General features: G+C 63.7%; 46 protein-coding genes and 1 pseudogene (1 of these 47 running past the window's edge). 21 read left to right on the top strand and 26 right to left on the bottom strand.

The features are described from left to right. From M2361_RS26185 to M2361_RS26130, 12 genes are all read left to right on the top strand, one after another. On the top strand, positions 1–410 hold the final stretch of the coding sequence (locus tag M2361_RS26185) for a cytochrome P450 (protein WP_259252717.1). It extends 1,138 nt beyond the left edge of the window; the window shows 410 of its 1,548 coding nt (coding positions 1,139–1,548); its start codon lies beyond the left edge, outside the window; it ends in the stop codon at positions 408–410. A gap of 171 nt (positions 411–581) precedes the next feature. Beyond that, complete coding sequence (locus M2361_RS26180; protein WP_259252716.1) at positions 582–1,739, top strand: efflux RND transporter periplasmic adaptor subunit; 1,158 nt, start codon at positions 582–584, stop codon at positions 1,737–1,739. A 38-nt stretch (positions 1,740–1,777) separates the two neighbouring features. Further along, positions 1,778–4,870 carry a multidrug efflux RND transporter permease subunit gene (locus tag M2361_RS26175; protein WP_404976454.1) on the top strand — a complete coding sequence of 1,031 codons (3,093 nt, stop codon included), beginning with the start codon at positions 1,778–1,780 and terminating at the stop codon, positions 4,868–4,870. After that, positions 4,867–6,306 (top strand): efflux transporter outer membrane subunit, encoded by a 1,440-nt coding sequence (locus M2361_RS26170; protein ID WP_259252714.1) that lies wholly within the window; start codon positions 4,867–4,869, stop codon positions 6,304–6,306. The genes M2361_RS26175 and M2361_RS26170 overlap by 4 nt, the downstream gene beginning before the upstream one ends. Next, complete coding sequence (locus tag M2361_RS26165; protein WP_259252713.1) at positions 6,303–7,766, top strand: carboxylesterase; 1,464 nt, start codon at positions 6,303–6,305, stop codon at positions 7,764–7,766. The genes M2361_RS26170 and M2361_RS26165 overlap by 4 nt, the downstream gene beginning before the upstream one ends. Beyond that, a complete protein-coding gene (locus M2361_RS26160) occupies positions 7,763–8,854 on the top strand; it encodes an AI-2E family transporter (protein ID WP_259252712.1) in 1,092 nt (363 codons plus the stop codon). Before M2361_RS26165 ends, M2361_RS26160 begins: the two co-directional genes overlap by 4 nt. Further along, entirely contained in the window at positions 8,851–10,272 is a 1,422-nt protein-coding gene (locus M2361_RS26155; RefSeq protein ID WP_259252711.1) for a basic amino acid/polyamine antiporter, read from the top strand. Before M2361_RS26160 ends, M2361_RS26155 begins: the two co-directional genes overlap by 4 nt. An 18-nt stretch (positions 10,273–10,290) precedes the next feature. After that, positions 10,291–11,532, top strand: coding sequence for an arginine deiminase (arcA, locus tag M2361_RS26150; RefSeq protein ID WP_259252710.1), 1,242 nt, complete (start codon positions 10,291–10,293; stop codon positions 11,530–11,532). A gap of 36 nt (positions 11,533–11,568) precedes the next feature. Next, the gene (locus M2361_RS26145; protein WP_259252709.1) at positions 11,569–12,996 is read left to right on the top strand and encodes a basic amino acid/polyamine antiporter; all 1,428 of its coding nucleotides are present in this window, start codon (positions 11,569–11,571) and stop codon (positions 12,994–12,996) included. Between the two features lie 17 nt (positions 12,997–13,013). Next, positions 13,014–14,837 (top strand): SLC13 family permease, encoded by a 1,824-nt coding sequence (locus tag M2361_RS26140; protein ID WP_259252708.1) that lies wholly within the window; start codon positions 13,014–13,016, stop codon positions 14,835–14,837. 124 nt (positions 14,838–14,961) lie between these two features. After that, on the top strand, positions 14,962–15,411 hold the full coding sequence (locus M2361_RS26135) for a hypothetical protein (RefSeq protein WP_259252707.1): 450 nt from the start codon (positions 14,962–14,964) through the stop codon (positions 15,409–15,411). Between the two features lie 48 nt (positions 15,412–15,459). Next, positions 15,460–15,951, top strand: a complete 492-nt coding sequence (locus tag M2361_RS26130) for a hypothetical protein (RefSeq protein WP_259252706.1) — start codon at positions 15,460–15,462, stop codon at positions 15,949–15,951. Positions 15,952–15,981: 30 nt separating this feature from the next. Here M2361_RS26130 and M2361_RS26125 read toward each other — a convergent pair whose 3' ends face one another. The 5 genes and pseudogenes from M2361_RS26125 to M2361_RS26105 all read right to left on the bottom strand — a co-directional run bounded on the left by M2361_RS26125 (position 15,982) and on the right by M2361_RS26105 (position 20,999). Further along, positions 15,982–17,334 (bottom strand): type II toxin-antitoxin system HipA family toxin, encoded by a 1,353-nt coding sequence (locus M2361_RS26125; protein ID WP_404976453.1) that lies wholly within the window; start codon positions 17,332–17,334, stop codon positions 15,982–15,984. A gap of 4 nt (positions 17,335–17,338) precedes the next feature. After that, positions 17,339–17,599: a helix-turn-helix domain-containing protein gene (locus M2361_RS26120; RefSeq protein WP_259252704.1), complete on the bottom strand. Its 261-nt coding sequence runs from the start codon at positions 17,597–17,599 to the stop codon at positions 17,339–17,341. Positions 17,600–17,881: 282 nt separating this feature from the next. Then, positions 17,882–18,979, bottom strand: coding sequence for a DUF3396 domain-containing protein (locus M2361_RS26115; protein ID WP_259252703.1), 1,098 nt, complete (start codon positions 18,977–18,979; stop codon positions 17,882–17,884). Between the two features lie 81 nt (positions 18,980–19,060). Further along, a pseudogene (locus M2361_RS26110) lies at positions 19,061–19,171 on the bottom strand (transposase); the annotation flags it as partial. 607 nt (positions 19,172–19,778) lie between these two features. After that, a complete protein-coding gene (locus M2361_RS26105; RefSeq protein ID WP_259252702.1) occupies positions 19,779–20,999 on the bottom strand; it encodes an MFS transporter in 1,221 nt (406 codons plus the stop codon). Positions 21,000–21,062: 63 nt separating this feature from the next. Between M2361_RS26105 and M2361_RS26100 the strand changes: the two genes are divergently transcribed. Beyond that, on the top strand, positions 21,063–22,061 hold the full coding sequence (locus tag M2361_RS26100) for an AraC family transcriptional regulator (protein WP_259252701.1): 999 nt from the start codon (positions 21,063–21,065) through the stop codon (positions 22,059–22,061). 190 nt (positions 22,062–22,251) lie between these two features. Here M2361_RS26100 and glmS read toward each other — a convergent pair whose 3' ends face one another. Next, the gene (glmS, locus tag M2361_RS26095; RefSeq protein WP_259252700.1) at positions 22,252–24,084 is read right to left on the bottom strand and encodes a glutamine--fructose-6-phosphate transaminase (isomerizing); all 1,833 of its coding nucleotides are present in this window, start codon (positions 24,082–24,084) and stop codon (positions 22,252–22,254) included. A gap of 150 nt (positions 24,085–24,234) precedes the next feature. Here glmS and M2361_RS26090 point away from each other — a divergent pair, with 150 nt between their 5' ends. Beyond that, entirely contained in the window at positions 24,235–24,723 is a 489-nt protein-coding gene (locus tag M2361_RS26090) for an Lrp/AsnC family transcriptional regulator (RefSeq protein WP_259252699.1), read from the top strand. Positions 24,724–24,847: 124 nt separating this feature from the next. On the opposite strand, the gene M2361_RS26085 is transcribed toward M2361_RS26090, so the two are convergent. From M2361_RS26085 to M2361_RS26060, 6 genes are all read right to left on the bottom strand, one after another. Beyond that, positions 24,848–25,906 (bottom strand): glycosyltransferase family 4 protein, encoded by a 1,059-nt coding sequence (locus M2361_RS26085; RefSeq protein WP_259252698.1) that lies wholly within the window; start codon positions 25,904–25,906, stop codon positions 24,848–24,850. Then, positions 25,903–27,225, bottom strand: a complete 1,323-nt coding sequence (locus tag M2361_RS26080) for a UDP-glucose/GDP-mannose dehydrogenase family protein (protein WP_259252697.1) — start codon at positions 27,223–27,225, stop codon at positions 25,903–25,905. The genes M2361_RS26085 and M2361_RS26080 overlap by 4 nt, the downstream gene beginning before the upstream one ends. Before the next feature lie 102 nt (positions 27,226–27,327). Continuing rightward, on the bottom strand, positions 27,328–28,698 hold the full coding sequence (locus tag M2361_RS26075; protein ID WP_259252696.1) for an MFS transporter: 1,371 nt from the start codon (positions 28,696–28,698) through the stop codon (positions 27,328–27,330). Beyond that, positions 28,698–30,071 carry a bifunctional UDP-N-acetylglucosamine diphosphorylase/glucosamine-1-phosphate N-acetyltransferase GlmU gene (gene glmU / locus M2361_RS26070; protein ID WP_259252695.1) on the bottom strand — a complete coding sequence of 458 codons (1,374 nt, stop codon included), beginning with the start codon at positions 30,069–30,071 and terminating at the stop codon, positions 28,698–28,700. Before glmU ends, M2361_RS26075 begins: the two co-directional genes overlap by 1 nt. Before the next feature lie 66 nt (positions 30,072–30,137). After that, positions 30,138–30,947, bottom strand: a complete 810-nt coding sequence (locus M2361_RS26065; RefSeq protein ID WP_259252694.1) for a PhaM family polyhydroxyalkanoate granule multifunctional regulatory protein — start codon at positions 30,945–30,947, stop codon at positions 30,138–30,140. Between the two features lie 39 nt (positions 30,948–30,986). Then, positions 30,987–31,661 (bottom strand): glycine zipper 2TM domain-containing protein, encoded by a 675-nt coding sequence (locus tag M2361_RS26060; protein WP_259252693.1) that lies wholly within the window; start codon positions 31,659–31,661, stop codon positions 30,987–30,989. Positions 31,662–31,804: 143 nt separating this feature from the next. Here M2361_RS26060 and M2361_RS26055 point away from each other — a divergent pair, with 143 nt between their 5' ends. Beyond that, positions 31,805–32,032: a DUF3717 domain-containing protein gene (locus tag M2361_RS26055; protein ID WP_100853499.1), complete on the top strand. Its 228-nt coding sequence runs from the start codon at positions 31,805–31,807 to the stop codon at positions 32,030–32,032. A 21-nt stretch (positions 32,033–32,053) separates the two neighbouring features. Here the strand turns inward: M2361_RS26055 and M2361_RS26050 are convergent, their stop codons facing one another. The 5 genes from M2361_RS26050 to M2361_RS26030 form a co-directional block, all read right to left on the bottom strand. Continuing rightward, a complete protein-coding gene (locus M2361_RS26050; protein ID WP_259252692.1) occupies positions 32,054–32,668 on the bottom strand; it encodes an SCO family protein in 615 nt (204 codons plus the stop codon). Between the two features lie 17 nt (positions 32,669–32,685). Beyond that, positions 32,686–33,579, bottom strand: coding sequence for a heme o synthase (gene cyoE / locus M2361_RS26045; protein ID WP_259252691.1), 894 nt, complete (start codon positions 33,577–33,579; stop codon positions 32,686–32,688). Between the two features lie 13 nt (positions 33,580–33,592). Further along, positions 33,593–34,627 (bottom strand): heme A synthase, encoded by a 1,035-nt coding sequence (locus M2361_RS26040; RefSeq protein ID WP_259252690.1) that lies wholly within the window; start codon positions 34,625–34,627, stop codon positions 33,593–33,595. 144 nt (positions 34,628–34,771) lie between these two features. Continuing rightward, positions 34,772–35,353: a hypothetical protein gene (locus tag M2361_RS26035; RefSeq protein ID WP_050448194.1), complete on the bottom strand. Its 582-nt coding sequence runs from the start codon at positions 35,351–35,353 to the stop codon at positions 34,772–34,774. 83 nt (positions 35,354–35,436) lie between these two features. Next, positions 35,437–36,342 (bottom strand): SURF1 family protein, encoded by a 906-nt coding sequence (locus M2361_RS26030; RefSeq protein WP_259252689.1) that lies wholly within the window; start codon positions 36,340–36,342, stop codon positions 35,437–35,439. 36 nt (positions 36,343–36,378) lie between these two features. Between M2361_RS26030 and M2361_RS26025 the strand changes: the two genes are divergently transcribed. Further along, the gene (locus tag M2361_RS26025; protein WP_006392373.1) at positions 36,379–36,579 is read left to right on the top strand and encodes a twin transmembrane helix small protein; all 201 of its coding nucleotides are present in this window, start codon (positions 36,379–36,381) and stop codon (positions 36,577–36,579) included. Between the two features lie 346 nt (positions 36,580–36,925). Here the strand turns inward: M2361_RS26025 and M2361_RS26020 are convergent, their stop codons facing one another. The 5 genes from M2361_RS26020 to coxB form a co-directional block, all read right to left on the bottom strand. Further along, positions 36,926–37,801 carry a cytochrome c oxidase subunit 3 gene (locus M2361_RS26020; RefSeq protein ID WP_259252688.1) on the bottom strand — a complete coding sequence of 292 codons (876 nt, stop codon included), beginning with the start codon at positions 37,799–37,801 and terminating at the stop codon, positions 36,926–36,928. A gap of 38 nt (positions 37,802–37,839) precedes the next feature. Continuing rightward, entirely contained in the window at positions 37,840–38,064 is a 225-nt protein-coding gene (locus M2361_RS26015) for a DUF2970 domain-containing protein (RefSeq protein WP_100853506.1), read from the bottom strand. Between the two features lie 9 nt (positions 38,065–38,073). Then, entirely contained in the window at positions 38,074–38,199 is a 126-nt protein-coding gene (locus M2361_RS26010; RefSeq protein WP_230694699.1) for a cytochrome oxidase small assembly protein, read from the bottom strand. A gap of 30 nt (positions 38,200–38,229) precedes the next feature. Further along, entirely contained in the window at positions 38,230–39,837 is a 1,608-nt protein-coding gene (gene ctaD / locus M2361_RS26005) for a cytochrome c oxidase subunit I (RefSeq protein ID WP_259252687.1), read from the bottom strand. Positions 39,838–39,939: 102 nt separating this feature from the next. Continuing rightward, entirely contained in the window at positions 39,940–41,097 is a 1,158-nt protein-coding gene (gene coxB / locus M2361_RS26000; protein ID WP_100853508.1) for a cytochrome c oxidase subunit II, read from the bottom strand. 301 nt (positions 41,098–41,398) lie between these two features. Here coxB and M2361_RS25995 point away from each other — a divergent pair, with 301 nt between their 5' ends. Then, positions 41,399–42,205, top strand: coding sequence for an NUDIX hydrolase family protein (locus M2361_RS25995; RefSeq protein WP_259252686.1), 807 nt, complete (start codon positions 41,399–41,401; stop codon positions 42,203–42,205). A 1-nt stretch (position 42,206) separates the two neighbouring features. Here the strand turns inward: M2361_RS25995 and M2361_RS25990 are convergent, their stop codons facing one another. Continuing rightward, on the bottom strand, positions 42,207–44,975 hold the full coding sequence (locus M2361_RS25990; protein ID WP_259252684.1) for a cation:proton antiporter: 2,769 nt from the start codon (positions 44,973–44,975) through the stop codon (positions 42,207–42,209). Between the two features lie 188 nt (positions 44,976–45,163). On the opposite strand from M2361_RS25990, the gene M2361_RS25985 reads away from it, so the two are divergent. Beyond that, positions 45,164–46,000, top strand: a complete 837-nt coding sequence (locus M2361_RS25985) for a phosphodiesterase (protein ID WP_259252683.1) — start codon at positions 45,164–45,166, stop codon at positions 45,998–46,000. A gap of 302 nt (positions 46,001–46,302) precedes the next feature. Here the strand turns inward: M2361_RS25985 and rpoH are convergent, their stop codons facing one another. The 3 genes from rpoH to fghA form a co-directional block, all read right to left on the bottom strand. After that, a complete protein-coding gene (gene rpoH / locus M2361_RS25980; RefSeq protein ID WP_259252682.1) occupies positions 46,303–47,187 on the bottom strand; it encodes an RNA polymerase sigma factor RpoH in 885 nt (294 codons plus the stop codon). Between the two features lie 152 nt (positions 47,188–47,339). Further along, complete coding sequence (locus M2361_RS25975) at positions 47,340–48,029, bottom strand: hypothetical protein (protein WP_259252681.1); 690 nt, start codon at positions 48,027–48,029, stop codon at positions 47,340–47,342. A 98-nt stretch (positions 48,030–48,127) separates the two neighbouring features. Next, positions 48,128–48,994, bottom strand: a complete 867-nt coding sequence (gene fghA / locus M2361_RS25970) for an S-formylglutathione hydrolase (protein WP_259252680.1) — start codon at positions 48,992–48,994, stop codon at positions 48,128–48,130. A 230-nt stretch (positions 48,995–49,224) separates the two neighbouring features. Here fghA and M2361_RS25965 point away from each other — a divergent pair, with 230 nt between their 5' ends. From M2361_RS25965 to M2361_RS25955, 3 genes are all read left to right on the top strand, one after another. Then, positions 49,225–49,983 carry a hypothetical protein gene (locus tag M2361_RS25965; protein ID WP_259252679.1) on the top strand — a complete coding sequence of 253 codons (759 nt, stop codon included), beginning with the start codon at positions 49,225–49,227 and terminating at the stop codon, positions 49,981–49,983. Between the two features lie 355 nt (positions 49,984–50,338). After that, positions 50,339–55,078: a glutamate synthase-related protein gene (locus M2361_RS25960; RefSeq protein WP_100853515.1), complete on the top strand. Its 4,740-nt coding sequence runs from the start codon at positions 50,339–50,341 to the stop codon at positions 55,076–55,078. 8 nt (positions 55,079–55,086) lie between these two features. Continuing rightward, the gene (locus M2361_RS25955; RefSeq protein ID WP_259252678.1) at positions 55,087–56,553 is read left to right on the top strand and encodes a glutamate synthase subunit beta; all 1,467 of its coding nucleotides are present in this window, start codon (positions 55,087–55,089) and stop codon (positions 56,551–56,553) included. Positions 56,554–57,671 lie beyond the last annotated feature (1,118 nt).

The following is a 57,671-nucleotide window of genomic DNA, read 5'->3' as shown; positions in this document are numbered from 1 at the left end:
CCAACGAGTTTGATCCATCACGATACGCAGCGGTACCGACAAGCGCCGATATCGATGAGGCCAAGGCGAAACAGATAGGCTTTGCCAAGTGTCCGTTCGAATTGACTTCGTTTGAGGTAAAGGACGGTCGCAAGGCATCGCTGCGCAACAGTGGCTTCGGTACCGTCTTTGGCGAGGCCGACGGCAAGCTGCTTCCCGTCTGCGATTACGCGGGCTTTGCCCCATTTGGCTTCGGCTATCGTCGCTGTCCCGGCGAACAGTTGACGATCATGGCGTTCGAGGACTTTCTGCGCAAAGTCTGGAAGGACAAGATCGGTTTCAAGAAACTCAACATTGCCAACCCGGAACCCCTGCCGATCGGCCCCACGACGGTTATTGGCGACGATATCGGTTTTGTAAGGGCAACATAAAAGCGCCCCGCAATGCTTGCGGAATGCACCTGCATACCGGGCACGGACGGCACCAGCAACGTGCTGTTCGTGTTCGGCAAGAGGTGGTTCTGACGTAAGACCCAGGCCAGCGCCTCGACGGGCCGGCTATTCAGCACTGTCGATCAACCTGCCCAGTGGGAGTAGGAACTGATGCGTCTGAAGGGCAAGCTTAGGTCCGTGCGCCGTGTCGCGCCGCTGCTGCTAGTCGTGCTGATGGGGTGTGGCGACCGCGAAACGAACGTGGGTGGTGGACCGCCACCCGCATTCGTTTCGCTTGTCACCGTGCAGGCCGAGTCGGCAAGCGTAGACATCGAGTTACCCGGCCGTATCGTGCCGATCCGAAACGCCGAGGTGCGTGCCCGCGTGGATGGCATCGTGCAGAAGCTGCTGTTTACCGAAGGCAGCGACGTGGAGGAAGGCGCGCCGCTATTCCAGATTGATGACAGCGACTATCGCGCGCAATTGGCGCAGGCGCGGGCCATGCTGCAGCGTGCCGAAGCCGTGCAGCAGAATGCGCAATCGGTGGTGACCCGCTTCCGGCCATTGGTGAAGCGCCAGGCCGTGAGTGCACAGGAATTCGAGGCCGCCGTGGCTGCGCTCGGCCAGGCCCAGGCGGGCGTGACCGATGCCCAGGCGGCCGTCACGCTTGCTACGCTGCGGCTAGAGCGTTGTGTTGTGCGCGCGCCAATCGCGGGTCGGGTCGGACGCGGGCTCGTCAGCGAGGGGGCCCTGGTGAGCGCTGCATCGGCCACGCTGCTGGCGCAGGTGAATCAGCTTTCGCCGATCAGCGCTACCTTTCCCAAGTCCAACACAGCGATCCTCGACCTGGTTGACGAGTTGCAGCAAGGGGCGCTGCAACTTGATGACGGCGACCGCTTCCCGGTGCACCTGACACTCGCCAACGGCAGGCCCTATGACGAAGTGGGTCGGGTCGACTTCACCGATCTGACGGTGGATGCCAGCACGGGCGCGCAAACCGTCCGCGCGCGTTTCGAGAACGCCGGACGCGTGCTGCTGCCCGGCCAGTTCGTAACGGGGCGGGTGCGCGTAGGCGCGCGCGGCAACACCATCTGGGTACCGCTCGGCGCGGTGCAGCTCAATGCCGAGAGCGCTTCGTTGTTCGTGGTGGGGCCCGACGACGTTGCCCAGCTGCGCCGCGTCGCGGTGGGCGCGCAGCTAGACGGCCGTTGGGAGGTGCGCGAAGGGCTGCATGCCGGGGATCGCATCATCGTGGAAGGCTGGCACAAGGTTGCGCCGGGGCAACGTGTTCAACAGGCGGCCCCGGCCGGGTCCGGAGGCGCCCAATGAATGCGTTTTTCGTCGATCGGCCAGTTTTCGCATGGGTGGTGGCGCTGTTCATCCTGCTGTTCGGCGGAATTGCGCTTTGGCTGCTACCGGTGGAGCAATATCCCAACATCGCGCCGCCGTCGATCACCGTCAATGCGAACTATCACGGCGCGGATACGACGACCATCGATCGCACCGTCACGTCGGTGATCGAGTCGGAGATGAATGGGGTCGACGACTTGCTGTACCTGTCGTCGGTCAGTCGGGCCAACGGCACGGCGCAGATCACCGTGACCCTGCTTCCAGGCACGGATCTCGATAATGCGCGCGGCCAGGTGCAGGACCGCCTGAGCCGGGTCGAGCCGCGACTGCCGGCCGAGGTAAGGCAACTGGGCGTTACGGTGACCAAGGCGTCCAGCGGCTTCCTGATGCTGATCGCGCTTCAATCCGATAGCGACGAGGTCAGCGCCGTCGCGATGGGCAACTTCGTCTCCAATAATGTTCTTGATGAACTGCGCCGCATCCCGGGTGTGGGCGACGTGCAGTTGTTCGGGTCGTCGTACGCCATGCGCATCTGGGTCGATCAGCGCAAGCTCGATAGTTTCCGCCTGAGTAGCGGCGACGTGATGCGCGCGGTGCAGGAACAGAATGCCCAGACCGCTAGCGGCGCGCTGGGCGATCAGCCGCTGGCCGATGGCGTGGAGTTCAACGCGCCCATCATTACCCAGAGCCAGCTCTCCACGCCCGCCGAATTCCGTCGCATCATCCTGCGCGTGAACCCGGACGGCTCCACCGTCACGGTAGGCGATGTGGCGCATGTGGAGCTTGGAAACGAAAACTATGGGTTCCGGCTCAGCGTCAATGGCAAGCCAGCCGCCGGGATCGCGATCCAGCTCGCCAACGATGCGAATGCCCTGGCCGTGGCGCAGCAAGTGCGCGAACGCATGGCAGAGCTCGAATCGGTGTTTCCGCAGGGAGTGAGCTGGAGCGTACCCTTCGACACGACGCCCTTCATCGTGACCTCGGTGCGCTCGGTGGTGGGCACGATGGTCGAGGCCTTGCTGCTCGTGACCGTCATGGTGTTCCTCTTTTTACAGAGCTGGCGTGCGACATTGGTGCCGACGGTCATTGTGCCGGTGGCGTTGATTGGCACCTGCGCCGGGCTCTACCTGTTTGGGGCATCCATCAACCTGCTCTCGCTATTTGGGATGGTGGTGGCGATCGGCATCCTCAATGATGACGCGATCGTGGTGTCGGAGAACGTGTCGCGCATCATGAACGAAGAGCAGCTCGACGCGCGCGCCGCGACGCGCAAGGCGGTCGGACAGGTCTGGGGACCCGTGGTGGCCAGTACGCTGGTGCTGGTCGCGGTGTTCGTGCCGATGGCGATGTTTCCCGGTTCAAGCGGCGCCATCTACCGCCAGTTCTCGATCACGCTGGCCGTATCCATCGTGGTATCGACCTTGCTGGCGTTGTCGCTCGGCGGGGCGCTGTGCGCGACGTTGTTCCGGCCCGCACCGGCTCGCACGCAAGGCAGGCTGGCGCGCGCTAAATATTGGGTGTTCGACCGGTTCAACCAGGGTTTCGACAGCTTGACGGCCAGCTATGCGCGGGCGTTGGCGCGCATGCTCAAGTATCCCGTGCGATGGCTGCTGGCGTTCCTTGCGGTCTGCGGGCTGACCATCCTGCTGTTTTCGCGCATTCCCGGTGGCTATCTGCCGGTTGAAGACCAAGGCTACTTCTTCGTGTCGTACACGGGCGCGCCAGGGGCGACCGCGGAGCGCACCGAGGCGGCGGTGACGCAAGCCGAGGCGTACCTGAGGCGTCAGCCGGAAGTGCGTAATGTGGCGTCAGTCGTCGGGTTCAGCTTCTTCGGCCAGGGCCAGACGGCGGCGCTGTCATTCGTCGACCTATACCCATGGGCGGAACGCGAACGGTCGGTCGATGCGTTGGTGTCGCGCAGCAATGCCGCCTTTTTTACGATCCCGCAGGCGATGATCTTCGCGCTTAACCCGCCGCCGATTCCCTCGATGGGGAACGCCGCCGGGTTTTCGCTCAAGGTGCAGGACCGCACGGGCCAGGGCGGCGCGGGCCTGAGCGCGGCGGCCAGCGCCATGATGGCGGCGGCCGCGAAGAGTCCGGTGCTGGCCGGCGTCCGGCTGGATGGCATGCCGCCCGCGCCGCAACTTTATATTGAGATCGATCGTATCCATGCCCGCGCGCTCGGCGTGCAACTGGGCCAGGTCAACCAGGCGCTTGCATTGGCCTTCGGCGCGAACTATGTGAACGATTTTTTGCATGACGGCAACGTGCTGCGCGTGTTCATGCAGGCCGACGCGGCGCAGCGCATGAGTCCGCAGGACGTGATGGACATGCAGTTGCTCAACGATCGCGGCGAGCTGGTGCCGATGTCCGCCTTTGCTCGCAGCCGCTGGATCAGCGGGCCGCAGCAGCTTGAACGCTACAACGGATTTCCCGCCATCACCCTATCCGGCCAAGGCGCGCCCGGGCAGTCCAGCGGCAATGCGCTACAAGCAATGGAGACCATCGCCGACGCGGTGTTGCCACCCGGCATGACCTATGAATGGACCGGCACGGCGTTCGAGGAACGGCAAGCCGGCAACCAGGTGGCGCTGCTGCTCGCGCTCTCGCTGGTTGTCGTCTTCCTCTTGCTTTCCGCCTTGTATGAGAGCTGGTCGGTGCCGATCTCGGTGCTGCTGGTGCTGCCTTTCGGTGTGCTGGGCGCGGCCGCGTTCACGCTGGCACGCGGCATGTCGGCTGATATCTACTTCAACATCGGTCTGGTCACCATCATCGGCCTGGCGGCGAAAAACGGCATCCTGATCGTCGAGTTCGCGCTCAAGGAGGAGCAGGCCGGGCGGCCACGCGACGAGGCCGTGCTGGATGCGGCGCGCCAGCGCCTGCGTCCCATCGTCATGACCAGCGTCACCTTCGTGCTGGGCATGCTGCCGCTGGTGTTCGCCACCGGCGCCGGCGCCGCCAGCCGTCAAGCGGTGGGCACCAGCGTGATGGGCAGCATGCTCACCGCCACGATCTTCGGTGTCTTCTTTACGCCGTTGTTCTACGTTGCAACGCGCAAATGGCTCGGCCGCCGCAGCCCGGCCGGCGCGGCGCCCAAGGAGGCGCCATGACGCGCCCGACACTGCTGCTGGCGATTGCCCTGTTGTTGAGCGCTTGCAACTTCGCGCCGCGTGAGCCGGCCCCAGTCGTTGCGCTGCCAGACCGGTTCTCGGACGAGGACAACGCGGCCGGCACGAGCGCACAGGACGTGGCCTGGCAGCAATTCTTCGGCGATATGCAGTTGCGCATGCTGATCGGCGAGGCCCTGATCCACAACCGTGATCTGGCGGCTGCGGCGGCGCGCATCGAACAGGCGCGCGCCTTTTATCGGATCGAGCGCGCCAACCAGGTACCGCACATTGATGCCGGGCTCAGTGCCAGCCGCAACCAGGCGCCACTTTCGAGCCTGGATCCTGCGTTGGCAGGCAGTACGCGCACCATCGAATTCAGCCAGTTCGGCGCGCAGATCGGCGTGAGCGCGTTCGAGCTCGACCTCTGGGGCAGAATGCGCAACCTTAGCGCGGCCGCATTGCAGCACTACTTCGCCACGGTGGAAGGCCAGCGGGCCTTCCGCCTGAGCTTGATCGCGAACGTGGCGGCAAGCTATTACGACGCGCGCGCCGGCGAAGAAGGGATTGCGCTGGCGCTGCGCACAGTGCTGGTAAGACGCTATGCCCTGTCGGTGGCGCGCGACCGGCTCGACGCGGGGGTGACGTCTTCCGTCGATTTCGATCAGGCGGCCATTCTGCTGACCCAAGCCGAGGGGCAGTTGGCCGAGTTGCGCCGCACCACGGCCGAAAGCTGGAATCGGCTCTGGGTGCTGGTGGGCTCGCGGCCCGACCTGACCGCAACGCCGGCCAATCCCATTGCCAACGCCGGTCAGTTCGACGCGCTAAGCCCGGGCCTGCCATCCGATGTGCTCTTGCTGCGGCCTGATGTGCGCCAGGCAGAAGCCGCGCTGGCCGCCGCCGACGCCAATATCGGCGTCGCGCGGGCAGCGCTGTTTCCCCGCATCGCGCTGACCGCCTCGTTCGGCTATGCCTCGGGTGAGCTGTCGGGGCTTTTCGAGGGGCCCAACAAGGTGTGGACCTTCGGTGCCGGCGCGGCCTTGCCGCTGTTCGACTTCGGCCAGCGCCGCGCGGCGGTCGATCTATCGCTGGCGCAGCGCGAGGAGCGCGTCGCACTGTACGAGAAGACGGTACAGACTGCCTTCAGCGAGGTCGCCACCGGCCTGGTCCGACGCCAGCAGTTACGTGAGCAACTGGCCGTGCAGGAGGCAGCGATCCAGGCCCAGACCCGGCTGGCTGAGACCGCGGAATTGCGCTACGAAAACGGCATCTCGATTTATCTGGAAGTGATGGATGCGCTGCGCAATCTGTTCAGCGCCGAACTGCAATTGCTGATGTTGCGCGCGGCCGCCCTGCAGAACGGGGTGTCGTTGTACGTGGCGCTGGGCGGGGGGCTCGACGACCCCGTCGTAACGCAAGCCGCGCGGAGCGGACAATGAGCGGGCGCCGTTGGCCACGCCTGAGCCGCGCGCTGCGCATTCTGGCGCTGGTCCTGCTTGTGTGCCTCGTGACCGTGATCGGCCTGCGGCTGTACGACATCCAGCAAAGCCCGCCCCTGGCCGTGTGGCACACCTACGTGCCCGACGAGCTCGACCGCGAGACGCTTGCGCACAGCACCTGGCAAGATTATCTGGCTCGCGAGCAGAAGATATTCGAGCAGGTCCGCGAACATGTGAGCGAGCAGCTAGAGCGGCAGGATCGCGTCGAGAGCAACCGTTACTTCAGCGGCGCCGCCGTGCATCCCGCGAATTTCGGCCATGACTGGAACCGCTCGTATGTGCTGATGCCCGAGGGCACGCCCGCCGGCGTGGCGGTGCTGCTGCACGGGCTGACCGACTCGCCGTACAGCCTGCGCCATCTGGCGGTGCACTATCGCCAGGCAGGTTATGCGGTGGTGGCAATCCGGTTGCCGGGTCACGGAACCGTGCCTGCCGCGTTGACCGACGCGGGTTGGGAAGACTGGCTGGCCGCCACGCGCCTGGCCGTGCGCGAAGGGCGGCGGCTGGTGCCGGCGCCGCTGCCCCTGCATATCGTCGGCTTTTCCAACGGCGGGGCGCTTGCGCTGATGAGCGCCATGGAAGCGATCGACGACCCGTCGCTGGCGCGTCCCGACCGGCTGATCCTGATCTCGCCGATGATCGGCATCACGCAGTTCGCCCGCTTCGCCGGTCTTGCGGGGCTGCCGGCGATCCTGCCTGCTTTTGCCAAGGCGGCGTGGCTGAACATCGTGCCCGAATTCAACCCGTTCAAGTACAACTCTTTCCCGGTGAACGCGGCGCGGCAGTCCTATGAACTAACGAACGTCTTGCAGGAAAACATCGCCCTGCGCCAGCGGCAGGGCACGCTGACAGCCTTGCCGCCGATACTGACCTTCCATTCGGTCCTGGATTTCACGGTCAGCACGCGCGCGCTCGTCAATGCGCTGTATGCCCGTCTGCCGCCCAATGGCAGCGACCTGGTGCTGTTCGACCTGAACCGCGCCACCAAGCTTGGACCCTTGTTCCGCCGCGGGGTGGACTGGTCACTGGCACGGAGCCTGCCCGGCGAACCTTGCAACTATCGCCTCACCATCGTGACCAACGCCTCTACCGAATCCAGCGAGATGGTCGAGCGCATCAGCGAACGTTGCGAGACCCGCGTGACCGAGCTCCCGATCGGCATGCGCTATCCGCGAGACATCTATTCCCTGTCGCACGTGGCGTTGCCGTTTCCCTCCAACGACTCCCTCTACGGGCAGCACCCCGACAACATCGAGGAGTATGGAATCAGCCTCGGCGCACTGTCGATCCGGGGCGAGGTAGGTGCCCTGATCGGAGGCATGGACTCCCTGGCGCGGCTGACGTCGAACCCGTTTTACGAGTATCTGATCCACCGTGTGGACGAGGTGATTCCAAGATGACGAGACCACCAGCCCGTGCGCGTTTCACTGCCCCGCCGCTTTCCAGCGCGGCGGCGCGCTGGAGCGCCCTGCTCCTCACGCTAGGCCTTTTGTACCTGGCCAGCCCGGTGTTCGTGCCGCTGGCGTTCGCCATCTTCATCCTGGCGCTGGTGGCGCCTTTGCAGGCGGTGCTGCGGCCTCGGATGGGCGCGGTGCTTGCCGCGACCCTGACGCTTGTGTTGACGCTGGCCGCGGCCCTGCTGTTTCTGTCGCTGGCGGCGTGGGGATTCACCTTGGTGGCGCAGTGGATCATCTCCAACGCGGCGCGGCTTCAACGGCTGTTCAGCATGGAAACGGCCGACATGCATCCACGGCTGGCAATCATGGTGACGCTGTTCCTGGACAACTTCAACGCCTCGTTGCTGCTTCGCGCAATCCAGGAAGTGCTGTCGCGGCTCAACAGCATGGCGGGGCTGGTTTTTCTGTCGTTCCTGTTCATCACCCTTGGCGTGTACGAACTGCACGACGCGCCGGCACGCCTGCGTCAGTTCCTGCCGCGTGCCGACCACTGGATCGCCGTGGCGGGCAGCATCGCGCGCAAGCTGCGCCGCTACATGCTGATCCGAACGATCGCCAGCGTGCTCACCGGCGTGACGGTCTGGCTGTTCGCGATCTACGCGGGGCTGGAGCTGGCCACGGCATGGGGCGGGCTGGCGTTCCTGTTGAACTACATCCCTTTCCTCGGCCCCCTGCTGGCGACGCTCTTTCCGTCGTTCTTCGCATTTGTGCAGTTTGAATCGCTGCAAGGCGCGCTGGCGGTATTCCTGATTCTGAATGTGATCCAGATCGGCTACGGCTGCTATCTAGAGCCCCGCCTGGCCGGCAACGCTTTCTCGCTTTCACCGCTGTTGGTGATGCTGGCGGTGTTCTTCTGGGGGCTGGTCTGGGGCATCCCGGGCACATTCATCGGCGTGCCCATGCTCATTGCCGCCACCACATGCTGGAGCGCAAGCCGGTCACCGGGCTCGCCCGTCAGCGACCGACATGGGATCCGGCCGCATGCATCCCACCCACGAACGGCCTTGCGGCCTACCGGAGATGAACCATGAACAGCAGTGCTGAAAAGAAGCTTGGTTTGCTTGCCCTGACCGGCATGGTCGTGGGGTCAATGATCGGCGCGGGCATTTTTTCCCTGCCGCGCACCTTTGGCGGCGCCACGGGCATCATCGGCGCGGTCATCGCGTGGTTGATCGCGGGGGCCGGCATGTTTACGCTTGCCCGCGTGTTCCAGACCCTGGCAGAGCGCAAGCCAGATCTGGACGCCGGCGTGTTTGCCTATGCCAAGGCGGGGTTCGGCGACTACCTCGGGTTCCTCTCCGCCTTCGGTTACTGGATCGGCAGTTGCATAGGCAACGTCTCGTACTGGGTGCTGATCAAATCCACGCTCGGTGCTTTTTTCCCGGTGTTTGGTGACGGCAACACGGTGATCGCGATCCTGGCGGCATCAGCAGGAATCTGGACGTTCCATTTCGTGATCCTGCGCGGCGTGCAGCAGGCCGCCATCATCAACGCGGTCGTCACGGTAGCCAAGATCATTCCCATCCTGGTCTTCATCGTGATGCTCGCCATCGCTTTCAAGCTGGACCTGTTTCGCGCCAACCTCTGGGGTGACGGCAGCGGCCCCAGCCTGTTTGACCAAGTGCGGCGCACCATGCTGGTGACCGTGTTCGTGTTTCTCGGCATTGAGGGCGCCAGCGTGTATTCGCGCTTCGCGACAAAACGTTCGCACGTAGGCGTGGCAACGCTGATCGGCTTCGTCACCGCCCTGAGCCTGATGGTGCTGGTGACCTTGTTGCCATACGCCGCGCTGCCACAGGGCGAAATCGCCGGCCTGCGTCAGCCGTCGATGGCCGGCGTGCTTGCCTCCGTGGTTGGCCCATGGGGCGCTGTGTTCGTGAGTGTGGGTCTGCTGATTTCGGTGCTGGGCGCGTACCTGGCGTGGTCACTGATCTGCGCCGAGGTGTTGTTCGCCGCGTCGAAGAACAAAGACATGCCGCGGATCTTCGCTCGCGAAAACAAGAACGGCGTTCCGGCAACCGCGCTGTGGTTGACCAACATCATCATCCAGCTGTTCGTGATCAGCACGTATTGGTCCACCGACGCCTTCTCGCTGATGCTCAACCTTACCAGCGCGATGTCGCTGATTCCCTATCTGCTGGTGGCGGCGTTCGGCTTCATGCTCGCGCATCGAGGCGAGACATACGAGGGCGACAGTGCCCGCACGCGCGACCTGGTGCTGGCAGGCATCGCTGCGTTCTACAGCGCTTTCATGATTTACGCGGGCGGCCTGAAGTACGTGCTGCTGGCCGCCTTGCTGTATGCGCCCGGCACCATCCTCTATTACTGGGCCCGCCGGGAGCAGGGCCAACGACTCTTCACGCAGGTGGAACTGGTGGTCTTCGTGATCGCTGCGGTCGGTTGTGGAGCGGCCATCGATGGCCTGGTCCGCGGCTGGATCGTTATTTAACCTTTAAGGGAGAAGGTCATGTCGGAAACTCAACAATTTGGCGTGCATTCTGAAGTCGGCGTGCTGCGTAAAGTCATGGTTTGCGCACCAGGCCGCGCGCATGAGCGGCTGACGCCGTCGAACTGCGACGCGCTGCTGTTTGACGACGTGCTGTGGGTCGATAACGCCAAGCGCGATCACTTTGATTTCATGAACAAGATGCGCGACCGTGGCGTCGACGTCGTGGAGATGCACAATCTGCTTGCCGAGACGGTGGCGTTGCCCGAAGCGCGCACATGGATTCTCGACAACCAGATTGTGGCCAATCAGCTTGGCTTGGGCCTGCTGGATGAAATACGCGGCTATCTGGAATCCCTGCCGCCGCGCAAGCTGGCCGAGACGCTTATCGGGGGGCTTTCCACAGAAGAGTTTCCCGAAGACATTGGCGGTGAACAACTGGCGCTCATCAAAGAGGCGGCCGGCGTCACTGAATACCTGCTGCCGCCATTGCCCAACACGCTTTACACGCGTGACACCACATGCTGGATCTATGGCGGCGTCACGCTCAACCCGCTGTATTGGCCTGCGCGCCATGAGGAAACCATCCTCACGACCGCGATCTATCGCTTCCATCCCGACTTTGCCGGCCGTGTCCACGTGTGGTGGGGAGACCCGCTGCACGACCATGGACTGTCCACGCTGGAGGGCGGCGACGTGATGCCGATCGGCAACCGCACCGTGCTGATCGGCATGAGCGAACGAACCTCGCGCCAGGCGATCAGCCAGCTCGCCGCGGCGCTGTTCGAACAGAACGCCGCCGACCGGGTCATCGTCGCCGCCATGCCCAAGCTGCGAGCCGCGATGCACCTGGACACGGTACTGACCTTCGCCGATCGGGATTGCCTGCTGATGTATCCCGACATCGTCGACAAGATTCAAGCCTTCTCGTATCGGCCAGGCAGCAAAGCCGGCACGCTTGAACTGCACAAGGACAAGGGCTCGCTGGTGGAGGTGATCGGCGAGGCGCTGGGCGTGAAGAAGATGCGGGTGGTGCAGACGGGCGGCAATGCCTACGTGCGCGAACGCACGCAGTGGGACAGCGGCGCCAACCTCGTTTGCCTGTCGCCCGGCGTCGTGATGGCCTATGACCGCAACGTCTACACCAACACGCTGCTGCGCAAGGCCGGCATCGAAGTCGTGTCCATCGTGGGCGCCGAGCTTGGACGCGGCCGGGGCGGCGGTCACTGCATGACGTGCCCGATTATCCGAGATCCGGTCTAACGCGCCAGGTCATCCGAGGCCGCACGGGAGCATGGGATGAGCAACGAGACGGCAAAACTCTCACGGCTGGCGCTGGTCGCCATGGTGGTCGGCTCCATGGTCGGCGCCGGCATCTTTTCGCTGCCGGCCCTGTTCGCGCGGTATACGGGGCCGGTGGGAGGGCTGCTCGCCTGGGCCATCTCCGGCACCGGCATGCTGACGCTCGCGCTGGTGTTCCAGTACCTGGCACGCCGGCGCCCCGATCTTGACGCCGGCATCTTCGCCTACGCCAAGGCGGGTTTTGGCCGCTATATCGGCTTTCTGGCGGCGCTGGGCTACTGGACGGCGGCGTGCCTGGGCAATGTCAGCTACTTCGTCGTCTTCAAGGCCACACTCGGCGCGGTGGTCCCCGGGTTTGGCGACGGCGACACCGTCGCCGCGGTGCTCGTGTCGTCGCTATTGCTCTGGAGCGTGCATTTCGCCATCCTGCGCGGCATCCGTCAGGCGGCCGGCATGAACCTGGCCGTCACCATCGCCAAGATCGTGCCGATTCTGATCTTCATCGCGTGTGTGGCGGTCGCGCTGGATACCGACGTGCTGCTCGCCAACATCCAAGAGGGTGCGTCGGTAGGCGGCAGCTTGCTCGAACAGGTCCGGGGCACGATGCTGGTGACGGTGTTCGTCTTTCTCGGCGTGGAAGGGGCCAGTGTCTATTCGCGCTACGCGCGGCGGCGCGAAGACGTGGCCGCCGCCACCATCATCGGCTTTCTGTTGGTGTTGACCTTGCTGGTGGCGGTGACGCTGCTGTCCTATGGCATCTTGCCGCGCGCCGAACTGGCGGCGCTGCGCAATCCATCGATGGCGGGCGTGCTGCGTGAAGTGGTGGGGCCATGGGGCAGTGTGATGGTAAGCGTCGGCCTCATGATCTCGGTTGGTGGGGCCTACCTGTCGTGGGTCCTGCTGGCCGCCGAGGTGTTGCACGCGGCCGCCAAGGCGGACACGATGCCGGCCATCCTGGGCCGTCAAAACCGTCATGGCGTGCCGGCCGCGGCGCTCTGGTTAAGCAATGGATTCGTTCAGGTGTTCCTCATCGTGACCTTGTTCACCGACGACACCTTCGTGCTCATCAAACACATGGCCAGTTCGATGAGCCTGATGCCATACCTGTTCGTGGCCGGCTTTGGGCTGCTGACCGCCTGGCGCGACAGGCAGACCCGCCCGCGCTGGAGCCGGCGCAGCAGCTATGAGATCGCGCTGGGCGGCATTGCCTGCGTCTACGCCATCGGCATGATGTATGCGGGTGGGCTGCAGTACTTCGCCTTGTCGACGCTGGTGTACGCGCCTGGCACGCTGCTGTTCTTGCGCGTGCGGCAAGAGCAGGCCGGTGCGGTGTTCTCCGCCCGCGAATGGCCGGTGTTCGCGGCAGTGCTGGCCGGCTGCGCCTACGGCGTCTGGACGCTCACTGCCGGCGCCATCGCGCCTTGAGCCCGGGGGCCTGCACCATGACGCCCGATCTCGCTCTTGTGCTCGCGCTACTCGGCGTGGCGATCGTGCTCTTCCTGGTCGGCCGGCCCCGGGCGGACGCGGTCGCGTTGATGGTGATCGTGGTGCTGCCGTTAAGCGGAACGATCACCTATCGAGAGGCGATCGCAGGCTTCGCCAACCCCAACCTGATCCTGATCGCCTGCCTGTTCGTGATCGGCGAGGGGCTGGTGCGCACCGGCGCAGCCCAGGCCGTGGGCGATTGGCTGCTGCACAAGGGGGGAACACGCGAGCAGCGGCTCATCGTCCTCATCATGGGCGCCGTGGCGGCGATGGGATCGGTGATGAGTTCGACGGCAGTGGTCGCCATCTTCATCCCCATCGTCCTGCGGATCGCGCAACAGACTGCGATATCAAGCCGACAGGTACTGTTCCCGATGGGCGCTGCGGCGGCCATCAGCGGCATGATGACGCTGGTGGCAACCACGCCGAATCTGGTGCTCAATAGTGCGCTGGTCTACGCGGGGCACACGGGTTTCGGCTTCTTCGCCTTCACGCCGATCGGCCTGGCGGTGCTTGCCGCGGCCATCCCGTATCTATTGGTGGCACGACGCTTTCTGCCCACGGAGCCTCCGCGCAGCTCACATTCGCGGCGCCCAAGCCTGTCGGGCTGGGTCGAGAAATATGCCTTGCGCGAACGCGCCTACCGCTTGCACGTTGATCCCCGCTCCGACTTGGTAGGCATGCGGCTTGAGGTCTGCCACGAAGAGCTAGGCGCGCAGGCATGCGTGGTCGCCATCGAACGTAGCGCCCGGTTCGGCCGCGCGGTGCTTGAGGCCACCGATGACGCCCTGCTTGAGGCCGAGGATGTCTTGCTTCTGGACATCGATGACGAGGCATTCCCGATCGGCGAATATTGCCGGCGCCACGAACTGCGCATCTTGCCCATGACTGGCGACTATTTCTCAGACCAGTCGCGCGATGTGGGCATGGTCGAGGTGATCATCCCGCCGGACTCTCGCCTGGTGGGGGCTTCTGCCCGCAAGTCAGCGCTGCTGCGCCGACATGGACTGTTCGTGGTCGGCGTGTGGCGCAATGGACGATCGCAGGCCTCCGTGCACGCACTTGCCCTGCGCGCGGGCGACACGGCGTTGGTGGTCGGGCCGTGGAAGGGGATTTTCGCGTTGCAGTCTGTCGAGCACGATCTCGTGAGCCTTGCGCTGCCCGTGGAAACCGATTCGGTGGTGGCGGTGCCTGGCCGTGCGCCCGCTGCGCTGCTGGTCATGGCGCTTACGATTGCGCTGATGCTCACCGGCTGGGTGCCTATCGTCATTGCCGGCCTGATCGGCTGTTTGTTGATGGGGCTATTCGGCTGCATCACGCTGGACATTGCCTATCGCGCCATCAATTGGCGCGCGCTCATCCTCATCATCGGCATGCTGCCGTTCGCGATTGCGCTTGAGCACACCGGTGGTGTGGACCTGGCCGCCGAGAACCTGCTGCGCTTGTCTCAAACCTGGGGCGCGCACGGCCAGATCGCCTTGCTGTTCGGCGCCACGATCGCGCTGGGCACGGTGATCTCGGGAACCGCCACGGCGGTGTTGATGGGACCGGTCGCGATCAGCCTGGCCGAAGCCATTCACGCCGAGCCCCATCCCTATGTCATGGCGGTTGCGATCGCCTGTTCAGCGGCGTTCATGTCCCCCGTTTCCACGCCCGCCAACGCGCTGGTCAGCGTGGCCGGCGGCTTCCGATTTATCGACTATTTGAAAGTGGGTACGCCGCTGATGCTGGTGACCTTATGCGTCAGCGTCGTGATGATTCCTTTGCTGTTTTCGATGTGAGCCGCCACGTGGCGACCGCACATCCCTGCGCACTCGCGCGACCGCGATGTCGTGGTTGGCGGTGACTGGCGTTCCGGCGGCCTGGCTAGCTGGAACGGCCTTTTTTTCTTAAGGAGGACTGTTCATGAAACGATTTGCGCTTGCCTGCGCGTTCGGCATGCTTGCGGGATGCGTCAGCCATCCCGCTGACCGTGGCGACCAAGCCCGCTACGGCACTCCGCCCAGCGAGGAAGACCTCTATCAATACCTGTCCGTGCTGCGCGACAGCCTACCCCCCACGCGGTATGTCAGCTATCGGGATGCGGGCTATGCCGCGTCGCTCAAGCAATCCTCGGCCGCGGACGCGGATGGCCAGCAGATTGCGGGCTGGGAATACGATTTTGAAGCATCGGGCTACGACACCGTGGACGGCAAGCCCATACGCTGGACGTCTTACCGCGCGCTGTTCTTCAACGGACGCCCTGTCGGCGTGATCGACGCGCAAGGACGGCTGCACCGCGCGCCCACGCTCCCAGACAGCGCGGCGCCGGCACCGGCACCTGCGCCGACGCCGACGCCAAGCAAGACGCCCTGAGCCTCTTCCGCACACCCGTCTCAATTCCGCATCTTTTGAGGACTGATCATGAACCTATGCATTAATCTGACGCGCGGTCGACGCCTGCGATTCGCGCTGCTAGCGGGCGCGGCGGCGATGGCCCTGGGAGGCTGCGCCCAGCAAAGCGCGTCGTCACGCGTCTACACCTTCGACCAGGCCCAACGCGCGCAGACTGTCGTGTTAGGCACGGTGGTCGCCGTACGAGGCATCACCATCCAGTCGTCCGGCAGTTCCGGCGCGGGATTGATTGCTGGCGGCGCGCTTGGCGCGGTGGCCGGTAACGCAATCGGCGGCGGATCCGGCAGACGCTTGACCACCGTCGGAGGCTTGATCGGAGGCGCGGCAGCCGGCAACGCCATCGAGAATGCCGCGGCGCGCCGTGCGGGGCTGGAAATAACGGTGCAATTGGACAATGGCGAAACACGAGTCATCGCCCAAGAGGCCGATGTGCCCATCTCGGCGGGGCAGCGCGTGCAAATCGTGACCCAAGGAGGCACCAGCCGTGTCGGGGTGATTTGATACGCGATAAAGAACGCTGGTCCTCTGGCGCTAAGCTGCCAGTTTGTCGGCGGCCTCTTGCAGGCCGTTGAGGATGCTGTCGGCCACGTGCATGGGAAATCCAGCCGGTAGTAGCGCGCGGACGGTCTTCACGACCCCGGGCGTGCGCGCCACCAGGTCGTCGAGGACATGCTCCACCCCCTTACCGTCGGGATTCACTACGCCATGCTCGGTGCCCACGGCAATCCAGTGCCGACGCAAGATGTCGCGCATGACCCAGTGGGGGTTTTTCGAGCGCACGGCCATGGCCATCCTGGCGTCGTACGGAGACAGCTTTTTCGCACCCTTGCCGATGACGGGGTAGGCGGAAAGCACGTCGTACAGCGGGGTGAGTTCGTAGGTGCCACCCTGGCGCAGGAAAATGCTGAAGTTCTTCGCGTGGCCATCCGTGGCACGCAGCATCCAGAAGAGGACCTGGGCCTGGAAGAACGTGCGACGGTCGCGGTCAGGAGCGCGCGACGTGGCCAACAGCTTCATGATTTGGCGCACACCCGGCCCGCCGTCGGACTCGTACTTCAAATGCGGCGGCGTTGCCGTCGCTTGGCACATGTCTTCCTGCGGCAGCCGGATGAGCCAGCGCTTGCCCTCTGGGTTCTCCCACCACATCCGGTCGAAGCGCTCGACCGCCAGCACCTTCATGTCCTCGAACATCAGGGGCGCGGTGCGCGCCACAGGCATTTCGTAGGCACGCAGGATTTCGGAGCACAGCCACTCGTTTTCGACCGAATCGCTCATGTCGAACTTCATGTTTGCGACCAGGCCCAGTGGCAGCTTGAAGATGTGAGTGGTCGGTGTCGCGCCATGCGGCCGGCACCACCGCCCGTCGTACCAGAGCATGGCCGACTTTTCCTGTGCTCCGGCAATGGAGATGCGGAAGTCTTCATCCTCGGCAGCGTTCCGGCCCAGGGGGCCTGGCGCCAGGGTGTTGCGAAGCAGCTGGGCAATCTCGGCTTCGGTCATCGGAACCGCGTTCACCTCTTGAACGCCGTCCGGCGCATCGGGGCCCGGCACCACCTGCAGCGCGCCGACACAGTCCCGACCGACTTCAGCCAGCAAGGCGAACGCATTGGTCGAGCCGGCCTGGTACCGACGTGCGACGCGCTCGCGGATTTCCTTGCTGTCCGGCAGCAGGTTTTCGAAGTAGGTGCGCACGGCTTCGCCACGGTGCGGCGGATTGCCCGGGGTGAAGGGGAGTGACAGCGACAGCGGGCGCCCCTGGCCGGATGCCACCCAGGCGTCGGCATACTGCAGGACTTCTCCGACATGCGGTTGCATGCTCCAGGTGCCGACGAATTCGCCGTTCATCCAGAGATTCAGGGTGCGGGTGTGTGAGCGTCGCCCCATGAGCTCACCAGTTGGGGCCAACCGACGCCTTGGGCGACGGCGATTCGCTGGTCTTGCGCAACACGAGCTCGACGCCCAGGATGCTCAGAAGCTCCAGCAGGCGGTCGGCGCTGACCTTGTCGGCATGGCGCTCGAGATGAGACAAGGCCTGCTGGCTGACGCCCAGGCGCATAGCCGTATCCGCTTGGGTCAGGCCGGACTGTTTGCGAAACCCCTGGAGCAGTGCTGGCAACTGCTCCGCCGTACGGACGGTGAAATCGGGCATACAGGCCTCACGTTGTTTTGCTGATTTACAAAGTTTACTGAGTAAGATTTAAATACTCAATATAGGTTGTAAGACATCAATACAACACTGGAATTGTATTCGCGTTTTACAATTCAGGAGTTGTAAAACGCCCAGGCGGCGCTGCGCGCGACGCCTTCAATGCACAGACCGTTGGCGCCATGGCGCCGGGCTCCGGGCGGAAGTTGCATCGAGCCCCCGGTCTCGTAAGCCCCCCGCAAGCGTCAGCTTTCAGAAATGCGCTGGGCTGGTCCCCCGGCTGCGCTACAGTCGCTCGTCCAGAGTGTGAGTTGTATCTAGCCGAGGCGTATCAAGCAGTCGTGCCTTGACGTCGAGCAGCTCTTCGTCAGATACATCGAAGCGCTCAACCCATGCTTCGCCTTTGAGTCCGGTCAGCCGCGGTTCGCCGGCGGCACTAGCTGCCAGGTGTAGCCCGAACGCAGCACTGCGCAGCGGTTTGAGCGCTGCGTTAGGTAGCGCGTACTGCGGAGGTTTAGGGTCGATAGCCGTCGCAGCCAGGTCGGGTTCATTGCCAGCTTGAATGACGATGCCAGCGCCATAGTCATAGAAGGCAAACCAGTCCGGAGGCAATTCCGAGCGCAACGTGTGCAAACCGCCTGCCTGCGTCACCATGTCACGATTGATTGCGGTCAGCCAAGACACCGTCTTGAACGTGTCGGGCTTGAGCACCATGGCGGAGAATACTGGTGCCCCCACATCAACGCCGCGGGCCTGCTCCGACGCGAAGGCTTCGGTGGGCTGATTACTGTTCCATTCCGACGGGGACAGCACAAAACCAAAACCGCCATGGCCATGCAATGCTTGCAGCCGCCCAGCGAATTCGACGAACAAGGTTTGAAAGGCTTTCGGTTGCTCGACAATATCAACAAAGGGCAACGCGAACCGCAACACATCCAGACGGCATGTTTTTTTGGCGGCCCAAGCCGGTGCGGCATTGACATAAAAGGAATAAGGGCCGGCGTCCTCGCGCTTGGTGCCGCTCGTGTACTGCAGGTCAAGCTTCTCGTCTTCGTCGAGCGTTTCGAAAATATCGCGGATCTTAGGAGCCTTGACGTAGGGCATGCACGGCGGGCCTGACGACGGCTCGCCACGCCACAGCCATGTAAGGGCATCGCCCGCCTGCGCCAGGTAATCGTCAAAACACTGTGCGATTGCCTCCCGCTTAAGCTGTGTATAGCCGCCTTCGAAATACAAGGTACCTGTGATGGCGATGACCGCGCCTACATAGTCGTGGCGGCTCTTGGGCATGAGCATCGCCCCGGGGAACTGCTGCGCCTGCGTGTTCTCGCGAAGTGCTTCGGCAAACGCCTCGCGGCTCATGTCGGGATGAAAGTCTGTCATAGGTCGTCTCAGGGTACGGCGGGGACGGGCGCAGGGATTCCACCGGGCAAGGGGGGCAAGCGACCGCGCATATACATCCGCAGCAAAGGAGATACCGTGCTTGCGGCACGGTTCTGTGGGCTTGGCACCCGCATCGGCCTCCTTGAGCACGCCAATGATTTGTTCTTCCGTGAATCGTTCCTTCGTTGCTATTCCTTTGAGAACGGACTCTACATTGATTTCGTACTAATCACGGGGAGCAGTTCAGGGGCTCATCAGCACCAACGGCAGCCCAAATAGATACGGGTGAAATGTGGTGCGAACGAAAAGAAAGCCGCAGAAATGCGGCCCTCTAGTGATAAGTTGACGTTAAGAGAAAATTGATAGGCGTTGAAAACCGAAGCTAGGCGTTCGAAGCGCGACCGACTTTATTCCTCGTTTTCATAAGTGAAAGAGGGAAATAAAGTCGGTCGCAAATGGACGAGACAACCTCTTGATATTTCATGGAATCCAGGATTAGAAGACTTGGATCAAAGTCGGTCGCACCACAAGCGTATCCGTGTCCCGCTCAAGAAAATTGAACAAAAGTCGGTCGCGAAGGTTGAGTGCTCGCGAAGTTCGAGTCGCCGAGCTGCCAAAAAGCAAGAGCCGTCTGCCCCATGGGACAGGCCGACGTCGGGATGTCTCAATGTACCGATCCTGGAGGCAGTTAACTGGAGGGTGATGACGCTCACGCTCTTTTATGCAGCGAGAGCGCATCCACCCTCCAAGTCCGCACACTTATGGTGCGTGGTGACCCTCAGCTTCGACCCGCTGTCTTTCAGACGTGCACGGCATGGACGGCCTGACCGTGTGGCGGCATCGCCACGCGAACGCGTAGAGCGATGAAGAGCGCAGCGAGGATCATCACCCCTCCTGCCGTCACAAAGACGCCGATCACCCCGCCGAATCCGAACACCATGCCACCCACCGCGGCCCCCGCAGCGATGGACGACTGCACGCACGCAACCACCATACCCCCAGCCGTTTCCGCCTGATCCGGAACTGCTCGCGCGACCCAGTTCGACCACGCCACTGGGACACCTCCGAAGGCGAGCCCCCAAAGCGCGACCAACAGCATCAGCCCCGTCTTGTCCACCGGAACCGAAATCATGGCCAGGGCGGCGACGCCGACCAGCGCAGGCATCCAGATCAGCGTAGCGCGCAGGCTGCGCTCCATTATCCAACCCGCAACCAAAGTCCCGACGAAGTTGGCGATACCGAAGCCAAGCAACATCAGAGACAGATCCTGTACGTTGATATGTGCAACGCTCTCGAGCGCGGGACGTATGTAGGTGAAAAGTGCAAACTGACCCGTGTGAGCCAACACGCATCCGGTCATGCCCGCTGCAATGCCAGGACGTTGAAGCAACTCCAGCACCGTCGCAGTCTGCAGCAATTTGCGCGGCGCCATACGGGGCAACGTGAGCACCTGGAAAAGGAGCGTAACGATGCCCACGGCGGCGGCGGCCAAAAAGGCGCTGCGCCAGCCGTAGAGTTCACCCAGGTAGCTGCCGAGCGGCACGGAAACAACTGTGCCCACAGCGATGCCACTGAAGATTATTGAAAGTGCGCGTGGGACAAGTCTGGCCGGAACCAGACGCATCGCAACCGCGGCCGCCATGCCCCAGAAACCACCCAAGGCAAGGCCCAGAAGGGCTCGCATCGCCAACAGCATCGGCAGGCTCAAGGAAAACGCCACCAGCAGATTGGAGGCGATCATCAATACGGTGAATCCAAGCAAGACCAGCCGGCGATCAAACCCGCGCGTGAGGCGCGGCACCAACAAACCGGCGAACAGCGCCACAACGGCCGTTACGGTGACGGCTTGGCCCGCAAGGGCCTCCGACACACCAAGATCCGCTGCCATCGGGGTCAGCAGGCTGGCGGGGAGGTACTCCGCAGTGAGCAACCCGAACACGCCCATCGCCAGAGAAAAAACGGCTACCCACGCGGGCGTGTTCACCTCCTGAGCCACTGCGTCCTTTACATCACTTCTCATTTCAAACAACTCCTGAATATCTATCTCAGGCAGGAAGTCTAGGGCCGCATTCCAGGATGATCTATGATAAAAAGTCCTGCGTTATTAACCGAAACACCTGAAATGATAGAGGGCCGCTCTTTTGTTCTGTCATCCGACCTCATCAGCGAGCTGCTGACAGGCATGCGGTTGCGCGGTGTGCAGTACCGCCGCGTTCAAACCGGTCCATCGTTCGGCTTCGATTTCGGCGCCAGGCCTGGATACAGCTATTTCCACTACCTCGCTGTCGGCAACGCAGTCCTGCGTACGCATGACGGTGCAGTTCATGAACTCACCGCCGGCAGCGCCGTGTTTTTGCCGCAAGGCGGCGGACATCAGCTCCTTTCGGATCCGAACGCCTCTTTCCAACCGATCGACACGTTCGACGTGGCGCCATTGGGCGAGGCTGTCAGTGGGGTCGATACTTGCCCAAGTACACATTCGATGCCCAGCGCCGTCCTCTTCTACGGCTGCATGGAGTTCGACCTGGGCGGTATGCAGGGACTGGCAAAGCTGATGCCGGATGCCATGGTGGCCGATACGGACGGGACGAAGTATCCCGGCTTGCGCGAGATCCTGGACGCCATGAAGCGTGAGATATGCTCCGGCCGCATCGGCTTCGCTGGCATCCTGGCGCGGCTTGCCGAGGTGGCGGCAGCGATGATCATGCGTGGGTGGATTGAATGCGGTTGCGAGAGCGCTTCCGGACTCGTAGCTGCCTTGCGCGACCCCCGTCTCGCCCGCGCCATCTTGGCGTTACATCGCTCGCCCGGTAAGGAGTGGACAGTCGCGGAGCTGGCCGCAGAATCGCACGTTTCTCGATCGGTCTTTGCCCAACGCTTTCAGGCGACCCTGGGGGTTCCGCCTCTGCGCTACGCGACAGAACTCAAGATGCGCCTGGCCACCCAATGGCTGACTCAGGACAGGCTGTCGATCGACGCAGTGGCGCATCGTCTGGGCTATACCTCGCAAGCTGCGTTCAGCCGGGCTTTCAAACGCATCAGCGGCCAATCGCCAGGCGCAACGCGGCGAACGGCGGCGTAACCAACACACTCTTCTTTGCATGCCCGATGTAGAAATGGCCGCGCGAGCGGCCGTTTCTAACTTCACGAGCGAGATTGCGACAAGAACCACGTAAATGGCGGGAGAATGATGCTGTTCACGTTGCGACCGACTTTATTTCGCGCGACCGACTTTATTTTTCGTATTCAAAACAACGTACGTTATCGCCCCATCACTCCACCGTCACGCTCTTCGCCAGATTGCGCGGCTTGTCCACATCCGTACCCCGTGCGCAAGCCGTGTGATACGACAGCAGTTGCAGCGGGATCGTGTGCAGGATCGGCGACAGTTTGCCGTAGTTTTCCGGCATGCGGATCACGTGCATGCCTTCGGCGCTTTGGATCTTGCTGTCGGCATCGGCGAACACATAAAGCTCGCCGCCGCGCGCGCGCACTTCCTGCATGTTGGACTTCAGCTTTTCCAGCAGCTCGTCCTTGGGCGCGATGGTCACGACGGGCATGTGTTCCGTCACCAGCGCCAGCGGGCCGTGCTTGAGTTCGCCGGCCGGGTAGGCTTCGGCGTGGATGTAGCTGATTTCCTTCAGCTTCAGCGCGCCTTCCAGTGCGATCGGGTAGTGCATGCCACGGCCCAGGAACAAGGCGTTTTCCTTGGACGCGAAGCGGTCGGCCCAAGCCATGATCTGCGGCTCCAGCGCCAACACCGAACCAATGGCCACGGGCAGGTGGCGCAGCGCCTTCAGGTGCTCGGCTTCCTGCTCATCACTGAGATGGCCGCGCACTTGCGCCAGGGCCAGCGTCAGCAGGAACAAGGCGGTCAACTGCGTGGTGAAGGCCTTGGTCGAGGCCACGCCGATTTCAACACCGGCGCGCGTGATGTACGACAGCTTGCACTCGCGCACCATGGCGCTGGTGGACACGTTGCAGATGGTCAGCGTCTTGTCCATGCCCAGCGAACGCGCGTGCTTCAGCGCCGCCAGCGTGTCGGCGGTTTCGCCGGACTGCGAGATCGTGACGACCAGCGAACGCGGGTTGGGCACGCTGTCGCGGTAGCGGTATTCGCTGGCGATTTCGACGGCCACCGGAATCTTCGCAATCGATTCAATCCAGTACTTGGCGGTCAGGCCGGCGTAGTAGCTCGTGCCGCACGCCAGGATCAACAGCGAATCGATGTCCTTGAAGATCTTGTAGGCGTCGTCGCCGAACAGCTCGGGCGAAATCGATTCGATGTCTTGCAGCGTGTCGCCCACGGCGCGCGGCTGTTCGAAGATTTCCTTTTGCATGTAGTGGCGATACGGGCCGAGTTCGGCGGCGCCAGTGTGCACGTGCACGGTGTGCACTTCACGGTCCACGTTCTTGCCGTTGGCGTCCACGATCCAGACGCGCGAGAGCTGCAGGTCGACGACGTCGCCATCTTCCAGGTAGATGATCTGGTCGGTCGTGCCGGCCAGCGCCAGCGCGTCGGACGCCAGGAAGTTCTCGTTCTGGCCCACGCCCACCACCAGCGGCGAACCTTGGCGCGCGCCCACCACGCGATGCGGCTCGTCGCGGCAGAACACGGCAATGGCGTACGCGCCATGCAGGCGGCGAACGGCGTTCTGCACGGCTTCGAACAGGTCGCCCGTGTACAGGTGGTTCACCAGGTGCGCGATGACTTCGGTGTCGGTCTGGCTTTCAAAGACGTAGCCCACGGCCTGCAATTCAGCGCGCAGTTCGTCGTGGTTTTCGATGATGCCGTTGTGGACCAGCGCGATGCGCGGCTCTTCGTTGCCCAGATGCGAAAAGTGCGGGTGGGCATTGTGCGTGGCGGGCACGCCGTGAGTAGCCCAACGGGTGTGGGCGATGCCCGTGAAACCCTGGACCTTGTCCTGAGCCACTTGGTCCGCCAACTCGGCCACGCGCTGCGTGCTGCGCGTGCGGCGCAGATGGCCATCGGCATACACGGCAACGCCGCAAGAGTCGTAGCCGCGATATTCCAGCCGCTTCAGACCTTCAACCAGGATAGGGGTGATGTCGCGCTGGGCGACGGCGCCAACAATGCCGCACATAGGAAGACTCCGCTTAAGTTCGTGTACCGACGCATTGTGCGCGAGGCCGTAAGAAATATGATTTCTTAATACAGCCAAATTTGAAAGTTAATTCACTTACAGATTTGTGATTAAATTATCTTTCTTCTAAGTGCCATTTTTGAATTAATCATGCAAAACACGCCATTTTCCCCGCCTGAACTGGACGATTTGGATCTGCGCATTCTTGAGCAGCTACAAGCGGACAACTCGCTGACCAACCAGGATCTGGCGGCGCGGGTGCATGCGTCGCCCCCCACCTGCCTGCGCCGCGTTCGGCGCCTGGTGGACGAAGGGGTCATCGAAAGGCAGGTCGCGATACTTGCCGCTGAAAAACTGGGCAGCACGTTGACGGCGATCGTGGAGATCACGCTTGACGTGCAAGCGGCCGAAAGCCTGGATGCGTTCGAACAAAGCATGCTGACCGAACCGGCGGTGCTGCAGTGCTACCGCGTGTCGCCAGGACCGGATTTCGTGGTGATCGCCCAGGTAAAAGACATGCCCGCCTACCACGCGCTGGTACACCGCGCGTTCACCGCCCAAGCCAACGTGCGCAACGTGCGCACATTCTTTTCGGTACACCGCGCCAAGTTCGAAACCAGGATTGATGTGCGGGGGTGAACAAGGCACCGAAACCCGTAGGATGGGTGAAGCGCGCGCGGACACAGGCAAGAACCCCAATGCCCCATCGCGCGGAACCCATCATGCAGCGGCGCTGTTGCGGCCACCCAGCCCCCCCACCAACCTAAGCCCGCCCCAGCAACCGCTCGAACTGCGCCAGATACCGATTTCCCATCTTCTGCACGTCGTGTTCGCTCTTCACGTATTCGTACGCGCGTTCCGTGACGTCTTTGCGGAATGCCGCGTCGTCCAGGCAGCGGGCCATGCCGGCTGCCATGGCTTGATGGTCGCCCACGGCCACCAGCACGCCGCGACCATCGGCCAGGCTTTCCTTCAGGCCGCCCGCGTCGGTGGAGACCACCGGCACATGCTGCAAGAAGGCGTCCAGCACGCTGCTGCCTAGCGCTTCTTCTTCTGAGCTCATGACGAACACGTCGAGGATGCTGTAGAAGTCTTCGACGCCTTTGCGAAAGCCCGCGAAGCGGTAGACGTCTTCAATACCCTGGCGGCGCGCTTCGTCCTTGGCCTGCTGCTCGCGATCGCCGCCCGCGCCGAAGTGCAGGAAGATGAAGTCGCGCCGTGTCTTGGCCAGTTCGCCCACGGCGCGCACCAGGGTCACGGGGTCTTTGTCGCGGATCAGCGCGGCGGACGTGGCCATGACCTTCTTGCCGGCGAGGTCGAATTCCTGCACCAGCTTGGCGACGTTGTCGGCGTTGATGGCGTGGGGTTCAACCGCGCTGCGGATGATGACGGGTTCAATGCCCAGGCGGCGCGGTTCGCCCGCGGCCATTTCGCTGATGGCCACAAACAAGTTGGCGTGGCGCCACTTGAAACCGGTCTTCCATTCGTCGCCCGGCTTCACCACGAATGAGGTGCGGCGCGAGAACACCACGGGGCGGCGATGCAGCCATTTGGTCAGCACGGCCCAGGTAATGGTGTTGGCCGTTTGCGCGTGGATGATGTCATAGCGGCCCGCGCCCGCCAGAAAAGCCAGTTGCCCCGGCACGTTGCGGCAGGTGTGAGCAACAAACCCTTCCTGGCGCGCGCGCTCGGCCAGCGGCGCGCCTTCCCGGCACATCACTTCGACGTCATGGCCCGCCTTGCGGAAGGCGCGCATGCAATACAGCGTCTGCCGTTCGCCGCCGCGCCAGCCCTTCTCGAAGTTCAGTTGCAGGATCTTCATGCGCGTCCGATGCCGGAATACTCGAAGCCCAGGGCGCGTACGTCAGCCGGCGTGTACAGGTTGCGGCCATCGATGATCAAGGGCGTTTTCAGCAGGGCCTTCACGCGGTCGAAGTCGGGCGCGCGGAAGACTTTCCATTCGGTGGCGATCAACAGCGCATCGGCGCCGTCCAGCGCGTCGTACATGTCGGTGGCGAAGCTGATGCCGGGCTGGCCGACCAGCACGCGCGCCGCTTCATGCATGGCCACGGGGTCGTAGGCGCGCACGTCGGCGCCACGGCGCGTCAGTTCGGCAATGACCGTCAGGCTGGGGGCTTCGCGCATGTCGTCGGTGTTCGGCTTGAACGACAGGCCCCACAGCGCAATCTTGCGGCCGCGCAGGTCGTTGCCGTAGCGCGCGACAAGCTTTTCGGACAGGCGGAATTTCTGGGCGTGGTTGGCGGCCTCGGCCGCTTCGATGACGCGCATGGGCAGCGAATTTTCGGCGGCGGTGTTCACCAGCGCCTGCACGTCCTTGGGAAAGCACGAGCCGCCGTAGCCCGCTCCGGGGTACAGGAAGTGGTAGCCGATGCGAGGGTCCGCGCCGATGCCGCGACGCACCTGTTCAATGTCGGCACCCAGCGCTTCAGCCAGGTTCGCCATTTCATTCATGAACGAGATGCGCGTGGCCAGCATGGCGTTGGCGGCGTACTTGGTCAGCTCGGCCGAGCGCACGTCCATCACCATCAGGCGGTCGTGGGTGCGCTGGAACGGTTCGTAGATACGGCGCATCACGCCGACGGTGTAGTCGTCGTCGGCACCCACGACGACACGGTCCGGGCTCATGAAGTCATTGATGGCCGCGCCTTCCTTCAGGAATTCGGGGTTGGACGCCACGCTGAACGGGATGTCCACGCCGCGCGCGGCCAGTTCTTTCTGCACCACGGCGCGCACCTTGTCGGCGGTGCCGACGGGCACGGTGGACTTGTCCACGATCAGTTTGCGGGACGTCATGTGGCGCGCGATGTTCTGCGCGGCGGCCAGCACGTACTTCAGGTCGGCCGATCCGTCTTCGCCGGGCGGCGTGCCCACGGCGATGAATTGCACGTCGCCAAAGGCCACGCTTTGCGCCACGTCGTCCGTGAAATGCAGGCGGCCGGCCTGCACGTTGCGGCGGACCAGGTCTTCCAGGCCGGGCTCATAGATCGGGATGCCGCCTTGGAGCAGCAGGGCGATTTTTGCGGCGTCCACGTCCAGACACATGACGTCGTTGCCCATGTCGGCCAGACACGCTCCCGACACCAACCCCACGTAACCGGTACCCACGACCGTGATTTTCATGCCTGCACGCCTTCAAAATAGGGAATCTTGCGCGCCTGGCAAGAGGAACCAGACGCCGGCCGCCATTATAGAAGCGGCCGGGGCCCAGGGGCGCGCCGGCCCCTAGGCGCGTAATTTGTTGAACCGGACCGTGTTCACCACCACCGCCAACGCGGCGCATATCGTGCCCAGCACCAGCGCCAGGCCGGGGCCGTGCGCCAGGCTGATGCTGAACGCGATGGCCACCAGCGCGGTGCCGAAGCTTTGCCCGAACACGCGGGTGGTGGCCTGCAAACCGCCCGCCGCCCCGCTACGGGCGCGCGGCGCGGCCGACAGCATGGCGCGGTTGTTCGGCGTCTGGAAGAAGCCAAAGCCCACGCCCGCGACGAACATGCCGGCCACGATGGGCCAATTCGATACCGAGGCCGGCAACAGGGTCAGCCACAGCATGCCGGCCACCATGGTCGCCGCCCCCACGCCGCTCAAGGTGGCGGCGGAATAGCGGTCGGACAGGCGACCCGCCAGCGGGGCGATAAGCGCCGTGCCCACGGGCCAGGCGCCCATCAGCAAGCCCACTTCCAGGTACGGCCGACCCAGCACCTGCTGGAAGTAGAACGGCAAGGACACATACGACGCCATCTGCGCGGCGAACGTGCAGGCGGACGCGCCCACGGCAAACGCCAGCGGGCGTATGCGCAGCAAGTCCACCGGCACCAAGGGCGCCGGCTGCTTGCTGGCGCGGCGCACCAGCACCCAGCCCGCCACCGATGCAATGGCCACCAGGCCGATGCCGCGCAGCAGGTCCTGGCCCATCATGTCGACGCCGGAAATGAACACGCCCAGCGTCGCCATGCATAGCACCACGCTGACCCAGTCCAGCTTCACATCGTTGCGCGGCACTTCGGGCAGATGGCGCAGGCCGAACATGGCCAGCACGCAGATGGGCAGGTTGACGGCAAAGATCCAGGGCCACGGCGCCACCGACAGGATGGCGGAGCCGATGGTGGGCCCCAGCACCGACATCACGGCCACCGTGGTGGCGTTGATGCTGATGCCCCGGCCCAGCATGTGCAGGGGATAGATATTGCGCACCAGCCCGCCGAACATGCACATCAGCGTGGCGGCCCCCACACCCTGGAAGACGCGCGCGGCGGTCAGTTGCCACAAGGTGCCGGCCAGCGCACAGCCCAGCGAAGCCAGCGTGAACAGGATCAGGCCAAAGGTGAACATGCGGCGAAAGCCGATGCGCTCGGCCAGCGCCGACAAGGGCAGCAGCGTCATCACCACCGCCAGGTTGTAGGCGTTGACGATCCACACCGCCTGCGCCGGCGAGGCGTTGAGGTCCACGGAAATCGTGGGCAGCGCCACGTTGGCGATCGTGGTGTCCAGCACCGACAGGCTGATGCCTGTCATGACCGTGGCAGCCGCCCAGTAACGGCGCGGCGCGGGCAGGCCGTCAGGTAAGGCGGTCTTGGCGGCGTCGCTCTCCGCCATCACGACTTCTTCGCGGGACGCTGCCAACCCTCAACGGTGATCTGCTTGGCGCGCGACACCGTCAGCTTGTCGGCCGGCGCGTCGCGAGTCAGGGTGGTGCCCGCGCCCAGGGTTGCGCCCCGGCCCACGCGCACCGGCGCCACCAATTGCGTATCCGACCCGATGAAAGCGTCGTCTTCGATGACGGTGCGGTGCTTGTTCACGCCGTCGTAATTGCAGGTGATGGTGCCCGCGCCCACGTTCACGCGCTGGCCAATGTCGGCGTCGCCGATGTAGGCCAGGTGGTTGGCCTTGCTGTCGGCGCCCAGCACGCTCTTCTTGATTTCGACGAAGTTGCCGACGTGGCTGCGGTCGCCCAATTCGGCGCCCGGGCGCAGGCGGGCATACGGGCCCACGCGCGCATCCTGGCCCACTTCTGCTTGCTGCAAATGGCTGAATGCCTCGATCTGCGTACCCGCGCCCACGGTCACGTCGCGCAGCACGCAGTGCGGCCCCACGCGCACGCCGTCAGCCAGCGTGACCTTGCCTTCGAACACGCAGCCCACGTCAATGAATACGTCGCGCCCGCAAGTGAGCGTGCCGCGCACGTCAAAGCGGGCGGGGTCGGCCAGCGTGACGCCGGCTTCAAGCTGGCGGCGCGCCTGTTCGCCCTGCCAGCGGCGTTCCAGTTCGGCTTGCTGCACGCGGCTGTTCACGCCCAGCGTTTCCCAGCCGGCGCCGGGTTGCGCCGCGCCCACGGGCACCTTGTCGACCACGGCCAGGCCGACCACGTCGGTCAGGTAGTACTCGCCTTGCGCGTTCTTGTTGTCGATGCGGGTCAGCCAGTCTTTCAGCTTGGCCGTCGGGGCGGTCAGGATGCCGGTGTTCACTTCCTTGATGGCGTGTTCGGCTTCCGACGCATCTTTGTGTTCGACGATGCGGCACACGTTGCCCTTGTCATCGCGCACGATGCGGCCATAGCCGGTGGAATCGTCCAGCACTTCGGTCAGCACGGCAGCGCCCGTGGCGCGCGCATCCAGCAGGCGTTGCAGCGTGTCGGGCTGCACCAGCGGCACGTCGCCGTACAGCACCAGCGTGACGTCGTCCTTGCCATCGCCTTCCAGCAGCAACGGCACGGCCTGCTGCACCGCGTGGCCCGTGCCTTGCTGCGGTTGCTGCAACACGAAGTGCAGGTCCGCCTGGCCGTCAAAAGCCTCTTTGACGCGGTCCGCGCCATGGCCCACCACAACGATGATGCGCGCGGGCTTCAACTGGCGCGCGCTGTCCAGCACATGAGCCAGCATGGGCTTGCCAGCCAGCGTGTGCAAGACTTTGGGAAGGTTGGACTGCATGCGTTTGCCCAGTCCGGCGGCGAGGATCACTACATTAAGCATAAGTTCTGATAGGTTGAGAGACGGCGCAAACGGCCTTGCGGCCGATGCGGGTCGATTGAAAGGAGTTCAGGGCTTGCCGTCGGCAGGCCCATTATTCTTGGACGCCCGGGGCGCGGACTTGGCTGCCGTCTTGCGCGCCGCGGGCTTGCGGGTGGCAGGCTTGGAAGCCTTGGCTTCGGTCTTGGCTGCCGGTTTGGAATCCTTGGATTTGGGCGTGGCGGACTCGCCCGGCTCGGCGGGGTTGGTCGGCATGGACGCGGCGGTGGCGGCCGCAATCTGGTTGAACTGCTGCTGCAGCAAGTCCCACCACGCCTTGGAGGCCGACTGCGCCGCGGCGCCCATTTGCTCGGTCATGCCAGGCCCGGCCGAGTCGGCGGCCGACGCTTTACCGGCATCCGATTCCGACGTTGCGCCAGCGGAAGATTCCTGCGGCTTGGCGTCGCGGGCACTTTCCGATGATGCCGGTTTGGCGGCGGACTTCGGCGCGGGCTTCAGGCCCAGCACCACTTCAAGCGGCGAGGCCGCGCCGCTATCGCGCACGGCGTTCATGTCCATACTGGCGGCGCTGTCCACAAAGGCACGCAAGGTGCTGATGGTGGAACGCTGCACTTCCATGCCCTGGATGGTGGATGACAGCATGGACAGGTTCATGCGCAGCCAGTTTTCCACCGAACGAAGCTCGGCGATACGGCGGTCCAGGTCTTCAAGATTCATGGGCGGCGCCATGGGCAGGCTGCTGGCCAGGCCACCCGGGCCGGTCAGGCCGGCCCAGGCCTGACGCATCATTTCCATGCTGGCCAGCAAGGGGTTGCCCGACAGATCGGAATTCTGTCCCATGCCGGGAAGGACAAACGGGTTCGTGAATTGGTCGCTCATGCCAGGTCTCCCCATGGACTGATCGCCACCGGCCTTGGCTTAGCCCGGCAGCAGCTGGTTGTTTTCCACGCGCACATGATCGCCCGAGGCAAAGGCGAAGGGCTGCGCGCTGCGGAACTGGCGCGCACTGCCGTCGTTCATGCGAACCGTCAGCTCATAGTGCGTCACCGTTTGTTGCTGTCTGATATTACGCTCAACTTCACGGCCTGCCAAAGCGCCGCCCACCGCGCCCAGCACGGTCAGCGCCGTCTTGCCGCTGCCTCCGCCAAATTGATTACCCACTACGCCGCCGACCACGCCGCCGCCGATGGTGCCGACCAGGTGGTCGCTGTTGTCCTTCACAGGAACCTGCACCTGGCGGATGGTTTCCACCACCCCGCAGCTTTGGCATGCTTGCTTGGCTGGCGCGGGCGCCGCCGCGCGGGGTGCCGAGGCCGATGCCGGACGGGCCTGCTGGGTCTGCGGTGCGGCCTGCTGCGCCTGTTGCGCTTGTTGCGGGACAGGCTGTGCCCCCGGGGCGGGCGCCAGATTGGCGCCTTCGGGGCCCGCTTCGACCACGGGCGTATCCGCATGCGGATTGGCCGAGGGCGAAGGCAGCCAGCCCATCACCGCCGCCACGCCCACCGCGCACATGACGATGACCGCGATGGCGGCGGCCGCGACCAGGGGGTGCAAGCCGCTGCGCGAGTTCTGGATTCGGGTGGATGTATTCATAACGATGCTCCATCGTAACTAACCGGCATGGGTATAGCACCCGCGCGCGGTTTCGGCATGTTGCGATGGTGACGCTTCTTTGCAGGGGTTGCAGACGCCGGGGGCGTCGGTGGACAGCCATGCCCATTCGTGGACAATAGCGCATGGATTCCATTTCCCTGCCCCAGCTCGAACAGGCAATCAACTACTGGCGCAACGTCTCGCCGTCGGTCGGCGACGAGTCGCGCCTGTGCCCTGAAGCCGCGGCGCTGGCAACGCCCTACGCCCTGATGATCATCACGCACCGACACGACATCGCGGTGGCCGAGCTGAATGAAAAAGCCCAGGCGGCGTTGGCCGGCTGGGCTGCGGCGGGCACTCAGGCCCGCTGATCCTTCTTACGCACTAAGCCGCTAGTCTTTCAGCAGCGCCTTGATGTCGTGCGTAAGCGCGTCCACGCCCAGCGTGTTGTTGGCCAGCACGCGCGATTCGCCCTTGCCATCCAGCAGGTAGAACGCGGCGGTGTGGTCCATGGTGTAGTTGCCGTCCTTGGTGGGCGCCTTGGCGTAATACGCCTTGAATGACGCGGCGGCCTTCTTTATCTGTTCCGGCGTGCCGGTCAGGCCCAGAAAACGCGGATCGAACGCGGTCACATACTGCTTCAACACTTCTTGCGTATCGCGCTCGGGGTCCACCGTGATCAGCAGCACCTGCACGCGGTCGGCGTCCGGGCCCAGCTTCTTCATGACTTCGGTCAGTTCCGCCAAGGACGTGGGGCACACGTCCGGGCATTGCGTGAAACCAAAGAACACCACCACAACCTTGCCGGCAAAGTCGGACAACTGGCGGGTCTTGCCGTTGGTGTCGGTCAGCTCCATGCCACGCCCCAACTGGGTGCCGCTGATGTCGCTGCCCTTGAACGTGGGTGCGCTTTCGCCGCAAGCGGCTAGGGTGGCGGTAAGGACAGTGACGGCGGCGGCTGCGGCAAGGCGCAGGCCCAGCCGGCGGCTGGCGGAAAACACGGACATCAAACAACCTCCAGGGGTCAGTGCAGCAGGGCGACCCAGTGGTCCACCAGCAGGGCGCCGAACAGCAACGCCAGGTAGAGAATGGAAAAGCGGAACATGCTGCGCGCCAGTTCGTCGCTATAGGCGCGGTACAGACGCCAGGCATAGGACAGGAACATGCCACCCAGCACCAGTGCCGACAACAGATACAGCGCACCGCTCATGCGGATGGCGTAGGGCAAGAGCGTCGTGGCCACCAGCGCCACGCTATAGAGCAGGATGTGCAGGCGAGTGAACTGGTTGCCGTGCGTGACCGGCAGCATGGGCAGGCCGGCCTTGGCGTAATCATGGTTGCGGTACAGCGCCAGCGCCCAGAAGTGCGGCGGCGTCCAGATGAAGATGATCAACACCAGCACCCAGGCCTCGGCGGGCACGGAATCCGCCACGGCGGCCCAGCCCAGCGCGGGCGGCATCGCGCCCGACAAGCCGCCGATCACGATGTTCTGCGGCGTGCGCGGCTTGAGGATGACGGTATAGATAACGGCGTAGCCCACAAACGTGGCGAAGGTCAGCCACATGGTCAGCGGGTTCACCAGCGTGTACAGCACAAACATGCCCGCGCCGCCCAACAGGCCCGACAGGCTCAGCACCTGGAAGGCCGAAATGGTGCCTCGGGCGGTGGCACGCCGCGCGGTGCGCAGCATGCGCGCGTCCACTTCCTGTTCAATCAGGCAGTTGATGGCGAAGGCGGCTGCGGCAAGCAGCCAGATGCCGATGGTGCCAAACAGCACGCGGCGCATATCGGGTACACCCGGAACGGCGAGAAACATGCCGATGACCGCGCAAAACACCGCCAACTGCGTGACGCGCGGCTTGGTGAGTACGAAGTATTGGCGGAGCAATCCGGAGGGAGGAGCGGCAAGACTGGTCATAGTGGACCCTATTTTAAACGCGCACCGAATTGGGGCCACTGCCCCCGGTCGGCGCGCTTCCCGCCGTGGACAATCGCACCATCAGCACCACGGCGGCCAAGGTCAGGCCGGCGGCGCCCCCGTTGTGCAGCACCGCGATCAAGAGCGGCCACTGGAAGAAGATGGTCGTCAGGCCGGTGAACAGTTGCGCGGCCAGCAGGGCCAGCATCAACGTTGCCGGGCCGCGCAAGCCCGGTTCGGCCCGCAGCCGCCAGGCCAAGGTTCCCAGGTACAGGAATACGACAAAGGCAAAATTGCGATGTACCCAATGGATGGCGGTCAGCGCGGGCTGCGAGATCATTTCGCCCGATGGCAGTTCACCCAGGCCTCGGATCACCGAATAGCCGCCGTGAAAGTCCATGTCGGGCACCCACTGGCCGTGGCACATGGGAAAGTCCATGCAGGCCAACGCGGCGTAGTTGGTGCTGACCCAGCCGCCCAGCGTCACCTGCACCAGCAGCAGGCCAAAGCCCACCGCCACCCAGGGCTTCCAGCGCGCCGCCGCGGCGGCAATCGCCAGGTGCGGACGTTCGCGGGCCGATAGCCACGTCATCAGCGCCAGCACCGACAGCCCGAACACCAGGTGGGCCGTCACCACGGCGGGCATCAGCTTGTGCGTGACGGTCCACGCGCCGAAGGCGCCTTGCACGCACACGGCGACGAGCGTCGTCACGGCCAGCGCGGGCGAGCGGCCCAGTTCGCGGCGATAGCGCCATGCCATGTAGACGATGCCGATGATGAGCATGCCCAGGATGGTGCCGACGTAGCGATGGATCATTTCGATCCAGGCCTTGGACATCGTCACGGGTCCGAAGGGCATAGCCTGCGACGCTTGATGGATGTCGCCCTGCGCGCCCAAGGGCGTGACGCTGCCGTAGCAGCCGGGCCAATCCGGGCATCCCAAGCCGGAATCCGTCAGGCGCACGAAGGCGCCGAACATGATCAGGTCCAGCGTCAGGAACCAGGTGAAGAAAACGAGCTTGCGATAACGCGCTTTGATGCGTTCCATATCAACCATAAAAAATGCCCCCACGCCGCACACCCTACGGGTGCTTGCTGCCCCCCGAGGGGGCCGCTTTTTTCCTTGGGGCGGCCCGGCGGAAAAAAATGCCCCCACGCTGCGCACCCTACGGGTGCTTGTCGCGGGCAAAAATTAACCAATGCGCGAGTTATAGACCAGCTTGCTGATGTCCTTGCGCACCTTCACGCCATCCGCCTGGGCAGGGTACTGCATCATCAGGTTGCCCAGCGGGTCGATCACCCAGATCGGGTCCTGCAAGCCCGGCTGCCCGGCGGCGGTGTCGCGGGCTAGAAGGTAGTGCGCGAGCTGGTCCGGGTTCACGCGCAGCATGACCGTGCCTTGATAGGCGTCCAGCACTTTCTGCGGCACTGGCGCGTCGTCGGTAATGAACCAGACGCGGGCCAGGCGGTCCACGTTCTTGCCCTGGCTGGCGTGCGTGTTGCGCGTAATGTAGAGCTTGCGAGCGCAGCTTTCCGGGCATTCCGCGCCATCGGCCGCCACCAGCAACCACTTGCCCTTCAAGCTTTGCAGGTCGAACGGCTTGCCGTCCAAGGTCGTCAGCTTCAGTTCGTTGGCGGCGGGCATGGGCCGCTGCGGCGACACCAGCGTGCCGTAATTGCTGGACTCGTCCGGCCACCATTGCGGGTTCATGTACACCACGAAGGCGGCCACGATGGGCGCCAGCGAACACAGGAACACCAGCAGCATGGGCATCAACGAGCGCTTGCGTGCGGGTGTGTGGGATGAGATGTCGCGAGCCACGTTATATCCTGGAAGAGTCATTCATTGATGCGCGCTCAGGCCCTGGGGCCTTGTCCCGCGCGCTGGCGCATGCGCTTGATGGCGCCCCCCAGCACCACCAGCCATGCGATGGCGGCAATCAAGCCGAACGCGAACCACTGGATCGCGTAAGACGTATTCTTTTGAAAATCCACGGACGGCTGGGGCCAGTCGCGCACCAGGCCGTCGCCGTCGGCCTGGCTGGGCTGAGCGGCCTGGCTGGGCTGAGCGGTCTGGCTGGGCTGAGCGTTCGGGCTGATCTGGCTGTTCGGGCTGCTTTGAGCACTCTGAGCGTTCGGGCTGGTCTGGCCGCTCTGGGCCAACACGACGGGCAGCAAGTTCAGCCCTGTCGCACGCGCATAAGCATCCAGCGGCAAGTTTTGAACCTGCGGCACCTTGCCGTCCACGACCGGCAGCGTGGCGGGCAGGGCCGATTGATCCTGCCCACCAAGCGACCACAATTCAAACATGCGCGGCACACGTTCAGCCATTTCGCCGGTGACGGTCTGCGGGCCTTGCGGCGTAGCCGGCAATGCGGGTTCGCCCTGGCCGGGCATGATCCGGGGAAGCCAGCCGCGCAGCACCAGTACGGCCTGACGCGAAGACCCATCCAGCAGCAGCGGCGTGGCCAGCCAGTAGCCCGGCCGCCCTTCGTGGTTGCGGTTGTCCAGCAGTACACTGAATTGCGGCTGCCACACGCCCGTGGCCTGAGCCACGCGCCAAGGCGTCAAGTCGTCAGAAGGGGTGGCGGGCGTCAGCATCACCGGCGCTTGCTTGCGGCCCGCTTCGATAGCGTCCAGAATGGCGCGTCGCTCATCGCTGCGACGCAACTGCCACTGCCCAAGCGACACCAGAATCACCACGGCGATGCCAAGCAGAAGTAGGGCGGTTACCGTGTAGCGTGTTGAATGCGGTCGGGCCATGTATCGTTGCTAACTCTGTTTTGTCCGGAGACCACCATGCGCGTTTTCGTCGTACTGGCCTTCATCGGAATCCTGGCCAGTCTGGCATCCGCCCTGGTTTATCTGATGCGGGACAAAGGGTCCACCAACCGCACCGTCAATGCGCTGACGGTACGCATCGGGCTATCGGTCGCCCTGTTCCTGTTCGTGCTGTTCGCCCATCACATGGGCTGGATCGAAAGCACGGGTTTGCGGTGATGGGTGTGGCGGTGACAACGTAGGATGGGTGAAGCGCGCCCGGTTCTGCTCAAGAACCCAGATATCCAACGCGCGTAACCCATCAAGCAACGCCACCCAATCACCATGCTTGGCCACACCGCAGCCTTCCGTTGGAGGGCTTGCACCGCTTCACCGCTGCTTGATGGGTTGCGCGCGATTATCGACAGGGTTCTTGCGCAGGAGTTCCCGCGCTTCACCCATCCTACGATGTCCGGCTGCTGCAACCTCGCCACGTAGGATGGGTGTAGCGCGCTTGATTCGCCGCCAATACCCCGGCACCGAACGCGCGCAACCCATCACACAACATCAGCACCATCACTCAACATCAGAACCAATACACAAACAAATACAGCCCCAGCCACACCACGTCCACAAAGTGCCAATACCAGGCCGCGCCTTCAAATCCGAAGTGATGGTCGGCGGTAAAGTGGCCCCGCATCAGGCGTATCAGGATCACCGTCAACATCGTGGCGCCCAGGATCACGTGGAACCCGTGGAACCCGGTCAGCATGTAGAACAGCGAACCGTACGCGCCCGAATTGAACTTCAGGTTCAGTTCGGTATAGGCGTGGTGGTATTCCGCGGCCTGACAGGCCACGAAGATGAAGCCCAGGATGACCGTGGCGGCCAGCCAGAACATCGTCTTGCCGCGATGATTTTCGCGCAGCGCATGGTGGGCGATGGTCAGCGTGACGCCCGAGGACAGCAGCAGCGCGGTGTTGATCGTGGGCAGCCAGAACGGGCCGACCGTCTGGAATTCCTCGACTACGCCGGCCGGTCCGAAGTTGGGCCACGCGGCCTTGAAATCGGGCCACAGCATCAGGCGGTGGTCCATGTCGCCCAGCCACGGCGTGGTGATCGTGCGCGTGTACCAAAGCGCGCCGAAGAACGCCGCGAAGAACATCACTTCCGAGAAGATGAACCAGCTCATGCCCCAACGGTAGGACCCGTCGATGCGCTTGCTGTTCAGGCCGGCTTCGGATTCCTGGATGGCGTCGCCAAACCAGTAATACAGCACCACGATCAGGCCGATGAACCCCGCCAGGACAGACCACTTGGCCCAGCCGACCCCGTTGATCCAGGCCGCGGCGCCCAGCCCCATGAACAGCAGCGCCACCGCCGTGCGTACGGGATGACCCGAGTCGGCGGGCACAAAGTAGTACGGTGCCTCTTTACCTTGAACCGAGTGGCTTGCACTCATGGCTTTCTCCCTGGTACAGATTTATAGAATTAAGTGATTCAAGTCAGGCTGGAAACGGCCCAACGCACAATTAAAACCAGCACAGTTACGAAGATTGCCGCCGCCAGCAGCCCAGCCACAATCACGTGCACCGGGTTCAGCTTGGCGATGTCTTCCTGATGGCCCGCGCCCTTGCGCACACCGAAGAACCCCCACGCCACCGCCTTCATGGTCTGAAGGAAACTCAGCTTGCGCCGGGAGGTTTCGTGCAGATCGTCGCTCATGGCCTGGGCCTAGCTGACCGCGTTGCCGGTCAGCAGGGCTGAACCGCGAAACACGGTCCAGCCAAACACGGCAATGACGAAGGCCACGAGGACCCATCCTGCAATCTTGTTACGGCGGCGCTGCTCGGGTGTCATTGCTGTGCTACCTGAAACGTGGAAGACGGTTTATTTGACTTCGGGCGGCGTTTCGAAGGTGTGGAACGGCGCGGGCGAAGGCACCGTCCATTCCAGCCCTTCGGCGCCTTCCCACGGCTTGGCGGCCGCCGGTTCGCCCTTGCCCATGTAGCAGCGCACGATCGCCCACAGGAAGATCAGCTGCGACAAGCCGAACCAGAACGCGCCAATGGTGGCCATCTGGTGGAACGTCGTGAACTGCGCGGCGTAGTCGGCGTAGCGGCGCGGCATGCCGGCCAGCCCCAGGAAGTGCATGGGGAAGAAGGTGACGTTGAACGAAATCAGCGTGGACCAGAAGTGCAGCTTGCCCAGCTTTTCGCTATACATGCGGCCCGTCCACTTCGGCACCCAGTAGTACGCGCCGGCGAACAGCGCGAACAGCGAACCCGCCACCAGCACGTAGTGGAAGTGCGCCACCACGTAATAGGTATCGTGCACCTGGATGTCGATGGGTGCCACCGACAGGATCAGACCAGTGAAGCCGCCCATGGTGAACACGAAGATGAAGCCGATCGAGAACAGCATCGGCGTTTCGAACGTCATCGAGCCGCGCCACATGGTGGCAACCCAGTTGAACACCTTCACCCCGGTCGGGATGGAGATGAGCATGGTGGCGTACATGAAGTAAAGCTGCCCGGTGACCGGCATGCCCGTCGTGAACATGTGGTGAGCCCACACAATGAACGACAGCACGGCAATCGACGCGGTGGCGTACACCATCGAGGCGTAGCCGAACAGCTTCTTGCGGGCGAACGCGGGCACGATGGCCGACACGATACCGAACGCCGGCAAGATCATGATGTAGACCTCGGGGTGCCCGAAGAACCAGAACACGTGCTGGTACAGCACCGGGTCACCGCCAGCGGCGGCGTTGAAGAAGCCCGTGCCGAAGTGGCGGTCGGTCAGCACCATGGTGATGGCGGCGGCCAGCACCGGCATCACGGCCAGCAGCAGGAAGGCGGTGATCAGCCAGGTCCAGCAGAACAGCGGCATCTTCATCAGCGTGAGGCCGGGCGCGCGCATGTTCAGGATGGTCACGATGATGTTGATCGCGCCCATGATCGAGGACGCGCCCATCAAGTGCATCGCGAAAATGCCCAGGTCCATGCCCGGACCCATCTGCAAGGACAGCGGCGCATACAGCGTCCAGCCCGCGGCGGTAGCGCCGCCCGGCACGAAGAACGATGCCGTCAGCATGATCGCGGCCACCGGCAGCAGCCAGAAGCTGAAGTTGTTCATGCGCGCGAACGCCATGTCGGACGCGCCGATCTGCATCGGGATCATCCAGTTCGCAAAGCCCACGAAGGCCGGCATGATGGCGCCGAACACCATGATGATGCCGTGCATGGTGGTGAACTGGTTGAACAGTTCGGGGCGGAAGAATTGCAGGCCCGGCTCGAACAATTCGGTACGCAGCAGCAAGGCAAGCGTGCCGCCTTCCAGCAACATGGCAAACGAGAAGATGAGATACATCGTCCCGATGTCTTTATGGTTCGTGGCGAAAAGCCAGCGGCGCCAGCCCGAGGGCATGGCGTGGTGGTGGTCATCGTGACCGTGGCCGTGGCCCGGCGACACGTGGTCTACAGTGACGCTGCTCATGATGGACTCCTTCCTGCTGAGTGCCGGCCCCGATCCACGGGACCGGCAGGGTATCTCTAACTAAACGGAACCGGTTCTATCGGTGTAGGGCGAGGGGCGCGCTTAACGCGCAGCCGCAACGTCCTTCGGTAGAACCGTCGGGTCCTGCCCCTTGCCTGCATTGCTCCAGGCATGGCGTGTATAGCTGATGACCGCTGCGATCTCGACATCATTGAGCTGCCCGCCGAATGCCGCCATGGCGGTGCCGGGCTTGCCCTTGAGCACGGTGTTGATCTGAGCCGCTTGGGGGCCCAGCACAACCTTGTCTCCGTCAAGCGGTGGGAAGCTGCCCGGAATGCCCTTGCCGTTGGCCTGGTGACAGGCCACGCAATTGGCGGCGAAGACTTTTTCGCCACGGGCAACCAGTTCGGCTTCCGTCCACTCTTTATTGGGATCGTCGGCGTTTGCCGCCATCTTCTTCTTTTGGTCTTCAACCCACTTATCGTAGTCGGCTTGCGCCAGCACTTCGACAACGATGGGCATGAAGGCGTGGTCTTTGCCACAGAGTTCCGCGCACTGGCCACGGTAGATGCCCGGGGTGTCGGCACGGAACCAGGCATCGCGCAGGAAGCCGGGGATGGCATCCTGCTTGACGCCGAAGTCGGGAATCATCCACGAGTGGATGACATCGGCCGCGGTCAATACGACACGGACCTTTTTATCCACCGGCACAACCATGTGGTTGTCCACTTCCATCAGATAGAACTCGCCCTTGGGCTCGCGGTTCTCGATCTGCGCACGGGGCGTGGACAGCGTGGACAGGAACTTGACGCCGGCGGCGGAGCCGTCGAGGTACTCGTAGCCCCACTTCCATTGATAGCCGGTGACCTTGATGGTGAGGTCGGCGCTTGAGGTGTCCTTCATGGCCACGACCGTCTTGGTGGCCGGCAACGCCATGGCAATGACGATGATGAAGGGGATGACCGTCCAGGCGACTTCCACGCCCAGATGCTCATGGAACGTCGCGGCCTTGTGCCCGCGGGACTTCCGGTGCGCCCAGATGGAATAGAACATCACCCCGAACACACCGATGAAGATCACGATACAGATCGTGAGCAACAGCCAGTGCAGCCACATGATGTCGCGCGAAATCGCGGTCACACCTTCATGCAGGTTGAGCTGATTGACCTTCGGGCCGCCGGGCATGTCTTGCACCTGAGCACCGGCCACGCTGCCAATCAGCATCGCACAAGCCCCCAGTATCCCTCTCCACTTCTTCATGCTTACCTCGAAACACGGCGCGAGGGCCCTTGTCGCCTAGTGGCACGAGTGTCACTTCAACAGGACTACGCGCAATTATTAGATGGCAGGGTTAAGCAGGGAGATAGAGCGGCCCCCGCGTTCCCACTCGAAATCACAAAGAAACTGGCGGATTATAGCGGACACGCAAATAGATGTAAGACAGGCCTCTTGAATAAAAGGGCCCCGCCCCCATCTGCGCCGGCCCCAAGCTTCAACCCTTGACGCGCGCCCCAAACCGTGTGGCATAAAATCGTCGGCAACCTCATCACGACACGCCACGATGCCCAAGCAGTTGCCCGATTTGTATGCCGACCTGTGCGCACGCGCGCAGGAACCCGCCCCCGACGGCGCGCACGCTTTATATATAGCGGGCCGCCGCTGCGGCTGGGCCACGCATGCCGCCTGCGACGCGCTGCGCGATGCGCCCGGCGTCATCTGTGACGACGCCGCGCTGCACATCGGCGCGCACCTGACACCCGGCGCGGCACTGAATGCAGTGCTGGAAAATACCGCGCAACTGTTGCGTCAAGCCAACTGCCTGCGTGGCTGGCGCGATGAACTGCTGGACGTGATGGACGGCGACGACGTGCTGGGCGTCATCGAGCGCGCGGCGGTCCGCCCCCTGGGCCTGCTGACCCACGCGGTGCACCTGAACGCCTGGACGCCGGACGGACGCATGTGGGTCGCGCGACGCGCGCTCAGCAAGTCGACGGATCCCGGTATGTGGGACACCTTGGTAGGCGGCCTGGCCGGCTGCGGCGAAGACCTTGAACTTGCGCTGGTGCGCGAATGCGGCGAGGAAGCGGGCCTGGACGCGCCCGACCTGGCCAACCGCACGCCCTTGCGCACCATCCTGCGCATTCATCGCCGGCTGCCCGAGGGCTATCAGGTGGAAGACGTGCTGACCAGCACCTGCGTGCTGGCGGCGGGCGTGCGGCCCGCCAACCGTGACGGTGAAGTCATGGAGATTGCCACCGTCGATGTCGCGACCGTGCTGCGGCAGATCGCCGAAGGCGAATTCACGCTGGAGGCGGCGCTGGTGATCGTCGAAGACATCATGCAACGCCAGGCCGCCGGCCAGATCTGAATCAACGGGGCGCCATTCCCGGCGCATCGGTCGCCGGCGCGTCCTGCATGCCGCCGGTGCCGCCGTCCAGAGGCTTGTCCCGGGTCTTGTCCTGGGTCTTGTCCTGGGTCTTGTCCTGGGTTTCTTCCCGGGATTTTTCCTGAACGTCGTCCGCGGCCTCGTCCTTGCGGGCGTCCTCCAGTTCACGTGTCACGCCCGCCGCTTCGGCCGCTTCCGCCGCCTGCGCCGGGCTGGGGGCCGAGACGGGTGCGGGCGTGGCGGCGGGCGCCGCGTGCGACGCCTGCGAGAACTGCTTCCACACTTCGATGGCGCGCAGGCGCTGCTTGGCCACCACCTGGATACGCTCGCGCAGATGCTCATCGCGCGCCAGCAGGGCATGGAAGTCGCGCGATGACAGCATCAACAGCTTGCAGTAGCCCAACGAGGTCACCTCGGGCGTAATCTGCTGTTCGCCCAACAGGCCAAGTTCGCCGAAGAATTCGCCGCTACCGAGCTCGATCAAGGTGTTGTCGGGCAGATGCACCGCCACGGCGCCCGACGCCACGAAGCACATTTCCTCGCCATGCCGCCCCTGGGTCAAGACCCGCTGATCGGGCAGCGCCAGACGCGGCTTGAGCAGTTTGCTGATGGCGCGCAGCGAATCCGGCGACAGCCCCTCGAACAGCGGCACGCGCTTGATCAGCTCGGCCGCGCTCATTTCAATATCCAGCGGCGGGTGCGCGTCGATATGCGCCCAGCGGCTCTTCAACTGCGCCATCAGGTCCGCATAGACCTCGCCGCTGATCAAAAATTGCTCAAGCATGTCGCGGTAGCGGATGCGCTCGAGTTCGCGCGCGACACGGCCCAGATAGCTTTCCTGCAGCCAGAGCGCATAGGACGGGTATTGCAGGTTCAGCGCCTGCAGGGCGTTTTCGACCAGATCCAGCCGACGCTGGTGCAAAGCCACGATGCGCTGCGTCGCCTCCTCGCCCAGCAGGGGCGTGATCTGCTCCCGGGCAAACACAATCAGCCGTTGCGCGACGGAACGCTTGCTCATCAGATTGGCGAAGCGCTGGCCCAATTCGCGCGCCAGCCAGCTTTGAAAGCCGAACACGTAATGCATGCGCAACGCCAGCCGGAAGGGGGTGGAATAGCGCACGTCCTGCACGATGGCGCGCTCGAAGCCGGGCACGCCGCCCAGGCGGATGGCGTCTTCCAGCCGCTCGGCACGCGCCAGCAGCGTCTCGGCCATGCGCCAGTCCACGATCTGCGCCTTCAGGATGTCGAAGAACATTTCCTCTTCGCGCTGCGCCACGATGGCCAGGCCCACGGCCACGCGCTGCTCGTCGCTCATCTGGCTGACCTGGCCATCGTGCACGCTGGTCAGGCTGGCGTCGAACACGGCGCGAATACGGTCGCGCACTTCGGTGCCGATGTGTTCAGTCTTGGCCACTTCATCCGTCTTGCCTTGCAGGTCTTCCAAAGCCACCGCCAGCGCCTGGTTGCGGATGGTGCGTTCCACCGAAGACAGTTGGTTCAGGCCCAGCATCCGGATCAAGGGCCGCAGGCTGATGCCATTGATGAACAGCGTCAGCAGCACATAGCTGGTGGTGGCCACCGCGATGAACTGGCGCGCCTCTTCCGGCACGCCGGTCTGCTCGGTCACGGCCAGCGCCAGCGCCAGCGACACGGCGCCGCGCAGTCCGCCCCACAGCATCACCACCTTGTACGGGTTGCTGACCTTGGTGCCCAGGCGCGTCAGCCCCAGCAGGGGCAACAGCCCGAAGACGACGATGGCGCGCGCCACCAGGGTCGCGACGAACACCACGGCCACCAACAGCAGTTCCTGCCAATCCGCGGCCGCCATCAGCTTGGGAATCAGCATTGCCGCGAACAGGAAGATCAGGGAATTGGCCCAGAAGCCGAATTGCCCCCAGGCGCTGGCCAGGTATTCGAAGGTGGTGGGCGACATGCGCGTGCGGCCGGTGGAGCCCACGACCAGACCCGCGATCACGGTGGCCACCACACCCGACACGTTCAGATAGTGTTCCGAGATAAAGAAGGACAGGTAAGCCAGCGTCAAGGTCAGCGTGATCTCGGCCGTGGGAAAACCGCGCAGCCAGGCGAACAGGAAGCAAGCCAGCCGCCCCATCGCAAAGCCCGCGATGCCGCCCCCGATGAAGTGCACGATGAAGTCGTTGAAGATGCCGCTGACGGTAAGTTCGCCGTGGCCGCTCAACACGGCCAGCAGCACCGAATACAGGGCGATGGACGCGGCGTCGTTGAACAGGCTTTCGCCTTCGACCAGCGTGGTCAGCCGCTTGGGCGCGCCCACTTCCCGAAAAATACCCACCACGGCGACCGGGTCCGTCGTCGCCACAATGGCGCCCAACAGCAGGCAGACCACCAGGCCGTAGGGCGAAATCGCGTCCAGCGTCACCCCGACCACGACGGTACACACCACCACGGCCACAATCGCCATCATCAGGATCGGCCCGATGTCGTCCATCAGGCGGCGCACGTTCATGGCCAGCGCGGTCTCGAACAACAGTACCGGCAGAAACACCATCAGGAAGGTTTCGGACGAGATCTCAAAGCGTTCCAGCGAATCGAGAAAATCGGCGATCCAACTGGGCGCCCAACCATGGACGTGGATGATGATGCCGAGCAAACACCCGACGATAGCCAGCAACACCGAATAGGGCAGCTTGAGCCGGCCGGCCAGCGGCGGCATAAAGCAGACCAGTGTGAGCAATCCGGCCAAGCCGAATACGAGAAATCCTACATCCATGGGTATTGCCACGTCCCGAGCATTGAGAGGTGCGACAAGAATAGCGGCATTTTTCAGTGAGGCAGGCCAGGAAACTGTAGGGAATCGTAGAGAATGCACGTTTCGTTACCCTAGGTGCCGCTGCTGATACGCGCCGCGCCCTGTTTTTTGGGTAATGTGCAAACGTACAAACTACGCAGGAGCGGCACTTGCCACGCGTCCACTCTCTGGCCCGCCGTCACGACGCGCCCGCCATGCTGGTCCAGTTGACCGACAGCCATTTGTTCGGCGAACCCGACACCGCGATGCTGGGCGTCAATACCGACGCGAGCCTGCGCGCGGTGCTGCGCCAGATTGAAGCCGACGGCAAACGTCCCGACCTGCTGCTGGCCACCGGCGACTTGTCGCAAGACGGCGAGGCCGCCGCCTACCGGCGCTTTGCGGCCATTCTTGGCCAAGCCGGCGTACTGTCGGGCGCGCAGATCCGATGCCTGCCCGGCAACCATGACCAACCGGCCGTGATGCGGCAAGAACTGCCGCAATGGTCTGAGCCCGTGACGGATGTGGGCGCCTGGCGCGTCGTGACGCTGGACACCACGGTGCCCGGTTCCAATGCCGGCCACTTGCCCGACAGCCAGTTGGACATGCTGGAGGCGGCGCTCGCCGCCGCGCCCGGCCGTCACACCCTGATCGCCATGCACCACAACCCCATGCAGATCGACAGCCATTGGCACGACTCGATGATGATCGACAACCCGCAGGCGCTGTTCAAGCGCCTGACGCGGTGGCCGCAGGCGCGCGTGCTGTTGTGGGGCCATGTCCATCATGAATTCGACCGCCGCCGACACAACCTGCGCATGCTGGCCACGCCATCGACCTGCTTTCAGTTCAGCATTCGCGACGGCAAGCATGTGGTCGACAACCTGGCGCCAGGCTACCGTTGGATCAAGCTCTATCAGGATGGATCAATGGCCACGGGCGTGCGCCGCGTGCAGGACGCGCTGTGGCATACGGCGCTGGCGCCGGACGACGCGCAAGCCGCATAAAAATCGGGGCACCAGATATACGAATATATGTGGTGCCCCGCAAGCATCCGTCTCATAGGGGAGGGGAAAGAGGAGAAGCCGAGACGGATGGCAAGACTGCAAACTAGCTAAAGTTCGCGGTCTACATGATTTAGGCGGCGCACTCTTTATTAAGTTTCTGCAAGAGCACGAAATTTAGCGGCGAATTTGTATCAATTTATTGGCACCCATTTTGGCAGGGAGCTCCGCAAGGAATCGTCGTGCAAAGAAAAGGGCCGCTTACGCGGCCCAGCTCAGGCATTACCAGCAAATCAGTCAACCCATCAGGAAGCCAGATTGCCGCGCATTTTCTTCAGCGCGGCGGCTTCGATCTGGCGGATGCGCTCGGCGGATACGCCGAACTCTTGCGCCAGCTCATGCAGCGTGGCGCCGCCGTCATCCTGCAGCCAGCGCGCCTCGACGATGCGGCGCGAACGGGCATCCAGCGCATCCAGCGCGCCGGTCAAGCCGGTGCTTTGAAGCTGATCGCGCGCGGCGCGTTCGAGCACCCGCGTGGGTTCCAGGCGGCCGTCGTCGGACAGGTAGGCGATGGGCGCATAGCTGTCGTCATCGTCATCCTGGTTTTCCAGCGACATGTCGCGCCCGGACATACGCACTTCCATTTCGCTGACATCTTCGCGGCGCACATTCAGTTCGCGGGCGATGTGATCGACCTGGTCGGGGTCCAGCGTTTGGCCGTCGGGGCGCATGCTGCGCAGATTGAAGAACAGCTTGCGCTGGGCCTTGGTGGTGGCCACCTTGACCAGACGCCAGTTGCGGATGATGTATTCGTGGATTTCGGCCTTGATCCAGTGCACGGCAAACGACACCAGGCGCACGCCGCGCTCCGGGTCGAAGCGCTTCACGGCTTTCATCAGGCCAACATTGCCTTCCTGGATAAGGTCGGCATGGGGCAAACCATAGCCCAGGTACTGGCGCGCAACCGACACCACCAGGCGCAGGTGCGACAGAATCAATTCGCGCGCGGCACCCAGGTCTTCCTGGTCGCGCAGGCGACGGCCCAACTCGGTTTCACGTTCTGCCGACAGAACCGGCAAGCGGTTGACCGTGGAAATATACGCGTCGATCGTGCCAAGTGCGCCCGGATTGGCAATGGCCAACGCCAGAGCGTTGCCAGACGCGGCCAACGAGGTACTGGGTTGTTTCATAGCGGGGGTCTCCGGAAAGCGAAGGGATAGCGACATGGATTCGATGTTAGCACTCTAGTAAAGGGAGTGCTAATACGACTATTGCGGCGCGTCAAAGTTTCAAGTTTGTGGCGCGTCCCTATTTTTTGATGCGCCGTTTGGGGGCAAGGGGGCTACCAGCCCAGGCGCTTCAACCCCTCTGCCGTCGCTTCGCCATCTGGGCGGATGAACAAGGCTCCGCGCGGGTCCATGAAGACCTGGTACTTCGCGCCGTCGAACATCGGCATGTAGGCGGCGCTTCCGAATTGGACATCGACGAAGGGAAACCAGTTCGGGAAAGTCTTCTTCAAGGACCCGAGATCAGGCGCCGGCCAATCGTCCAGCGCGTGGACGGAGCGCGTGGCCGAGGCTTCCCGCGCGATGTCGCTGTGGCGGCCCGACAAGCGCTCCAGGCGGTACAAGGGCGGCACACCCGCCATCAGCGCCGGCAGCTTCCAGCGCACGACCCGAGCATCGATCTGCCATTGGTCGCCATACAGCACATATTGCTTGGGGCCCGTGCCGGGCGCGGTAGTCGTCAGTTGGAACTGGCCTTCGGCCTGCTGGCGGATCTCGACCCTGGCCACGGATTCGTCCGTGGTCAGCTTGTAAAACTGCACCAGCGACAAGGCCAGCAGACCAGAAACACATCCCAGCAACACCAGCATCAGGCCGAACAGGCGGCGCACCGGGCGAAACTGGAACATCTTGCGGCCGCGTTCGTCACGCGGGCCACCGCGGCTCAGCAGCATGACGAGGCCGGGCAGCAGGACGACGACGGCGCCCAGAAGAATCCAGACGAAGGGAGCGATACCGTTGATCAAGTCAGGCGTTCCTATATAGCGCATCGCGGCTCATGGCCCGATGCGCCCAGGGCGCCGCGAGCCTGCCGCGGCAGGCTCCCCAGTATAGAAGCGGGCTTTCACCCCGCCGGTTTTCCAAGCCGCTCGACGTGAAACCGGATGTGATCTTCGATGAAGGTTGAGATGAAGTAGTAGCCGTGGTCGTAACCGGGCTGGCGGCGCAGGGTAAGCGGCTGGCCGGCGGTGGCGCAGGCAGCTTCGAACACCTCGGGATACAACTGCTCGGCCAGGAATTGGTCGGATTCGCCCTGGTCGATGAGGATGCCGTCGGGAAAAGGCTGCTTCAGCCCCTGCATCAGCGCAGCCGCGTCGTACGCGGCCCATTCGGCGGGGTTGTCGCCCAGGTAGGCGCCGAACGCTTTTTTGCCCCACGGGCACTGGCTGGGCGCGGCGATGGGCGCAAAGGCCGACACCGACCGAAATTTGCCCGGGTTGCGCAGTGCCAGCACCAACGCGCCGTGACCGCCCATGGAGTGGCCGAAGATGCCGGTGCGCGACGCATCGCCCGGCAACGTGTCGCCCGTGACGATGGCGTGCAGTTCTTCGGTCACGTAGCTATACATGCGGTAGTGGTCGCGCCAAGCCGGCGTGATGGCATCCACATAGAAGCCCGCGCCGGTACCCAGGTCCCAGCTTTCGTCTTCGCCAGGCACGTTGGCGCCGCGCGGGCTGGTGTCCGGCGTCACCAGCATGACGCCCAGTTCCGCCGCCAGTCGCTGCGCGCCGGCCTTGATCATGAAGGTCTCTTCGGTGCAGGTCAGGCCTGCCAGAAAGAACAGCACGGGCACGGGGCCTTGCTCGGCCTGGGGCGGCACGAAGACCGAAAAACGCATGGGCAGGCCGATCTGGGCGGACTCATGGCGGTAGTAGCGCTGCGTACCGCCAAAGCAGCGATGCTGGGAAATGAGTTCCAGGGCCACGGGCATGGACGTTCTCCGGTCGGGGGGATGAAAAATTCGTCGACGGGTTAGGGTATATCCACGGTACGACGTTCCGTCGCCGAATGTTAACCTGCCCTGCATACAGGCCGGACGACAAAAAAAGCGATTCCGTGCCCATATTGTGATCGCGGTACTTGACCAGCGCCCATCGTGGCACTATTTATATACCGTGAGCGAAGACAACCCGTTCTTCCAGATACGCAAGCCCTGACACTATGGCCCGTCTGCCCCGCCTGTACGCCCCTGGGCTGCCCCAACTGGTGCAGGCCAACTTCATTTCGCCGCTGGCCGCGCCGTCTCAACCCGCGCCCGCCGACATCCTGAACCAACTCGCCACCTGGCTGGGCGAATCCGCTCAACGCCATCGGGTGTCGGTGCACGGCTGGCTGTTGGCCAACGACCGCATCCTGCTGTTGGCCACGCCCGCCGACGAAGAAGGCTTGCCTCGGTTGATGCAGACGCTGGGCCGCAATCTGGCCGCCCGCCTGCGCGGTGGCCGGGTCTTCGCGGGGCGCTACCGATCCGCCTTGCTGGAACCGGGCGCGTGGGTGCTGCCGGCGCTGGTCTGGCTGGAAACGTATCCCGTGCGCAGCGGCGCATCGCAAGACCCTGATTCATGGCCCTGGTCTTCGGCGGCCAGCCACACCGGCAACACCACCGCCGCGCCTGTGCAATGGCAGTCGGACCACGCCGATTACTGGGCTTGCGGCAACACGCCGTTCGACCGCCAGGCCAATTACCGCAAACGCTTGCAAGACGGCTTGTCGCGGGAAGAATCCCAACGCATTGATCAAGCCGTATCCGGCCAGTGGGCATTGGGCGGACCCAGCTTCATTGCCAGCCTGGCACATACCGCCAGTCGGCGCGTGGCTCCCGGCCAGCGCGGCCGGCCGCGCAAGAAACCCGCCGCCGCGACAGAATCGGATTCGCCCGCGCCGCCAGCGCCGGGCAACAACCCTCCGGCAACTTCCTGAATTTCCCGACCCGCTGCCTGGCGGGTTTTTTATTTGGTCCCTTGGAGGGCCGAGCTCGTGCGGCTGTGCATTTTTCGCCACACGCGATGGGCACAACGACGCATCAATAAATAGGGACGCATTAATCAAAATAGATCGATTTTGGTGCAGGCTCGGATCTGCTTGCGCACACCCCTGCGCACCGGCCCAATAACGGCGCGGACGTTGTTATGTCCCCATATTAATGCACTATGACGGCGCACCGGTATAAATAGGGTCATACCCCTTTTGTTTTTATTGCACCCTACCCCCGGTGGGGGTATTGTCCGTCTCCTGCACTGCAACATTACGACGCAGGCTCACTGCGGAGCGCGCCATGCCCCAAATTACCCCGATCGAATCCTGTCCCACGCCCAAGGCCACCCCTATCGATGCGTCCCGTATCGGTATGCCCGCGGCCCAGGGTCTGTACCACCCCAAGAACGAGCATGACGCCTGCGGCGTTGGATTCGTTGCGCACATCAAGGGCAAGAAAAGCCACGCGATCATCCAGCAAGGCCTGAAGATCCTTGAAAACCTGGACCACCGCGGCGCGGTTGGCGCGGACAAGCTGATGGGCGACGGCGCGGGCATCCTGATCCAGATTCCCGACACGCTCTATCGCGACGAGCTCAGCCAGCAAGGCATCATCCTGCCGCCTCCGGGCGAATACGGCGTGGCCATGGTGTTCCTGCCCAAGGAAACCGCCTCGCGCCTGGCTTGCGAACAAGAGCTTGAACGCTCGGTGCGCGCCGAAGGCCAGGTCGTGCTGGGCTGGCGCAATGTGCCGGTGGACGTCGACATGCCCATGTCGCCTACCGTGCGCGATTGCGAACCCGTCATCCGCCAGTTGTTCATCGGCCGTGGCGCCGACGTGATGGTGCCGGACGCGCTGGAACGCAAGCTGTACGTCATCCGCAAGACCGCCAGCCACGCCATCCAGGCCATGCATCTGGCCCACGGCAAGGAATACTTCGTGCCGTCGGCATCGGTGCGCACCGTGGTCTACAAGGGCCTGCTGCTGGCCGACCAGGTTGGCCGCTATTACCGCGACCTGGCCGACACCCGCACGGTGTCCGCCCTGGCGCTGGTGCACCAACGCTTCTCGACCAACACGTTCCCCGCCTGGCCGCTGGCCCACCCGTACCGCATGATTGCCCACAACGGCGAAATCAACACGGTCAAGGGCAACTTCAACTGGCTGCGCGCCCGCGAAGGCATGATGCAGTCGGCCGTGCTGGGCGACGACCTGAAGAAGCTGTACCCCATCGTCTACGAAGGCCAGTCGGACACCGCTACGTTCGACAACTGCCTGGAACTCCTGGTGAATTCGGGCTACTCGCTAGCCCACGCCATGATGATGATGATCCCGGAAGCCTGGGAACAGCACACGCAGATGGACGAGTCGCGCCGCGCGTTCTACGAATACCACGCCGCCATGATGGAGCCGTGGGACGGCCCCGCCGCCGTCGCGTTCACCGATGGCCGCCAGATCGGCGCCACGCTGGACCGCAACGGCCTGCGCCCCGCCCGCTACCTGGTCACCGATGACGACATGGTCATCCTGGCGTCCGAAGCCGGCACGCTGTCTATTCCGGAAAACCGCATCGTCAAGAAGTGGCGCCTGCAGCCGGGCAAGATGTTCCTGATCGACCTGGAACAGGGCCGCATCATCGACGACGCCGAAATCAAGCTGCAACTGGCCAACAGCCGCCCGTACCGCCAATGGATCGAGCGCCTGCAGATCAAGCTGGAATCGCTGCCCGCGCCGCGCCAGACCGCCGTTGCCACGCAGTCGGCCGTGTCACTGCTGGACCGCCAGCAAGCCTTCGGCTGGACCCAGGAAGACTACAAGTTCATCCTGGAACCCATGGCGTCGACCGGTGAGGAAGTGATCGGCTCGATGGGCAACGACGCCCCGCTGGCCGTGCTGTCCGACCGCGCCAAGCCGTTCTACAACTATTTCCGCCAGTTGTTCGCGCAGGTCACGAACCCGCCCATCGACCCCATCCGCGAACAGTTGGTGATGTCCTTGGTGTCGTTCATCGGCCCCAAGCCCAACCTGCTGGACATCAACAACGTCAATCCGCCGCTGCGCCTGGAAGTGTCCCAGCCGGTGCTGGACTTCGCCGCCATGGCGCAGATCCGCGACATCGAACAGGTCACGGGCAAGAAATTCCGCAGCTTCGAGCTCGACATCACGTACCCCGCCGCCTGGGGCTCCGAGGGCATTGAAGCCCGCGTGGCCGCGCTGTGCGCGCGCGCCGTCGATGCGGTGCAAAGCGGCTACAACATCCTGATCGTGTCGGACCGCCTGGTCGACAGCGAGCGCGTGGCCATCCCCGCGCTGCTGGCAACGTCCGCCGTGCACCAACACCTGATCCGCGCCGGCCTGCGCACCAACACCGGCCTGGTCGTGGAAACCGGTTCGGCGCGTGAAGTGCACCACTTCGCGCTGCTGGGCGGCTACGGCGCCGAAGCCATCCACCCCTACCTGGCGCTGGAATCGCTGGGCAAGATGAATGACCCCGAAAAGGCGGTCAAGAACTTCATCAAGGCCATCGGCAAGGGCTTGAACAAGGTCATGTCCAAGATGGGCATTTCGACCTATATGTCCTACACCGGCGCGCAGATCTTCGAAGCCGTGGGCCTGCAAAGCAAGCTGGTGGACAAGTACTTCACCGGCACCTCGTCCAACATCGAAGGCATCGGTATTTTCCAGGTGGCCGAAGAAGCGCTGCGCCAGCATCGCGCTGCTTTCAGCACCGACCCGGTGCTGGCCAACGACCTGGACGCGGGTGGCGAATACGCCTACCGCGTGCGCGGCGAAGAGCACATGTGGACGCCGGATTCCATCGCCAAGCTGCAGCACGCCTCGCGCGCCAACAACTACCGCACGTACAAGGAATACGCGCAGATCATCAACGACCAAAGCCGTCGTCACATGACCTTGCGCGGCCTGTTCGAGTTCCGCTTCGACCCCACGCGCGCCATTCCGCTGGATGACGTGGAATCGGCCAAGGACATCGTCAAGCGCTTTGCCACCGGCGCCATGTCGCTGGGTTCGATCTCGACCGAAGCGCACTCGGTGCTGGCCGTGGCCATGAACCGTATCGGCGGCAAGTCCAACACCGGCGAAGGCGGCGAAGACGAACTGCGCTACCGCGCCGAAATGCGCGAAGGCAAGAGCACCATCAAGGACGGCGACACGCTGGCCTCGTTGCTCGGTTCCGACCGTATCGAAGCCGACGTTGCGCTGAAGAAGGGCGACTCGCTGCGTTCGAAGATCAAGCAGGTGGCGTCGGGCCGTTTCGGCGTGACCGCCGAATACCTGTCGTCCGCCGACCAGATCCAGATCAAGATGGCCCAGGGCGCCAAGCCCGGCGAAGGCGGCCAATTGCCCGGCCACAAGGTGTCGGAATACATCGCCAAGCTGCGCTATTCCGTGCCGGGCGTGGGCTTGATTTCGCCCCCGCCGCACCACGACATCTATTCCATTGAAGACCTGGCCCAACTGATCCACGATCTGAAGAACGTGAATTCCAAGGCCTCGGTGTCGGTCAAGCTGGTGTCCGAAGTGGGTGTGGGCACGGTGGCCGCCGGTGTCGCCAAGGCCAAGGCCGATCACGTTGTGATCGCCGGCCATGACGGCGGCACGGGCGCGTCCCCGGTGTCGTCCATCAAGCACGTGGGCACGCCGTGGGAACTGGGCCTGGCCGAAACGCAGCAGACGCTGGTCTTGAACCGCCTGCGCAGCCGCATCCGCGTGCAGGCCGACGGCCAGATGAAGACCGGCCGCGACGTCGTCATTGGCGCGCTGCTGGGCGCTGATGAATTCGGTTTCGCCACGGCGCCGCTGGTGGTGGAAGGCTGCATCATGATGCGCAAGTGCCACCTGAACACCTGCCCGGTGGGCGTGGCCACGCAAGACCCCGTCCTGCGCAAGAAATTCCAGGGCAAGCCGGAACACGTCGTGAACTTCTTCTTCTTCATCGCCGAAGAAGTGCGCGAGATCATGGCGCAGTTGGGCATCCGCAAGTTCGACGACCTGATCGGCCGCGCCGATCTGCTGGACATGCGTTCGGGCGTGGAACACTGGAAGGCGCAAGGCCTGGACTTCGCCCGCGTGTTCCATCAAACGCAGTCGGATGCCGACGTGCGCCAGACCGAAGAGCAGGACCACGGCCTGGCCAACGCGCTGGACCACCAGTTGATCGACCGCAGCCGCCCCGCGCTTGAGCGTGGCGAGAAGGTGTCGTTCATCGTGCCGGTGCGCAACCGCAACCGCACGATCGGCGCCATGCTGTCGGGCGCCGTGGCCTCGCGCTACGGCCACGACGGCCTGCCGGACGACACCATCCACATCCAGTGCAACGGCACCGCCGGCCAAAGCTTCGGCGCGTTCCTGGCGCACGGTATCACGATGGACCTGGTGGGCGAGGGCAACGACTACGTCGGCAAGGGCTTGTCGGGCGGCCGCATCATCGTGCGCTCGCCCAACGACTTCCGCGGCTTCGGCCCCGACCACATCATTGCCGGCAATACCGTGCTGTACGGCGCGTTGGCGGGCGAGGCGTTCTTCAACGGCGTGGCCGGCGAACGTTTCGCGGTGCGTAACTCGGGCGCGGCCACGGTTGTGGAAGGCACGGGCGACCACGGCTGCGAATACATGACGGGCGGCACGGTCGTGGTGCTGGGCGCCACGGGCCGTAACTTCGCGGCCGGCATGTCGGGCGGCGTGGCCTACGTGTGGGACCCGGAACGCACGCTCAAGCACCGCGTGAACCTGTCCATGGTGGAACTGGAAAGCGTGGCGCCGCATGCGGAACAGCAGGCGCTGAACAACATCGACATCTGGCACAGCGCGCAGCGCGGTGGCGAACGCGAGACGGATGAAACCATCTTGCGCCGCCTGGTGGAAGACCACTTCCGCTACACCGGCAGCTACCGCGCCCGCGAAATCCTGGGCGACTGGGAAGCCTCGCGCGGCAAATTCGTAAAGGTCATGCCGACGGACTACCGTCGCGCATTGGGTGAAATGTGGCGTGCGGCCAATCAGCAACAATTGGCTGCGTGAGGAATACCATGGGAAAGATTACTGGCTTTATGGAATTTCAGCGTCTGCAGGAGGCCTCCGAGGCCCCGCAGAAGCGGCTGAAGAACTGGCGCGAATTCGTGCTGCACCTGACCGATGACCAGGCCAAGCAGCAAGCCGCGCGCTGCATGGACTGCGGCATCCCGTTCTGCAACAACGGCTGCCCGGTCAACAACATCATCCCGGACTGGAACGACCTGGTGTACAAGCAGGACTGGCGCCGCGCGCTGGACGTGCTGCACTCCACCAACAACTTCCCCGAGTTCACCGGCCGCATCTGCCCGGCGCCGTGTGAAGCCGCCTGTACCTTGAACATCAACAGCGACGCCGTGGGCATCAAGTCCATCGAACACGCGATCATCGACAAGGGCTGGGAAGAAGGCTGGGTGGCGCCGCAAGTGCCGGCCCGCAAGACGGGCAAGAAGGTCGCCGTGGTGGGCTCCGGCCCCGCCGGCATGGCGTGCGCGCAGCAACTGGCGCGCGCCGGCCACTCGGTGACGCTGTTCGAAAAGAGCGACCGCATCGGCGGCCTGCTGCGCTACGGCATCCCCGACTTCAAGCTGGAGAAGCACCAGATCGACCGCCGCATCTCGCAGATGGAAGCGGAAGGCGTGGAGTTCGCGCCGTCCACCTACATCGGCAATCCGAAAGACCCCGTGGCCGACGGCCTGACGGTGCGCACGCCGGAATCGCTGAAGGCGGAATTCGACGCGATCGTCATGACGGGCGGTTCGGAAACGCCGCGCGACCTGCCGGTTCCGGGCCGTGAATTGTCGGGCGTGTATTTCGCCATGGACTTCCTGCGCCAGCAGAACAAGGCCGTGGCGGGTGACCGCTTGAGCAACCAGACGCTGGCCAAGGGCAAGCACGTGGTCGTGATCGGCGGCGGCGATACGGGTTCGGACTGCGTGGGCACCAGCAACCGCCATGGCGCGGCCTCGGTCACGCAATTCGAGCTGATGCCGCAGCCGCCCGAATCCGAAAACAAGACCATGACGTGGCCGTACTGGCCGCTGAAGATGCGCACGTCGTCCTCGCACGAAGAAGGCTGCGATCGCGACTGGTCCGTGACCACCAAGCTGCTCAAGGGCAGCAACGGCAAGGTCGAAAAGCTGGTCGGCGCGCGCGTCGAATGGTTCAAGGACGACGCCACCGGCCAGATGAAGATGCGCGAAGTCGAGGGCTCGGAGTTCGAGATCAAGGCTGACCTGGTGCTGCTGGCCATGGGCTTTGTGTCGCCGGTGCAGACCGTGCTGGAGTCCTTCGGCGTGGATCGCGACGGGCGCGGCAACGTGCGCGCCAACACCGACGACTACCGCACCAACGTGGAAAAAGTCTTCGCGGCGGGCGACATGCGCCGTGGCCAATCGCTGGTGGTCTGGGCCATCCGCGAAGGCCGCCAATGCGCGCGCTCGGTGGATGAATTCCTGATGGGCAGCAGCGAACTGCCGCGCTGATCCTCAGGCTCTGCAACACCCATTCGCCGCCTTCGCGCCGTAGCGCCAAGGCGGCGAATGCTATTTGGAAGCCGGGCCGCCGGACCGTGTTGCACCGCTGAACGTAGGATGGGTGAAGCGCGGGTGAAACGATAGAAGAACGCTGCCGTTTAACGCGCGCAACCCATCATGCAGCGCTCGCTATGTGGCTGCTCTTCAAAAGAATCCGGCGTTGCTTGATGGGTTTCGCGCGATCTGCTTCGGCGTTCTTTTATCGTTTCATTCGCGCTCCACCCATCCTACGGTGCGTCGCAAAGCTTCTGTTGCCGCGCCACGGCCCGCATCTTTTCACGCGTCAATCTGGGCAGCGCCCAGGCGCTGAACGTAGGATGGGTGAAGCGCGGGTGAAACGATAGAAGAACGCTGCCATCCAACGCGCGCAACCCATCATGCAGCGCTCGCCATGTGGCTGCTCTTCAGAAGAACTCGGCGTTGCTTGATGGGTTTCGCGCGATCTACGTTCGCGTTCTTTTTTTGAATCTCTCGCGCTACACCCATCCTACGGTGCGTCGCAAAGCTTTCTGTTGCCGCGCCACGGCCCGCATCTTTTCACGCGTCAACCTGGGCAGCGCCCAGGCGCTGAACGTAGGATGGGTGAAGCGCGGGTGAAACGATAAAAGAACGCTGCCGTTTGACGCGCGCAACCCATCATGCAGCGCTCGCCATGTGGCTGCTCTTCAGAAGAACCCGGCGTTGCTTGATGGGTTTCGCGCGATCTACATTGGCGTTCTTTTTTTGAATCTCTCGCGCTACACCCATCCTACGGTGCGTCGCAAAGCTTCTGTTGCCGCGCCACGGTCCGCATCTTTTCACGCGTCAATCTGAGCAGCGCCCAGGCGCTGAACGTAGGATGGGTGAAGCGCGGGTGAAACGATAGAAGAACGCTGCCGTTTAACGCGCGCAACCCATCATGCAGTGGTTGCTATGTGGCTGCTCTTCAAAAGAATCCGGCGTTGCTTGATGGGTTTCGCGCGATCTACGTTCGCGTTCTTTTTTTGAATCTCTCGCGCTACACCCATCCTACGGTGCGTCGCAAAGCTTTCTGTTGCCGCGCCACGGCCCGCATCTTTTCACGCGTC

Origin of the sequence: Achromobacter sp. JUb104, from assembly GCF_024806975.1 — a bacterium.
Classification (GTDB): Bacteria; Pseudomonadota; Gammaproteobacteria; order Burkholderiales; family Burkholderiaceae_B; genus Achromobacter; species Achromobacter spanius.
This window is presented reverse-complemented; position numbering and strand designations above follow the sequence as displayed.

What these genes read in the sequence shown, in the direction of transcription:
- M2361_RS26180 (WP_259252716.1), top strand. Translation starts at nt 582, where the DNA reads ATGCGTCTGAAGGGCAAGCTTAGGTCCGTGCGCCGTGTCGCGCCGCTG.
- M2361_RS26170 (WP_259252714.1), top strand. Translation starts at nt 4,867, where the DNA reads ATGACGCGCCCGACACTGCTGCTGGCGATTGCCCTGTTGTTGAGCGCT.
- M2361_RS26165 (WP_259252713.1), top strand. Translation starts at nt 6,303, where the DNA reads ATGAGCGGGCGCCGTTGGCCACGCCTGAGCCGCGCGCTGCGCATTCTG.
- M2361_RS26160 (WP_259252712.1), top strand. Translation starts at nt 7,763, where the DNA reads ATGACGAGACCACCAGCCCGTGCGCGTTTCACTGCCCCGCCGCTTTCC.
- M2361_RS26155 (WP_259252711.1), top strand. Translation starts at nt 8,851, where the DNA reads ATGAACAGCAGTGCTGAAAAGAAGCTTGGTTTGCTTGCCCTGACCGGC.
- arcA (WP_259252710.1), top strand. Translation starts at nt 10,291, where the DNA reads ATGTCGGAAACTCAACAATTTGGCGTGCATTCTGAAGTCGGCGTGCTG.
- M2361_RS26145 (WP_259252709.1), top strand. Translation starts at nt 11,569, where the DNA reads ATGAGCAACGAGACGGCAAAACTCTCACGGCTGGCGCTGGTCGCCATG.
- M2361_RS26140 (WP_259252708.1), top strand. Translation starts at nt 13,014, where the DNA reads ATGACGCCCGATCTCGCTCTTGTGCTCGCGCTACTCGGCGTGGCGATC.
- M2361_RS26135 (WP_259252707.1), top strand. Translation starts at nt 14,962, where the DNA reads ATGAAACGATTTGCGCTTGCCTGCGCGTTCGGCATGCTTGCGGGATGC.
- M2361_RS26130 (WP_259252706.1), top strand. Translation starts at nt 15,460, where the DNA reads ATGAACCTATGCATTAATCTGACGCGCGGTCGACGCCTGCGATTCGCG.
- M2361_RS26125 (WP_404976453.1), bottom strand. Translation starts at nt 17,334, where the DNA reads ATGGGGCGACGCTCACACACCCGCACCCTGAATCTCTGGATGAACGGC.
- M2361_RS26120 (WP_259252704.1), bottom strand. Translation starts at nt 17,599, where the DNA reads ATGCCCGATTTCACCGTCCGTACGGCGGAGCAGTTGCCAGCACTGCTC.
- M2361_RS26115 (WP_259252703.1), bottom strand. Translation starts at nt 18,979, where the DNA reads ATGACAGACTTTCATCCCGACATGAGCCGCGAGGCGTTTGCCGAAGCA.
- M2361_RS26105 (WP_259252702.1), bottom strand. Translation starts at nt 20,999, where the DNA reads ATGAGAAGTGATGTAAAGGACGCAGTGGCTCAGGAGGTGAACACGCCC.
- M2361_RS26100 (WP_259252701.1), top strand. Translation starts at nt 21,063, where the DNA reads ATGATAAAAAGTCCTGCGTTATTAACCGAAACACCTGAAATGATAGAG.
- glmS (WP_259252700.1), bottom strand. Translation starts at nt 24,084, where the DNA reads ATGTGCGGCATTGTTGGCGCCGTCGCCCAGCGCGACATCACCCCTATC.
- M2361_RS26090 (WP_259252699.1), top strand. Translation starts at nt 24,235, where the DNA reads ATGCAAAACACGCCATTTTCCCCGCCTGAACTGGACGATTTGGATCTG.
- M2361_RS26085 (WP_259252698.1), bottom strand. Translation starts at nt 25,906, where the DNA reads ATGAAGATCCTGCAACTGAACTTCGAGAAGGGCTGGCGCGGCGGCGAA.
- M2361_RS26080 (WP_259252697.1), bottom strand. Translation starts at nt 27,225, where the DNA reads ATGAAAATCACGGTCGTGGGTACCGGTTACGTGGGGTTGGTGTCGGGA.
- M2361_RS26075 (WP_259252696.1), bottom strand. Translation starts at nt 28,698, where the DNA reads ATGGCGGAGAGCGACGCCGCCAAGACCGCCTTACCTGACGGCCTGCCC.
- glmU (WP_259252695.1), bottom strand. Translation starts at nt 30,071, where the DNA reads ATGCTTAATGTAGTGATCCTCGCCGCCGGACTGGGCAAACGCATGCAG.
- M2361_RS26065 (WP_259252694.1), bottom strand. Translation starts at nt 30,947, where the DNA reads ATGAGCGACCAATTCACGAACCCGTTTGTCCTTCCCGGCATGGGACAG.
- M2361_RS26060 (WP_259252693.1), bottom strand. Translation starts at nt 31,661, where the DNA reads ATGAATACATCCACCCGAATCCAGAACTCGCGCAGCGGCTTGCACCCC.
- M2361_RS26055 (WP_100853499.1), top strand. Translation starts at nt 31,805, where the DNA reads ATGGATTCCATTTCCCTGCCCCAGCTCGAACAGGCAATCAACTACTGG.
- M2361_RS26050 (WP_259252692.1), bottom strand. Translation starts at nt 32,668, where the DNA reads ATGTCCGTGTTTTCCGCCAGCCGCCGGCTGGGCCTGCGCCTTGCCGCA.
- cyoE (WP_259252691.1), bottom strand. Translation starts at nt 33,579, where the DNA reads ATGACCAGTCTTGCCGCTCCTCCCTCCGGATTGCTCCGCCAATACTTC.
- M2361_RS26040 (WP_259252690.1), bottom strand. Translation starts at nt 34,627, where the DNA reads ATGGAACGCATCAAAGCGCGTTATCGCAAGCTCGTTTTCTTCACCTGG.
- M2361_RS26035 (WP_050448194.1), bottom strand. Translation starts at nt 35,353, where the DNA reads ATGCCCATGCTGCTGGTGTTCCTGTGTTCGCTGGCGCCCATCGTGGCC.
- M2361_RS26030 (WP_259252689.1), bottom strand. Translation starts at nt 36,342, where the DNA reads ATGGCCCGACCGCATTCAACACGCTACACGGTAACCGCCCTACTTCTG.
- M2361_RS26025 (WP_006392373.1), top strand. Translation starts at nt 36,379, where the DNA reads ATGCGCGTTTTCGTCGTACTGGCCTTCATCGGAATCCTGGCCAGTCTG.
- M2361_RS26020 (WP_259252688.1), bottom strand. Translation starts at nt 37,801, where the DNA reads ATGAGTGCAAGCCACTCGGTTCAAGGTAAAGAGGCACCGTACTACTTT.
- M2361_RS26015 (WP_100853506.1), bottom strand. Translation starts at nt 38,064, where the DNA reads ATGAGCGACGATCTGCACGAAACCTCCCGGCGCAAGCTGAGTTTCCTT.
- M2361_RS26010 (WP_230694699.1), bottom strand. Translation starts at nt 38,199, where the DNA reads ATGACACCCGAGCAGCGCCGCCGTAACAAGATTGCAGGATGGGTCCTC.
- ctaD (WP_259252687.1), bottom strand. Translation starts at nt 39,837, where the DNA reads ATGAGCAGCGTCACTGTAGACCACGTGTCGCCGGGCCACGGCCACGGT.
- coxB (WP_100853508.1), bottom strand. Translation starts at nt 41,097, where the DNA reads ATGAAGAAGTGGAGAGGGATACTGGGGGCTTGTGCGATGCTGATTGGC.
- M2361_RS25995 (WP_259252686.1), top strand. Translation starts at nt 41,399, where the DNA reads ATGCCCAAGCAGTTGCCCGATTTGTATGCCGACCTGTGCGCACGCGCG.
- M2361_RS25990 (WP_259252684.1), bottom strand. Translation starts at nt 44,975, where the DNA reads ATGGATGTAGGATTTCTCGTATTCGGCTTGGCCGGATTGCTCACACTG.
- rpoH (WP_259252682.1), bottom strand. Translation starts at nt 47,187, where the DNA reads ATGAAACAACCCAGTACCTCGTTGGCCGCGTCTGGCAACGCTCTGGCG.
- fghA (WP_259252680.1), bottom strand. Translation starts at nt 48,994, where the DNA reads ATGCCCGTGGCCCTGGAACTCATTTCCCAGCATCGCTGCTTTGGCGGT.
- M2361_RS25965 (WP_259252679.1), top strand. Translation starts at nt 49,225, where the DNA reads ATGGCCCGTCTGCCCCGCCTGTACGCCCCTGGGCTGCCCCAACTGGTG.
- M2361_RS25960 (WP_100853515.1), top strand. Translation starts at nt 50,339, where the DNA reads ATGCCCCAAATTACCCCGATCGAATCCTGTCCCACGCCCAAGGCCACC.
- M2361_RS25955 (WP_259252678.1), top strand. Translation starts at nt 55,087, where the DNA reads ATGGGAAAGATTACTGGCTTTATGGAATTTCAGCGTCTGCAGGAGGCC.